General features: G+C 63.4%; 56 protein-coding genes, 2 tRNA genes and 1 pseudogene (2 of these 59 cut by a window edge). 36 read left to right on the top strand and 23 right to left on the bottom strand.

The genetic code is table 11. The features are described from left to right. A protein-coding gene (locus QNI87_RS13815; RefSeq protein WP_300597494.1) for a hypothetical protein crosses the window boundary here: on the top strand, positions 1 to 260 show its final stretch. 610 nt of this gene lie to the left of the window's left edge; 260 of the gene's 870 nt are visible here — the last part of the coding sequence; its start codon lies beyond the left edge, outside the window; it ends in the stop codon at positions 258 to 260. A 17-nt stretch (positions 261 to 277) separates the two neighbouring features. On the opposite strand, the gene QNI87_RS13810 is transcribed toward QNI87_RS13815, so the two are convergent. Further along, a complete protein-coding gene (locus tag QNI87_RS13810) occupies positions 278 to 823 on the bottom strand; it encodes a DUF2141 domain-containing protein (protein ID WP_300597492.1) in 546 nt (181 codons plus the stop codon). 241 nt (positions 824 to 1,064) lie between these two features. Between QNI87_RS13810 and rpe the strand changes: the two genes are divergently transcribed. From rpe to dxs, 7 genes are all read left to right on the top strand, one after another. Continuing rightward, entirely contained in the window at positions 1,065 to 1,733 is a 669-nt protein-coding gene (rpe, locus tag QNI87_RS13805) for a ribulose-phosphate 3-epimerase (protein ID WP_300597490.1), read from the top strand. Continuing rightward, on the top strand, positions 1,733 to 3,598 hold the full coding sequence (locus QNI87_RS13800; protein ID WP_300597488.1) for a heparinase II/III family protein: 1,866 nt from the start codon (positions 1,733 to 1,735) through the stop codon (positions 3,596 to 3,598). The genes rpe and QNI87_RS13800 overlap by 1 nt, the downstream gene beginning before the upstream one ends. A gap of 38 nt (positions 3,599 to 3,636) precedes the next feature. Next, positions 3,637 to 5,259 carry a bifunctional phosphoribosylaminoimidazolecarboxamide formyltransferase/IMP cyclohydrolase gene (gene purH, locus QNI87_RS13795; RefSeq protein WP_300597486.1) on the top strand — a complete coding sequence of 541 codons (1,623 nt, stop codon included), beginning with the start codon at positions 3,637 to 3,639 and terminating at the stop codon, positions 5,257 to 5,259. Positions 5,260 to 5,464: 205 nt separating this feature from the next. After that, positions 5,465 to 5,647 (top strand): hypothetical protein, encoded by a 183-nt coding sequence (locus QNI87_RS13790; RefSeq protein ID WP_300597484.1) that lies wholly within the window; start codon positions 5,465 to 5,467, stop codon positions 5,645 to 5,647. 12 nt (positions 5,648 to 5,659) lie between these two features. Then, complete coding sequence (gene msrA / locus QNI87_RS13785) at positions 5,660 to 6,358, top strand: peptide-methionine (S)-S-oxide reductase MsrA (RefSeq protein WP_300597482.1); 699 nt, start codon at positions 5,660 to 5,662, stop codon at positions 6,356 to 6,358. A gap of 56 nt (positions 6,359 to 6,414) precedes the next feature. Next, entirely contained in the window at positions 6,415 to 6,882 is a 468-nt protein-coding gene (locus tag QNI87_RS13780) for a transcriptional repressor (protein WP_300597480.1), read from the top strand. 206 nt (positions 6,883 to 7,088) lie between these two features. After that, positions 7,089 to 9,029, top strand: coding sequence for a 1-deoxy-D-xylulose-5-phosphate synthase (gene dxs, locus QNI87_RS13775; protein WP_300597478.1), 1,941 nt, complete (start codon positions 7,089 to 7,091; stop codon positions 9,027 to 9,029). Positions 9,030 to 9,124: 95 nt separating this feature from the next. On the opposite strand, the gene QNI87_RS13770 is transcribed toward dxs, so the two are convergent. Next, positions 9,125 to 10,210, bottom strand: a complete 1,086-nt coding sequence (locus tag QNI87_RS13770; protein WP_300597476.1) for a VacJ family lipoprotein — start codon at positions 10,208 to 10,210, stop codon at positions 9,125 to 9,127. A gap of 168 nt (positions 10,211 to 10,378) precedes the next feature. Between QNI87_RS13770 and QNI87_RS13765 the strand changes: the two genes are divergently transcribed. Next, a complete protein-coding gene (locus QNI87_RS13765; protein ID WP_300597548.1) occupies positions 10,379 to 11,176 on the top strand; it encodes a crotonase/enoyl-CoA hydratase family protein in 798 nt (265 codons plus the stop codon). A gap of 31 nt (positions 11,177 to 11,207) precedes the next feature. Here QNI87_RS13765 and QNI87_RS13760 read toward each other — a convergent pair whose 3' ends face one another. Further along, positions 11,208 to 11,876 (bottom strand): NnrU family protein, encoded by a 669-nt coding sequence (locus QNI87_RS13760; RefSeq protein WP_300597474.1) that lies wholly within the window; start codon positions 11,874 to 11,876, stop codon positions 11,208 to 11,210. Between the two features lie 50 nt (positions 11,877 to 11,926). Beyond that, a pseudogene (locus QNI87_RS13755) lies at positions 11,927 to 12,241 on the bottom strand (PaaI family thioesterase); the annotation flags it as partial. Positions 12,242 to 12,476: 235 nt separating this feature from the next. Between QNI87_RS13755 and QNI87_RS13750 the strand changes: the two are divergent. Next, complete coding sequence (locus tag QNI87_RS13750; protein ID WP_300597472.1) at positions 12,477 to 12,827, top strand: helix-turn-helix domain-containing protein; 351 nt, start codon at positions 12,477 to 12,479, stop codon at positions 12,825 to 12,827. A 75-nt stretch (positions 12,828 to 12,902) separates the two neighbouring features. Here the strand turns inward: QNI87_RS13750 and QNI87_RS13745 are convergent, their stop codons facing one another. Then, positions 12,903 to 14,564 carry a peptide MFS transporter gene (locus tag QNI87_RS13745; protein WP_300597470.1) on the bottom strand — a complete coding sequence of 554 codons (1,662 nt, stop codon included), beginning with the start codon at positions 14,562 to 14,564 and terminating at the stop codon, positions 12,903 to 12,905. Positions 14,565 to 14,807: 243 nt separating this feature from the next. On the opposite strand from QNI87_RS13745, the gene QNI87_RS13740 reads away from it, so the two are divergent. Both QNI87_RS13740 and QNI87_RS13735 read left to right on the top strand, forming a co-directional pair. Further along, positions 14,808 to 15,161, top strand: coding sequence for a GntR family transcriptional regulator (locus tag QNI87_RS13740; RefSeq protein ID WP_300597468.1), 354 nt, complete (start codon positions 14,808 to 14,810; stop codon positions 15,159 to 15,161). Between the two features lie 254 nt (positions 15,162 to 15,415). Next, positions 15,416 to 15,694, top strand: coding sequence for an integration host factor subunit beta (locus QNI87_RS13735; protein WP_300597465.1), 279 nt, complete (start codon positions 15,416 to 15,418; stop codon positions 15,692 to 15,694). A 34-nt stretch (positions 15,695 to 15,728) separates the two neighbouring features. Here the strand turns inward: QNI87_RS13735 and QNI87_RS13730 are convergent, their stop codons facing one another. Next, positions 15,729 to 17,408: a cation:proton antiporter gene (locus QNI87_RS13730; RefSeq protein ID WP_300597463.1), complete on the bottom strand. Its 1,680-nt coding sequence runs from the start codon at positions 17,406 to 17,408 to the stop codon at positions 15,729 to 15,731. Positions 17,409 to 17,532: 124 nt separating this feature from the next. Here QNI87_RS13730 and QNI87_RS13725 point away from each other — a divergent pair. Both QNI87_RS13725 and QNI87_RS13720 read left to right on the top strand, forming a co-directional pair. Beyond that, positions 17,533 to 17,614 (top strand) — tRNA-Leu (locus tag QNI87_RS13725). 51 nt (positions 17,615 to 17,665) lie between these two features. Then, entirely contained in the window at positions 17,666 to 18,127 is a 462-nt protein-coding gene (locus QNI87_RS13720) for a VOC family protein (RefSeq protein WP_300597546.1), read from the top strand. Here QNI87_RS13720 and QNI87_RS13715 read toward each other — a convergent pair. Both QNI87_RS13715 and QNI87_RS13710 read right to left on the bottom strand, forming a co-directional pair. Further along, positions 18,124 to 18,879, bottom strand: a complete 756-nt coding sequence (locus tag QNI87_RS13715) for an SDR family NAD(P)-dependent oxidoreductase (RefSeq protein WP_300597442.1) — start codon at positions 18,877 to 18,879, stop codon at positions 18,124 to 18,126. The two genes, QNI87_RS13720 and QNI87_RS13715, sit on opposite strands and share 4 nt — an antisense overlap. After that, positions 18,876 to 19,775 (bottom strand): SDR family oxidoreductase, encoded by a 900-nt coding sequence (locus QNI87_RS13710; protein WP_300597440.1) that lies wholly within the window; start codon positions 19,773 to 19,775, stop codon positions 18,876 to 18,878. The genes QNI87_RS13715 and QNI87_RS13710 overlap by 4 nt, the downstream gene beginning before the upstream one ends. Before the next feature lie 70 nt (positions 19,776 to 19,845). Here QNI87_RS13710 and QNI87_RS13705 point away from each other — a divergent pair, with 70 nt between their 5' ends. The 3 genes from QNI87_RS13705 to QNI87_RS13695 all read left to right on the top strand — a co-directional run bounded on the left by QNI87_RS13705 (position 19,846) and on the right by QNI87_RS13695 (position 23,300). After that, on the top strand, positions 19,846 to 21,015 hold the full coding sequence (locus QNI87_RS13705) for an acyl-CoA dehydrogenase family protein (RefSeq protein WP_300597438.1): 1,170 nt from the start codon (positions 19,846 to 19,848) through the stop codon (positions 21,013 to 21,015). Positions 21,016 to 21,084: 69 nt separating this feature from the next. Continuing rightward, positions 21,085 to 21,654 carry a PH domain-containing protein gene (locus QNI87_RS13700; protein ID WP_300597436.1) on the top strand — a complete coding sequence of 190 codons (570 nt, stop codon included), beginning with the start codon at positions 21,085 to 21,087 and terminating at the stop codon, positions 21,652 to 21,654. Then, complete coding sequence (locus QNI87_RS13695) at positions 21,651 to 23,300, top strand: PH domain-containing protein (protein WP_300597434.1); 1,650 nt, start codon at positions 21,651 to 21,653, stop codon at positions 23,298 to 23,300. The genes QNI87_RS13700 and QNI87_RS13695 overlap by 4 nt, the downstream gene beginning before the upstream one ends. Here QNI87_RS13695 and QNI87_RS13690 read toward each other — a convergent pair. Continuing rightward, complete coding sequence (locus tag QNI87_RS13690) at positions 23,297 to 23,602, bottom strand: GNAT family N-acetyltransferase (protein WP_300597432.1); 306 nt, start codon at positions 23,600 to 23,602, stop codon at positions 23,297 to 23,299. The two genes, QNI87_RS13695 and QNI87_RS13690, sit on opposite strands and share 4 nt — an antisense overlap. A gap of 68 nt (positions 23,603 to 23,670) precedes the next feature. Between QNI87_RS13690 and QNI87_RS13685 the strand changes: the two genes are divergently transcribed. Both QNI87_RS13685 and QNI87_RS13680 read left to right on the top strand, forming a co-directional pair. Continuing rightward, on the top strand, positions 23,671 to 24,681 hold the full coding sequence (locus tag QNI87_RS13685; protein ID WP_300597430.1) for a beta-eliminating lyase-related protein: 1,011 nt from the start codon (positions 23,671 to 23,673) through the stop codon (positions 24,679 to 24,681). Beyond that, positions 24,678 to 25,595 carry a DMT family transporter gene (locus tag QNI87_RS13680; RefSeq protein ID WP_300597428.1) on the top strand — a complete coding sequence of 306 codons (918 nt, stop codon included), beginning with the start codon at positions 24,678 to 24,680 and terminating at the stop codon, positions 25,593 to 25,595. Before QNI87_RS13685 ends, QNI87_RS13680 begins: the two co-directional genes overlap by 4 nt. Here QNI87_RS13680 and QNI87_RS13675 read toward each other — a convergent pair. Further along, positions 25,581 to 26,375, bottom strand: a complete 795-nt coding sequence (locus tag QNI87_RS13675; RefSeq protein WP_300597426.1) for an SDR family NAD(P)-dependent oxidoreductase — start codon at positions 26,373 to 26,375, stop codon at positions 25,581 to 25,583. The two genes, QNI87_RS13680 and QNI87_RS13675, sit on opposite strands and share 15 nt — an antisense overlap. Positions 26,376 to 26,427: 52 nt before the next feature. Between QNI87_RS13675 and pepN the strand changes: the two genes are divergently transcribed. From pepN to QNI87_RS13635, 8 genes are all read left to right on the top strand, one after another. Continuing rightward, positions 26,428 to 29,094, top strand: a complete 2,667-nt coding sequence (gene pepN, locus QNI87_RS13670) for an aminopeptidase N (protein WP_300597424.1) — start codon at positions 26,428 to 26,430, stop codon at positions 29,092 to 29,094. A gap of 3 nt (positions 29,095 to 29,097) precedes the next feature. After that, positions 29,098 to 29,850 carry a peptidoglycan editing factor PgeF gene (gene pgeF / locus QNI87_RS13665; RefSeq protein WP_300597422.1) on the top strand — a complete coding sequence of 251 codons (753 nt, stop codon included), beginning with the start codon at positions 29,098 to 29,100 and terminating at the stop codon, positions 29,848 to 29,850. A 293-nt stretch (positions 29,851 to 30,143) separates the two neighbouring features. After that, positions 30,144 to 30,710 carry a ubiquinol-cytochrome c reductase iron-sulfur subunit gene (petA, locus tag QNI87_RS13660; protein ID WP_300597420.1) on the top strand — a complete coding sequence of 189 codons (567 nt, stop codon included), beginning with the start codon at positions 30,144 to 30,146 and terminating at the stop codon, positions 30,708 to 30,710. A gap of 59 nt (positions 30,711 to 30,769) precedes the next feature. Continuing rightward, positions 30,770 to 32,125 (top strand): cytochrome b/b6, encoded by a 1,356-nt coding sequence (locus tag QNI87_RS13655; protein ID WP_300597418.1) that lies wholly within the window; start codon positions 30,770 to 30,772, stop codon positions 32,123 to 32,125. Between the two features lie 75 nt (positions 32,126 to 32,200). Next, complete coding sequence (locus tag QNI87_RS13650) at positions 32,201 to 33,067, top strand: cytochrome c1 (RefSeq protein WP_300597416.1); 867 nt, start codon at positions 32,201 to 32,203, stop codon at positions 33,065 to 33,067. Between the two features lie 141 nt (positions 33,068 to 33,208). Further along, positions 33,209 to 33,745 carry an adenine phosphoribosyltransferase gene (locus tag QNI87_RS13645; protein WP_300597544.1) on the top strand — a complete coding sequence of 179 codons (537 nt, stop codon included), beginning with the start codon at positions 33,209 to 33,211 and terminating at the stop codon, positions 33,743 to 33,745. Between the two features lie 79 nt (positions 33,746 to 33,824). Further along, entirely contained in the window at positions 33,825 to 35,705 is a 1,881-nt protein-coding gene (locus QNI87_RS13640) for a sodium:proton antiporter (RefSeq protein ID WP_300597414.1), read from the top strand. Between the two features lie 37 nt (positions 35,706 to 35,742). Continuing rightward, the gene (locus QNI87_RS13635; protein WP_300597412.1) at positions 35,743 to 36,360 is read left to right on the top strand and encodes an OmpA family protein; all 618 of its coding nucleotides are present in this window, start codon (positions 35,743 to 35,745) and stop codon (positions 36,358 to 36,360) included. Here QNI87_RS13635 and QNI87_RS13630 read toward each other — a convergent pair. The 5 genes from QNI87_RS13630 to panC all read right to left on the bottom strand — a co-directional run bounded on the left by QNI87_RS13630 (position 36,340) and on the right by panC (position 41,040). Continuing rightward, positions 36,340 to 37,092, bottom strand: coding sequence for a 3'(2'),5'-bisphosphate nucleotidase CysQ (locus QNI87_RS13630; RefSeq protein WP_300597410.1), 753 nt, complete (start codon positions 37,090 to 37,092; stop codon positions 36,340 to 36,342). The two genes, QNI87_RS13635 and QNI87_RS13630, sit on opposite strands and share 21 nt — an antisense overlap. Next, positions 37,089 to 39,014 carry a sulfate adenylyltransferase subunit CysN gene (cysN, locus tag QNI87_RS13625; protein ID WP_300597408.1) on the bottom strand — a complete coding sequence of 642 codons (1,926 nt, stop codon included), beginning with the start codon at positions 39,012 to 39,014 and terminating at the stop codon, positions 37,089 to 37,091. Before cysN ends, QNI87_RS13630 begins: the two co-directional genes overlap by 4 nt. Next, on the bottom strand, positions 39,014 to 39,946 hold the full coding sequence (gene cysD / locus QNI87_RS13620) for a sulfate adenylyltransferase subunit CysD (protein WP_300597406.1): 933 nt from the start codon (positions 39,944 to 39,946) through the stop codon (positions 39,014 to 39,016). The genes cysN and cysD overlap by 1 nt, the downstream gene beginning before the upstream one ends. Before the next feature lie 100 nt (positions 39,947 to 40,046). Beyond that, positions 40,047 to 40,120 (bottom strand) — tRNA-Gly (locus QNI87_RS13615). A 65-nt stretch (positions 40,121 to 40,185) separates the two neighbouring features. Continuing rightward, positions 40,186 to 41,040 (bottom strand): pantoate--beta-alanine ligase, encoded by an 855-nt coding sequence (panC, locus tag QNI87_RS13610; protein ID WP_300597404.1) that lies wholly within the window; start codon positions 41,038 to 41,040, stop codon positions 40,186 to 40,188. Between the two features lie 135 nt (positions 41,041 to 41,175). On the opposite strand from panC, the gene QNI87_RS13605 reads away from it, so the two are divergent. From QNI87_RS13605 to QNI87_RS13575, 7 genes are all read left to right on the top strand, one after another. Then, positions 41,176 to 42,000 carry a division plane positioning ATPase MipZ gene (locus QNI87_RS13605; RefSeq protein WP_300597402.1) on the top strand — a complete coding sequence of 275 codons (825 nt, stop codon included), beginning with the start codon at positions 41,176 to 41,178 and terminating at the stop codon, positions 41,998 to 42,000. 1 nt (position 42,001) lies between these two features. Beyond that, the gene (locus tag QNI87_RS13600) at positions 42,002 to 42,358 is read left to right on the top strand and encodes a molecular chaperone DnaJ (protein ID WP_300597400.1); all 357 of its coding nucleotides are present in this window, start codon (positions 42,002 to 42,004) and stop codon (positions 42,356 to 42,358) included. Positions 42,359 to 42,582: 224 nt separating this feature from the next. Then, complete coding sequence (gene pgmG, locus QNI87_RS13595) at positions 42,583 to 44,019, top strand: phosphoglucomutase/phosphomannomutase PgmG (protein WP_300597398.1); 1,437 nt, start codon at positions 42,583 to 42,585, stop codon at positions 44,017 to 44,019. Further along, a complete protein-coding gene (locus QNI87_RS13590; protein ID WP_300597396.1) occupies positions 44,009 to 44,257 on the top strand; it encodes a hypothetical protein in 249 nt (82 codons plus the stop codon). The genes pgmG and QNI87_RS13590 overlap by 11 nt, the downstream gene beginning before the upstream one ends. Then, positions 44,254 to 44,664, top strand: a complete 411-nt coding sequence (locus QNI87_RS13585; protein ID WP_300597394.1) for a hypothetical protein — start codon at positions 44,254 to 44,256, stop codon at positions 44,662 to 44,664. The genes QNI87_RS13590 and QNI87_RS13585 overlap by 4 nt, the downstream gene beginning before the upstream one ends. Before the next feature lie 54 nt (positions 44,665 to 44,718). Then, positions 44,719 to 45,603: a hypothetical protein gene (locus QNI87_RS13580; RefSeq protein WP_300597392.1), complete on the top strand. Its 885-nt coding sequence runs from the start codon at positions 44,719 to 44,721 to the stop codon at positions 45,601 to 45,603. Positions 45,604 to 45,663: 60 nt separating this feature from the next. Next, complete coding sequence (locus QNI87_RS13575) at positions 45,664 to 48,162, top strand: ligase-associated DNA damage response DEXH box helicase (protein WP_300597390.1); 2,499 nt, start codon at positions 45,664 to 45,666, stop codon at positions 48,160 to 48,162. Here QNI87_RS13575 and QNI87_RS13570 read toward each other — a convergent pair. The 5 genes from QNI87_RS13570 to QNI87_RS13550 all read right to left on the bottom strand — a co-directional run bounded on the left by QNI87_RS13570 (position 48,159) and on the right by QNI87_RS13550 (position 51,464). Then, positions 48,159 to 48,593: a biopolymer transporter ExbD gene (locus QNI87_RS13570; protein WP_300597388.1), complete on the bottom strand. Its 435-nt coding sequence runs from the start codon at positions 48,591 to 48,593 to the stop codon at positions 48,159 to 48,161. The two genes, QNI87_RS13575 and QNI87_RS13570, sit on opposite strands and share 4 nt — an antisense overlap. Positions 48,594 to 48,786: 193 nt before the next feature. Then, positions 48,787 to 49,224 (bottom strand): biopolymer transporter ExbD, encoded by a 438-nt coding sequence (locus QNI87_RS13565; protein ID WP_300597386.1) that lies wholly within the window; start codon positions 49,222 to 49,224, stop codon positions 48,787 to 48,789. 67 nt (positions 49,225 to 49,291) lie between these two features. After that, positions 49,292 to 49,831, bottom strand: coding sequence for a biopolymer transporter ExbD (locus tag QNI87_RS13560; RefSeq protein ID WP_300597384.1), 540 nt, complete (start codon positions 49,829 to 49,831; stop codon positions 49,292 to 49,294). Positions 49,832 to 49,925: 94 nt separating this feature from the next. Further along, complete coding sequence (locus QNI87_RS13555; RefSeq protein WP_300597382.1) at positions 49,926 to 50,720, bottom strand: MotA/TolQ/ExbB proton channel family protein; 795 nt, start codon at positions 50,718 to 50,720, stop codon at positions 49,926 to 49,928. Between the two features lie 75 nt (positions 50,721 to 50,795). Continuing rightward, a complete protein-coding gene (locus QNI87_RS13550) occupies positions 50,796 to 51,464 on the bottom strand; it encodes an energy transducer TonB (protein ID WP_300597380.1) in 669 nt (222 codons plus the stop codon). A 367-nt stretch (positions 51,465 to 51,831) separates the two neighbouring features. Between QNI87_RS13550 and QNI87_RS13545 the strand changes: the two genes are divergently transcribed. Both QNI87_RS13545 and QNI87_RS13540 read left to right on the top strand, forming a co-directional pair. Beyond that, a complete protein-coding gene (locus QNI87_RS13545) occupies positions 51,832 to 52,743 on the top strand; it encodes a hypothetical protein (RefSeq protein ID WP_300597378.1) in 912 nt (303 codons plus the stop codon). Between the two features lie 101 nt (positions 52,744 to 52,844). Then, positions 52,845 to 54,182 (top strand): homoserine dehydrogenase, encoded by a 1,338-nt coding sequence (locus tag QNI87_RS13540; protein ID WP_300597376.1) that lies wholly within the window; start codon positions 52,845 to 52,847, stop codon positions 54,180 to 54,182. Positions 54,183 to 54,194: 12 nt separating this feature from the next. Here the strand turns inward: QNI87_RS13540 and QNI87_RS13535 are convergent, their stop codons facing one another. The 3 genes in view from QNI87_RS13535 to QNI87_RS13525 are tightly spaced (at most 5 nt apart) and all read right to left on the bottom strand, a layout consistent with a single transcriptional unit that may run on beyond the window. Beyond that, a complete protein-coding gene (locus QNI87_RS13535) occupies positions 54,195 to 54,737 on the bottom strand; it encodes a hypothetical protein (protein ID WP_300597374.1) in 543 nt (180 codons plus the stop codon). A gap of 1 nt (position 54,738) precedes the next feature. Beyond that, positions 54,739 to 55,395: a hypothetical protein gene (locus QNI87_RS13530; protein ID WP_300597372.1), complete on the bottom strand. Its 657-nt coding sequence runs from the start codon at positions 55,393 to 55,395 to the stop codon at positions 54,739 to 54,741. A gap of 5 nt (positions 55,396 to 55,400) precedes the next feature. Beyond that, positions 55,401 to 55,756, bottom strand: the 3' portion of a protein-coding gene (locus tag QNI87_RS13525) for a hypothetical protein (RefSeq protein ID WP_300597370.1). 244 nt of this gene lie beyond the right edge of the window; only the last 356 of its 600 coding nucleotides appear in the window; its start codon lies off the right edge, out of view — the gene reads right to left on this strand; its stop codon occupies positions 55,401 to 55,403.

The following is a 55,756-nucleotide window of genomic DNA, read 5'->3' as shown; positions in this document are numbered from 1 at the left end:
CCCAGCTTGCCCCGAGCGCGCGCGAGCAAATCCTGACCTGGTGGGCCAAAAGGCAAAGGCTTGGAAAGCCGCTCAACGTCGCGCGGCTCTTGAAGGCCAGCGCCACTTTCGAGGGCGCGGCTCGGTACGCCGCCTGGAAGATCGAGCGCCACACGGGCATGGCGGTTGAGGTGACACCGTTTCGCGAACGCTTCCCGATCCTTGCGGCGCCAGGTGTCCTGCTGTCACTCTGGCGCCACCAGCAAAAGCAGCGGCGCTAGGCGCCCGGCGGCCAGGCTCAGCCCAGATAGAGCATGGTGATCGAAAGCCGCTTGACCTCGCTGCCCATCGTGAAGCGGGTCTTCTCGATCCCTGGCTTGCCCAGATTGAAGATGTTGATGGAAGGGTTGTTCGACATCGCTCCGCCGTCCTGGGTGATATCGGTCTTGCCGTTTCCGTTGACATCGTGGCGCGCCGCGATCGCATAGGCGCCTGCGGCTGGGACGGGCAGGCAAAAGGTCATGGTGCCTTTTCGCGCCGGCGCTTCGATACGGTTGATCCATTTGCCCTTTTCCAGCCAGTCCGCTTTGGTGCCGCGGTAGCTTTGCAGTCGGATCATGCCGTCGGAACTCTTGATCCCGCGCACTGTCACGCGCACCGCCGGGCCACCGCCGGGCGCGCACTGGCGCATGTCGTTGGCGATGGTCTCGCGGTAGGTCGTCTCCGACGCAATGGCCGTGCGCGCCTGTCCCGAGCCTGCGAGACCCAGAAAGGCGGCCAAACTGAGCAGCGCTGTCGCCATTGTCTTTCGGCCAAGCGTTCTGACCGCTGAAAATCCGCTCATCGTAAAGTGATCTTTCTGTCTGAGGCTTTACCGCTCGCAGGCGCGAACAGGTTGTCAAGCAGCCGCTTGCTCCAATCGATGATTTACCATGCCGCCGCGCCCGTGAATTCAGCCTGAATTTCGCACGAAGCGCGTGGTTGCGCGCCAAAGCCTGGTGGAAAAGCCCTCCGATACGCTTGTGACCCGATTCGCGGCCTCGTACCTGCAAGGCTCGAACTCTTGGGATTAACCAAGCTGCACCATGCCCGCACCGCTTATTTCGCCATCCATTCTTTCCGCCGATTTCGCTCGGCTGGGAGAGGAAGTGCGCGCGGTCGACGCGGCGGGGGCGGACTGGATCCACATTGACGTTATGGACGGGCATTTTGTGCCCAACATCACAATCGGTCCGGACGTCGTGAAGGCTTTGCGCCCGCATTCGGACAAGCCCTTCGACGTGCATCTGATGATCGCGCCGGTCGATCCCTATCTCGAAGCCTTTGCACAGGCAGGGGCCGACATTATCACCGTGCATCCCGAGGCCGGGCCGCACGTTCACCGAACGCTTCAGGCGATCCGGGCGCTGGGCAAGAAGGCGGGCGTGGTGCTCAATCCCGGCACGCCGGTCGAGGCGCTCGATAACCTGATGGACCTGGTCGACCTCATCCTGGTGATGAGCGTCAATCCCGGCTTCGGGGGGCAGAGCTTCATTCCTTCGCAGCTTGAGAAGATCCGCCGCGTTCGGGCGATGATCGAGGCAACCGGGCGCTCCATCCACCTTGAGGTTGACGGCGGGGTCAACGCCCAGACCGCGCGCGAATGTGTGATGGCGGGTGCGGATGTGCTGGTCGCCGGGTCGGCGACCTTCAAGGGGGGATCGGGCCGCTACGCCGACAACATTGCTGCGCTCAAAGGCGAGGGGACCGCCTGATGGACACACTTTTTCGGGACGAAGCCAGCGAGGTTGCCGAGCGTCGTGAGGATGAGGGTCCGGCGGATTCTTCGACCGGCGAGGCGCGGGCCCACACCGCGCGCGATCCGCTCGCCTCCGAGGCGAGCGAGTCCTCGCGCGCTTTGGCGCTGAGCGATGTGATTGCGCCGCGCAGCGGGCCGGGCGAAGCGCTCATTCGCCTCGCCTATCGCCTGGGCGTTCCGGGTCACGCGCTCGCCGCTCCGTTCCGCCGCGCCTCGGCTCCGCGCCTGCGCGCGCAGGTTCGTACGCCGATCGCGGGCGATCGCAGCGCCGGCACGGCCTTGCGCGCCGGTCATTTTCTGGTCGACAGCGTCAAGCTTCCCATCGCGCAGGTCGACTTCACAGGCCAGACGCGCGTCGCCCCCGGTGTTGAGCGCAGTCTCCACTCCTTCGGCTGGCTTTACGATCTCGCGGCCAGCGCCCCTCGCGAAATGTGCACCGATGTCGCCGAGAGGATTGCTCGCGAATGGCTCCACGCGAACGGGCAGTGCCCCTTGCGCGCGGCCAAAGCGGGAGCGTGGAGCATCGAGAACACCGGCCTTCGCCTGATGGCCTGGCTCGTTCACGCGCCGCTGATCATGGGGGCATCGGATTCGAGCCTGCGCAGCGAATTGCTGGACAGCGTTGTCGAAACGGCGGGATGGCTTGATCGCAAGGTTTTGAAGACCGGCGCGGGGCTGGGTCAGATGATCGGCTGGGCGGCGGTGACGGCGGCGGGCCTGCTCTTGCCCGAAGGCAAGCCGCGGCGGCTTTACGGCCAGGCGGCGCTTGTGAAGTGTCTCGGCGATCTGGTGGCGGAAGACGGCGGCCTTCTGGCGCGGTGTCCGGCGGCGCAAATGCAGGCGATTGCCACGCTGACCGACCTCATAGCGTGCTACGAAGCGGTCGAGGAACAGCCGCCCGAGGCCCTGTTCGTCATGCGCGAGCTGCTGGTTCCGCCGCTTCTGGCGCTGCGCCATGGCGACGGCGCACTTGGCAGCTGGCAGGGGCAGGGCGCGATTTCGGCGGACCGCGTCGCCAGCCTCATCGCTGCGACCGGCGTGCGCACCCGGCCGCTTAACGAGCCCGAACATTGGGGCTTTCAGCGCCTTCGTGGAGGCAACACGCAGGTGCAGTTCGACGCCGCTCCGCCTCCGCGCGCCCGGCACGCGCGGATGGGCTGCGCCTCGACGCTGGCCTTCGAGATGTCCGATGGCCCTGCGCGCCTCGTTGTCAATTGCGGCGGCGCCTCGCTGGCGGGTGGCCAGGTGCCCGCGCATATCGGCCAGGGCCTGCGCGCCACGGCGGCGCATTCGACCCTGGTGCTCGACAACGCCAATTCGACCGCGGTGCTGCTCCACGGCAAGCTTGGCAAGGGCGCCGAAAATGTCGAGGTGGAGCGCCGCGCGATCAGCAAGCAAGTCACCCGCGTTGACGCCAGCCACGATGGGTATGTTGCGCGCTTTGGCCTGACGCACCAGCGCATCCTCTCGCTGCGCAGCGACGGAAGCCAGCTGGCGGGCGAAGACATCCTGATCCCGGCCGGGCGAAAGGGCGTGCGCGGGAAGGTCGGCTTCGCGATCCGGTTTCACCTCGGGCGCGGTGTCGAGGCGCAGCTTTCGCAGGACAAGCGCGGCGCGAGCCTGCTGACACGCGACGGGCGGCTTTGGCAATTCCGGCTGCGCGGCGATGCGGCGAGTGCGGGCGAGGTGGCGCTCGCCGTCGAAGACAGTCTGTGGGTCGACGGCGAAGGCCGCCCACACCCAACCCAGCAGCTTGTGATCGAGGGGCTGACGTCGCGCGGCGGAGGGCAATTCTCCTGGCTGTTCAAGAAAACGAGCTGACGTCTTCTCGACAAGAAGGGGCTCGAGAGGAAATTGATTTGACCGATGTAGTCATCAAGCGGGCGCTGCTTTCGGTGTCCGACAAGAGTGGATTGGCCGAGCTCGGACAGGCTCTGGCCGCGCGCGGTGTCGAGCTGGTGAGCACTGGCGGCACCGCGCGCACCCTTCGCGAAGCCGGGCTGGACGTGCGCGACGTGTCCGACCTCACCGGTTTTCCCGAGATGATGGATGGGCGGGTCAAGACGCTTCATCCCAAGGTCCATGGCGGTCTGCTCGCCCTGCGCGACAACGATGAGCACGTTGCGGCCATGGAGGCGCACGATATCGGCGCAATCGATCTCGTGGTGGTCAACCTCTATCCGTTCGAGGCGACCGTTGCGAAAGGCGCGGGGCGGGCTGAAACAATCGAGAATATCGACATCGGTGGGCCAAGCATGGTGCGCTCGGCCGCCAAAAACCATGGCTTTGTGACGGTCCTGACCGATCCGGCGGATTACGCAGGGCTGCTCGATGAAATGGAGGCGCGCGGCGGCGCAACCGGCGCGGCGTTCCGCATCCGCATGGCGGGCAAGGCCTACGCGCGCACCGCGGCCTATGATGCGGCGATCGCCAATTGGTTTGCGTATGGCGACGCTTTCACAAATCCACTCGGCCCCGAGGCGCTTCAGGCGACGCCGTTTACGCCGACCATGCCGCTCGCGTTCACGCTTGAAGACACGCTGCGCTATGGCGAGAACCCGCACCAATCGGCGGCGGTCTATATCCCGCAGGCAACCGCAGGTGCGGGCGTGCCGCAGGCCGAGCAGCTTCAGGGCAAAGCGCTCAGCTACAACAATCTGAACGACGCGGATGCGGCGCTGGAGCTGGCGGCGGAATTCTCGGGGCAGGATCCCGCTGTCGTGATCGTGAAGCACGCCAATCCTTGCGGTGTCGCGCAATCGGGGACGTTGCTTGAAGCGTGGGAGGCAGCGCTCGCATGCGACAGCGTTTCGGCCTTTGGCGGGATCGTGGCGGTCAACGCCGAACTGGACGGTGCCACGGCTGAGGCGATCGCAAATATCTTCACCGAAGTTGTGATCGCGCCCACGGTCAGCGACGAGGCCCGTGCGATCTTCGCGAAGAAGAAGAACCTTCGTCTGCTCGAATGCGGTGTGCTGCCCGATCCGCGTCGCGGTGGTTTTGCGATGAAGACGATCGCCGGCGGCTTGCTGATCCAGAGCCGCGATAGCGGCGCGGCGACTGAGGCGGACCTGAAAGTGGTCACCGAGCGCGCGCCCACCGAGCAGGAGCTCAAGGACTGCCTTTTCGCATGGACGGTGGCCCGGCATGTGAAGTCCAACGCCATCGTCTACGCCAAGGACGGCGCGACGGCGGGAATTGGTGCGGGTCAGATGAACCGGCGCGATTCCGCGCGGATCGCGGCGATCAAGGCAAAGGAGGCGGCCGAGACCCACGGCTGGTCCGAGCCCCGGACCGCTGGCAGTGCGGTAGCCTCAGACGCGTTTTTCCCCTTCGCCGACGGCCTTGTTTCGGCAGCTGAAGCGGGCGCGAGCGCAGTGATACAGCCCGGCGGCTCCATTCGCGACGAAGAGGTGATCGCTGCTGCCGACGAGGCCGGGCTGGCCATGGTCTTTACCGGGATGCGACACTTCCGGCACTGATCGTTTGCCGGGGGCTCTGTGGGGCGCTTCCCAACGCCTTTGGCAAACGTGAATTGTGTCGGTGTCAACTTTTTCCAAACAGCTTCGTAACTATAAGCGACAATGTAACGAATTGTCGCCTGAAAGACCTGTTCACCTTCACGAAAGTGGGCGGCGGCAAAAGGACCAACCACCCCCCAACCGCACACCCCCCGCGAGATTATCCATGACGTTCTTCAATTCTGATCTCTATCGCCACGTTGGTCTCGGCTTTCTGATTGGCGCCGCCCTGATGGCCGCCTTCAACCTTGACGCCCTGACCGATGAATTCTCGCCGCCCGCTCTGGCTGCCGAAGCGCCGCAAGCTCCCCTGCCCGCGCCTGAGTTTCGCATCCAACCGTTCCGCTAAGGAAGCCCGCCTGTGCGCCTGTCCATCTTGAGAGCTGCCCATGTCCTTGCCGCCGCCGTTCTGGCCGCGGCCAGTTTAGGGGCGCCTGCACAGGCGGAGAAGGTGGTGAATGCGCCCGCGCCAAAGCGGATTGCGAAAGAAGGCACCGGGCTCAAGACCGCGATCTTTGCCGGTGGCTGTTTCTGGGGCGTCGAAGGCGTCTTTAGCCATGTCAAAGGCGTGAAGTCCGCCGTCTCCGGCTTTCACGGCGGCGCGGCGGGAACCGCGCAATACCGCACGATCGTCACGGGCATCACCAATCACGCCGAAGCCGTCAGGATCACGTACGACCCCTATGTCGTGCGCTACGACGAGCTTTTGCGCATCTTCTTTTCCGTCGTCACGGACCCGACGCAGCTCAACCGCCAGGGCCCTGACGTGGGCGCGCATTACCGCTCGGCCCTCGTGCCGCTGAGCGAGGAGCAGCGCGCGGTGGCGCAGGCCTATCTTGAACAGCTTGATGGATCGGGCCTGTGGGATAAGCCGGTCGTCACGCGCATTGAAAAGCACCGCAAGTTCTATCCGGCTGAGGACTATCACCAGGATTACATGGTGAAGAACCCTTACAGCGGCTACATCATGCGCTTCGACCAGCCCAAGGTCGCCGCCCTGAAGACGATGTTTCCGCGCGATTACCGTGACGAATTTCTCCGCGATGGGCCAAAAACCTAGGCGGTTTTTTGTTCAAGCCGCTGGCGCTTCTGCCGTTGTCGCTGTACGCTTTCGTCATGAGTGAATGTGAACCCCACGCGTTAAAAGAGCTTTCGGGCGACGAACTCGTCGCCGCCGCACGCAGTGTCCTGATCCGGTCCGGCGAGCAGTGGACGACCATGCGCGAAGCCGTGTTTGTCGAACTGGCGCGCTTTGAGCGCCCGATTTCGGCCTACGATGTCGCCGACCGCCTCTCGGAGATACGGGGAAAGCGGGTCGCGCCAAACTCCATCTACCGGATCCTCGATGTGTTCGTGGCGAATGGTCTTGCCGTGCGCATCGAGAGCTCGAACGCCTATATTGTCAATTCGCATCCGGGTCACAGCCACGACTGCATCTTTCTGGTTTGCGAAGAATGCGGCGACGCAGCGCATGTTGACGATCCCGATGTGAGTCGGTCGGTGCGGGCCCTTGTGGGACGGCGCCAATTTCACACAGACCACCTGGTGCTCGAGATGCGCGGCCTGTGCCGCCAGTGCGCCTGAGCGCGCTTCATCAAAGCTGAAAGGGACCGGTTTGCGCGGGCTTTGCGCCGCCGACCGCGTGCCGGATCGCCAGTCTGTTGGCGGCGTTAATTCAACTTGACACTCCAAAGTGTCAGGTAAATTTGCCTCTTGGTCGATGAAGCGGTATATCGATGCGGCAAAGGGTTCATCGACAGGTCGGTTCGCAAGGTGTAAGGCGAGAATCTATGACTAAGCCACCCCAAACTCCGCTTCTTGATCAGGTACCTACACCTGATGAGCTTCGCCAGCTCAAGCCCGAACAGCTCCGACAACTCTCCGATGAATTGCGCGCCGAGATGATCGACGCGGTCAGCGTTTCGGGCGGGCATTTGGGCTCGGGATTGGGCGTGGTCGAACTCACGGTGGCGATTCATTACGTCTTCAACACCCCGGATGACCGGCTCGTGTGGGATGTCGGCCACCAATGCTATCCGCACAAGATCATCACCGGGCGGCGGGACCGTATCCGGACGCTTCGTCAGGGCGGAGGATTGAGCGGTTTCACCAAGCGCGCGGAGAGCGAATACGATCCGTTCGGCGCGGCGCACTCCTCGACTTCGATCTCGGCGGCTCTGGGGTTTGCCATCGCGAACAAGCTGAACGACCGCCCCGGACGGGGCATCGCGGTCATCGGCGATGGGGCGATGAGCGCTGGCATGGCCTATGAGGCCATGAACAACGCCTCGCAGGCGGGCAATCGCCTGGTGGTCATCCTCAACGACAACGACATGTCGATCGCGCCGCCTGTGGGGGGGCTTTCGGCCTATCTGGCGCGCATGGTGTCGTCGAGCGAGTATCTCGGCATTCGCAGCCTGGCCAGCCGCGCTGTGAAGAAGATGAGCCGGCGCATGCATGAAGCGATTGGCAAGGCCGAGGAATACACGCGCGGCATGGTGACCGGTGGAACCCTGTTTGAAGAGCTCGGCTTTTACTATGTCGGCCCGATCGACGGCCACAATCTCGATCACCTGATCCCCGTGCTCGAAAACGTACGCGACACCTCGGAAGGCCCGGTGCTGATCCATGTCGTTACCGAGAAGGGCAAGGGCTACGCGCCGGCGGAGAACAGCGCGGACAAGTATCACGGCGTCCCCAAGTTCAACGTCATCACCGGCGAAAAGGCGAAGGGCGCGCCCGGCGGTCCGCCCAATTACCAGAACGTGTTCGGCGACACGCTGGCCAAGCTGGCCGACACCGACAAACGCATCTGCGCCATCACCGCCGCGATGCCATCGGGCACGGGAGTGGACCGGTTTGCAAAGGCGCATCCGGATCGCAGCTTCGATGTCGGGATCGCCGAACAGCACGGCGTGACTTTCGCCGCGGGTCTGGCGGCGCAGGGGATGCGTCCCTTCGCGGCGATCTATTCGACCTTCCTCCAGCGCGCCTATGATCAGGTGGTGCACGATGTGGCGATCCAGAACCTTCCGGTGCGCTTTGCGATAGACCGCGCCGGGCTGGTGGGCGCCGATGGCTCTACCCACGCAGGCTCGTTCGACATCACCTATCTTGCAACATTGCCCAACATGGTGGTGATGGCCGCCTCGGACGAAGCCGAACTGGCGCACATGACCTATACGGCAGCGGAATATGACGAAGGCCCGATCGCATTTCGCTATCCGCGAGGCAGCGGTACGGGCGTGTCGATCCCCGACCAGCTCGAAAAGCTTCAAATCGGCAAGGGCCGCGTCGTCCGCGAAGGCAGCAAGGTGGCGATCCTTTCGCTCGGCGCGCGTCTAGAAGAGGCGAAGAAGGCCGCCGACCAGTTGGAGGCCAGGGGGCTTTCAACCACGGTCGCCGATATGCGCTTTGCCAAGCCGCTCGACACCGATTTGATCGAGCGACTGATGAAAACCCACGAAGTGATCATCACGATCGAAGAAGGCGCCATCGGCGGTCTCGGCGCGCATGTCTTGACCTACGCGAGCGACGAGGGCTTGCTCGACGCCGGCCTCAAAGTGCGCACGATGCGCCTGCCCGATATCTTCATCGATCAGGATTCGCCCGACAAGCAATACGCGCTCGCGGGTCTTGATGCCGATGCGATTGTCGAGAAGGTTCTGAACGCGCTCAAGCATAACTCGGCGGGCGTTGCGAACGATGGCGTGGAGGAAGCGCGGGCGTAAACGGGGGAGCCAGCCGCCACCTTTATCGTGGTTTGCAGGACCAGCTTCAAGCAAGAGCGCGCCTGCATCCCAGCCCCGTATGACGGCTAAGGCGCCTAACGCGGCCTTGTAATCACCACCGCCGCCAGAGGTTCAGGCGTTTCCTCGCCTTCGACGGTGGGTTCCTCTACCTCCTCGGGCAAGTCGGCAAAATCGCCTGTCCCCTCAACCTCCTCCATGATTGCCGGCGCTTCGGGCGGCTCTTCTCCTTTGAGCGCCGCGATCTCAGCCTCACGCCGGTAGAGATAGCTGTCGCGCCGCGCGGCGTAGGGGTTGAGGGTATCGTCGATCCGCGCGAGCTCCGCGTCGAATTCCAAGCGGTCTTCAAGGTTGCTGACCAGATAGAAAGGCACGGAGAATTCGAGGCGATTGAACGGCTCGCCCACCGCAACCGGCAACAGTAACTGATCCAAGAAGCTCCCCGTCACATCGCGCGCGGTCGTTGCGCCGGTGACGGGCAGATACAGGTATGGCCCTGATCCAATCCCGTAAAAGCCCATCGTGTTGGCAAAGCCGTTGCGCCGCCGCGGCAGATTGATCCCCGGCTTTTCGGCGATGTCGATCAGCCCGCCCAGCCCCAATGTCGAATTGATCATCAACCGGCCCAGCGTTTCGAACGTCTTGCCGATCTTGCCCTGGAGCAGGAAGTTCAGCGCGTTGTTGGGCTCGCGCAGGTTGTTGACTACATTGCCAAGGCCCTGGCGCAGCGGCCCGGGAAGTCCATCGCGGTAGGCATAGGCGACCGGCTCGACGATGGCGTCGTCGAGGTTCTGCGTGATGCGGTAGCTTTCTTCGTTGATTCGCTCGATCGGGTCATTTTCCGGTGGCCCATAGGAGCCTTCAACCACAATGACGTTTTCGTCTTGCGACTGCGCCTCGTCGTTTTGATCGCGTTCCTCTTCCTCTTCTTCGGGCGGCGCATCGGGTACGGCCTGCGCTGCGGTGAGCGACCAGGAGAGGTTCAGCAATCCCGCAGGGCCCCCAACCGCGCCGCGCGGCGGCTCAAAATGCGCGCGCGCTTCCTCGGTGACGACCACAGGCGTCTCGCCCTGAAGCGCCACATCCGGCGCCTGGCCCAGCAGCAAGGGAGATGTCAGGGCAATCAACGCTGCGTTCGCCACATTCGCGACCTTTCTTTCCATGGCGACCGACGCGAGGCCAGAGGCCTTGACGCCGACGTGTTGTGTCCCCGCCAGCCGACCATGTGCCTATCGATGCGCTGTCTGCCAACCGATCTTTTTGCGCCCTGCCTGTTGACCTGGCGCTATTTGGCTCTTTCGAAATCGGGCAAAACCCTTACCGTCCGGCTTATGAACCTCTTGAAAACGCAACGCGAAGGGGCTGTTGTCCGGCTTACGATCGATCGTCCGGAGACGATGAACCCGCTGGGGCAAGCGGGCGATGGCGATGAGGTCGCACGTGTCTGCCGCGAGATAAACCGTGATAAAACAGTGCGCTGTGTCATCCTGACGGGTGCGGGAAGGGCCTTTTCGGCGGGTGGCGATGTAAAGGCGATGCGCGATCGCTCCGGCGCCTTTGCCGGGCCGCCGCCGGAGATATCGGACGGATATCGCGAAAACATCCATGTCATTCTGCGTGCGATCTACGGCCTGCGCGTGCCGATGATCGCTGCGGTGAACGGGCCAGCGATCGGTCTGGGCTGCGACGTGGCCTGCCTTGCCGATATGCGCATTGCGAGTGAAACCGCGCGCTTTGGCGTTACCTTTCTCAAGCTCGGCATCATTCCGGGCGATGGCGGCACGTGGATTCTGCCTCGAGTTATCGGGCAGTCGCGCGCGGCTGAGCTCTTCTACACCGGCGATGTGATCGACGCGAAGACCGCGCTCGAATGGGGCTTGGTCAGTCGCATTACAACGCCCGAGACTCTGCTGGAAGAGGCGGAAAGGCTCGCGCTCAAAGTCGCCGCGCAGCCTCCCCACGCTTTGCGCCAGGCCAAGATGCTGCTGCGGCAGGGCCAGCAAATGAGCTATGACAGCGCGCTGGAACTCGCCGCGAACACGCAGGCGATGATGCATCTGACAAAGGATCACGAGGAAGGCGTCGCCGCGCTGCTCGAAGAACGCGCGGCGGATTTCAAGGGAGAGTAGGTGGCCTCGCGGCTCTTTTCGGCACGGCCTCCTAAAGGCTGATCCAGCGCCAGATGCCGGCGGGAATGCCGCCCATTGGCAGGTGCACCCAGCTAAGCCCCGCAAACAGCGTGAGGCCCAGAAGCCAGGGTACCGCGCCCGCTTTGGCAAAGCCTGAAAGGCGCGGCCAGTAGCTGGTGCGGCTTTCCCATTGCTCCCACGCCTCGCCCATCAGCTCGCGCTTCTTGCGATCCTGCATATGCGCCCCGACCAGAGCCAGAAAGCCGATCGCGAAAGCGGTGATCATCGTGCGCACGCTCCAGAACAGGATCATGTGTGAAAGCGCCCACAGGCCAAAGCCCCACATCATCGGGTGGCGCGTGATGGTGAAGACCCCTTTTGGCTCGGCGCGCGCCTGCTGCTCGGCGAGCGGGGTGGGCAGCGCGGGATTGCCGAGCAAGGAGCCTGCAAACAGGATCATCGCGGGCACAGTGAGCGCGGTGGCCAAGATCCAGCCCGCCTCGCCCGAGCCGCCAAGATCGGCGGGCGGCGCGGCCTTGAACGCGAAATAGACCCACGCGAGCGTCGCAAGACTCACCAGCGAGTAGACGAGTTGGAAGCCGACCGGCCCCAGCGCCTTCGCCATGGCGGGGCGCAGGGGATGCGACATCGCAAAATGCGTGCCGACAAAGGCGGCGTTGGCGGCGACAAGCTCTAGCATGATCCCTCCCGGCTGTTTCGGGCAACGCTAACAGCGGCGTTCCCGATTGCCTAGCGGGCCAGCCCTGTCGGGATGATGGTCGCTTGCGCTGCGGCGACGTGCACCGGATCGATTCCGTCGCGTTCGGCGAAGACATCCGCGCGCGTGACCACCTGTCTTTTGCCCGGTTTGATGACCTGACCTTGCGCGCGCAGCCGCTCGCCTTGTGCGGGGTGCAGAAAGTCGATGGTGTAGCCGCCCGTGACAACGTCGCCCGCCACCGAGGCGGCGGCCCAGGCGCAGGCGTTATCGGCCATCAGACCGACAATGGCGCCGTGCGCAAAGCCGTGATGCTGGGTCATTTCCGGGCGCAGGGTCAAAAGTAGTTCGGCCTCGCCTTGTCAGACCTTGAGAGGCTCAACCGCGAGCCAATTCCAAAAGCCCGAGCCTTCGACCGCCACACGCTTCATATATTCGAGCGATGTGTCGGGACTGTCGAACCGCGATTGAGGCATTATCACACACTTGATAAGTCTGGTTTCCAGACGTATGGAGTGTGTTTTTGGCCTTCGCAAGTCTCATTTACAGACCCCGCTCGGATGTGTTTTATGAACAAGCCCGATGAAAACCTACCGCGCCTCCCGCTCTCCATGCCCGATTGGCCGCGCCGCCCGTGTGCTGGGCGATCGCTGGATTATCCTGATTCTGCGAGAGGCGTTTCTGGGCGCGGACCGGTTCGAGATCTTTGTCGAGCGTACCGGGATCAATCGCGCGGCGCTGACCTCGCGGCTGGAGATCCTACAGGAAGCCGGACTGATGCGGCGCGAACCGCCCGAGGGCAAGCGCGCGCGCTATGTCCTGACCGAGAGCGGCAAGGCGCTGGCGCCGCTCTATCGCGAGATGGCGGAGTGGGGCGCGGCGCACCTGTTCGCGCCCGACGAGGCGCGCGGTAACTGGCCTGGGGGCGCATAGTCGGACATCCGACAAACAAAACCCCGGACCGCCGCGCAAGCGATCCGGGGTGTTCGTTGTGCGGCGGCGCCGCGCCTATTCGGCGGGACGTGTCGCGGGATGGATGCCCGCCGCTTGCGGTTCGCCGATCTCGCTCTGGCCTAGCAGGTCGTCGCCGACATTGTCGTCCTTCAGCGTGTCGAGGTGCATCAGCTTCTTCACCAGCGGGCTGACGAGCATGACAACGACGCCGATGCCGACCGCATAAAGGCCGACCGTCCAGTAGACATCGAGCACAACCTGCTTGCCCGCGCCTTCGCCAACGTCTTCCGCGCCCGTCGCCGCCGCGATGAGCCCGGCGGCAAAGTTGCCGGTCGCCGATGCGAAGAACCAGGTTCCCATGATCAGCGAGGCCATGTGGCCGGGCGACAGCCGGTTCATCGCCGAGAGCCCGACGGGCGACAGGCACAGCTCCCCGGTCGTGTGGAGCAGGTAGATCAGGAAGATGAAGATCACGGGAGTGGGCACATCGACGCCTACGCTGTTCGCGCCCCAGACGAGGACAAGGAAGCCAAGGCCGACCTGGACGACGCCGAGGCCGAACTTCATCGGCGCCGAAGGCTCGAACCCGCCGCGCCCCATGAACTGCCACACAGCGGCAAAGACGGGCGCCAGAAGGACAATGTAGATAGCGTTGACCGACTGGAACATCGAGGCGTTCACCCCTTGCGTGTCGACATGGCGATCGGTGAACAGATTGAGCGAGGAACCCGCCTGCTCGAACAGCGCCCAGAAGACGATGGAAACGAGGATGAGGAACATCGCGGCAAAGATGCGGTCGCGCTCCTCACTGGGCAGCTTGGTCACGGCGGTGAACAGCACATAGAGTACGAGCCCGCCACCAAACGCGCCGAGCACATAGCCGACCAGTTCCTGATACTGGATCGCGGTCCAGCACAGCGCCACCATGGCAAGACCCGCGCCGTAAATGCCCCATTCCTTGGCGCCCTTGATCGCAGCTGGATCTTTGGGCTCGCCCTTACCCCTTAGCAGCGGCTTGCCGAGGACGAAGAAAACAAGACCCAGCAGCATGCCGAAACCGGCGAGGCCAAAACCGTATTCCCAGCCATAGGTCTGGCCAAGATAGCCGCAGATGATCGAGGCGGTCGCCGCGCCCACGTTAATGCCCATGTAGAAGATGGTATACGCCGGATCGCGGCGCACATCGGTGCGGCTGTAGAGCTGGCCCACGATCACCGAAATGTTGGCTTTGAGGAAGCCCGAGCCCACGATGATGAGCGCCAGAGCGAGCCAGAAGACGTTGATCATCGGGTCCGACTGTCCGCCGCTCCCCTCGAAAGCCATGAAGAAGTGACCGAAGGTGAGCAGAACCGCGCCAAACAGCACCGCCTTGCGTTGGCCGATATAGCGATCCGCCAGATAACCACCGACGACGGGTGTGATGTAGACGAGCGCGGTGTAGGCGCCATAGATGATCGATGCCTCGCTGTCGGTGAACAGCCAGTGTTGGACGAGGTAAAAGATCAGCAGCGCGCGCATCCCATAATAGGAGAAGCGCTCCCACATTTCGGCCATAAACAGGAGGAAAAGCCCCTTGGGGTGGCCAATCACTTCGGCTTGCGGCCGGGTAATAAGGATCGATCCTCCGACCAGGAAAGCGGCGAGCGCGATCGCGGCAATGCGAAACGTCCACATTTCGAACGCGCTGCCAAACGTGAAGAAAAGGCCTTCAACCATAGTATCGTTGTATCCCAGATTGCTTCGCGCGCCGAACGCGCGTCCCCGAAGTGCTGCGCTGCACCCTAGCGGGCAATTTCGCTGTGTGAAGCCTCTGTGACACCGCGCGGCGCGGTTGGTGCGGATTTGCAACGGCGCCGCGAGGCCCGCTTTTCGGGCTTGAAGCCCATGTCGCTTATCGAGCCGCCCTTGACGCGGCTCGCTGTATTATGGCACTGCATCACCGGTGACGAGGACTGAAAAATGAGCAAAAGCCCCACCAACCAGGCGCGCCCGGTTTATCTCAAGCTGCGCGATCAGATTGCCGCAGCCATTATCGAAGGCGTCTATCCGGAAGGTGAGATGCTTCCCTCGGTTCGCGCCTTGGCGGCCGAGCAGGGGGCTAATCCTTTGACCGTGGCAAAGGCCTATCAGCAGTTCCAGAACGACGGTCTGGTCGAAGTGCAGCGCGGCGTTGGCATGTATGTGGTCAAGGGCGCGTCAGCCGCCTTGCGTGCGCGCGAACGCGAGCAGTTCCTGCGCGAAGAATGGCCCGAGATCCGCGCTCGGATGGAGCGGCTTGGTCTTGACCCGGCCCGATTGCTCGCGACGACCTGATCCCTCGCACCTTTAGCCCGATACTCCTCGGGCCCTCTTGCGCCGACCCGTGGCGGGCAAGCGTTTGACACAAACGCACATTCGTACACCTTTGCTTGCTCATTTTGCATCTATCTGGCAGAAGCACATAGATAAAGCTGCTCTTCGGGTCCGAGCGGTCAGAGGTGGGGACAACGGATACGACCGGCCCCGTGTTGAAGGCCAGACTTGCCAAGCGCGAGGGGAAGCGCGGCGAGTCACAGCGGGAGATCGCAATGATCAGATCCGAGTTGCTGAGCGAGTTGCACAAGGACAATCCGGAACTGCGCGCCGAGGAAATCGAGCAGGTCGTCGACATCTTCTTTGACGAGATCGCCAACAGACTGGCGGAAGGGGGCCGCGTGGAGTTGCGCGGCTTCGGCGCGTTCTCGACGCGCGAGCGAGAGGCGCGCACCGGGCGAAACCCCCGCACCGGCGAGGCGGTGAGCGTGCCCGCCAAGCGCGTTCCCTACTTCAAGGCGGGCAAGGAAATTCGCGAGCGCCTCAACGAATAATCGCTAGGCCAGCGCGCTCACGGCGCACACGCGCCTAGGCGTATTCCAGCGCTGCATCCTCAGCGTTCGCCAGGTTTCGAACCGGCAAGCGCCTTTCTGTATCGAGCGCGGCAAAGACCGCCTCGATGATCCGCTCGGTCCCGCCTGACGCGCTTATGTCGATTGGGATCATGCCCAGCGCGTCAAATTCCTCGATATCGTCCGCGCTCGGCACCGCCAGAATGCGTCGCATGTCGGGCAGCCGCTCTTTCACCAAAGGAGTGAGATCGCGCGAGACGTCGACCCGGCCCGTAGCAACGACCAGCACTTCGCGCTTTTCCATCCCAATCGCGTCCCAACTGCGCGGATCGGCCGGATTGGCTTGCAGCACCTGATACCCGTCGGCCAGCGCGGTCTGGAATGCGGCAGGGTCGTTTTCCAGTCCGATATACTCGATCTCGTTATAGGCCAGCGCGTCGGCGACTGCGCGGCCCGTTTCGCTAAAGCCGATGATAACCACGGGCGCGTTGTCTCCGGCGAGCTTCTGGTCGGGCGGACCCCGACGCAGCCGCCCGGCGAGCGTTCGCCCGACATTCGAGACCAGCGGCGTAACAGCAAGGCTGATGGCGATGGCGGTCACAAGGATCGAGATCAGACGCGGCTCCACCAGCCCGGCCAATGCGGGCAGAGCGAAGAGCACCAGCGCAAATTCGCTTCCCTGACCCAGCAGAAAGCCCAGCTGGATCGAGCCGGGGACCGACCAGCGATTGGCGAGGCCAGCCAGCATGTTAAACCCGCATTTCAGGACGATCAGCGCCAGCGCAGCGGCGATCACAAAGACCCAGTTCTCCGCCAGCAGCGCTGGATCAATGCTAAGACCGACCGAGATGAAGAAGAAGCTCAGGAACAGACCCCGGAACGCGTCAATCTCGGTCTGCACCATGATGCGATAACGCGAATCGGCGACCGCCATTCCCCCTAGAAACGCGCCAAGCGTCAGCGAAAGACCGGCCACCCCCGTCGCCCAACCCGCCGCCAGAGCGATGAACAGAGCGGTTGCGGTGTACACTTCGCTGCTCCCGGCCTGGGCGATAAGGCGAAAGACCGGGCCTGTGAGGTAGCGGGCAAACAGGACAGCGATGCCAAAAGCCAGAAGCGCTTTCAGCCCCGCCATGCCCAGCGCCGGCGCGATCGCGCCGCCTTCGGCAAGAGCGCCCGCCGCAACCAGCAGCAAGATGGCGGCGATATCCTGAAAGATCAGGATCGATTGCGCCGCGCGGCCAACGGGGCAGTCTTCCTGGTGCCGTTCGCGTACCAGTCCGATGACCACCGCGGTCGAGGACAATCCCATCGCGAATCCGCCGATGATCGCGAAGGCTGGAGGAAGACCGATCGCGAAGAACAGCGCTGCAAAGGCCCCGCCCGCCACCAGCATCTGGAGGCTACCAAACCCGAAGATGTTGCCTTTCTCGGCCCATATTCGTCCGAGCGAGAAATGCAGGCCCAGATTGAACAGCAGGAACATCACGCCCGCTTCGGCCATGGTCGCCACCACTGGCCCGCTGAAATCGCCCTTGAAGCCAAGGGTCGAGAGCGCCAATCCCAAGCCAAGATACCCGACGATCGGATTGAGCCTGACGGCGCGACTCACCAACGCTGCGCCTATCCCGAGCCCCAGCAAGGTGATTGCGGGCTGGATCGTCTCAAGGATTTCGCTCGCGCTTTCGCCGGCCATTGGCGCGCTCCTTCCATCTCGCCCGTCCTGTCGCCCCATGACGGGCGAGCGCGTTGCTGGCAAGAGGTGAGGATGGGCAATGTGAGTTGTCGCGCGGCCTCGCTGTGGCTATCGCGACGTCCAAGCGGGTGTGGCGGAATGGTAGACGCCGGGGACTTAAAATCCCCTGAGCTTTGCTCGTGCGGGTTCGAGTCCCGCCACCCGCACGTTTTGTGCCTGGCCGCTTTGCTGCTTGAGGACGGTTTGGGGAGGTGACGATGCGATGCGTTCTGGGACTGCTGGTCTTTTTGGCGCCGCCTTTGGCCGCGCAGGCGTCGGCTCAACCCGCTGCGCCTGAGGCGCAGGTCGCGCGTCAGGCGGCGCTCGGCATCGGCGGCTTGTTCGTTCGCGCACGCGATCCCGCTGCGCTTTCGGCCTGGTACGAGAAGCACCTGGGCATCAATCCTGTGCCCCAGAGTTACGACGACAAACCCTGGGTTCAGGAGGCGGGGCCGACGATCTTCTCGCCCATGCCCGAGGACGCGCAAGGCATGATCCCGGATGGCAAGAGCTGGATGCTCAACCTAAGGGTCGCCGATATCGACGCCTTCGTTGCTCAGCTGGAGGCGGACGGGATAGCGGTCGCGCTCGATCCCAAAACCTACCCCAACGGGCGTTTTGCGACGCTTTCGGACCCGGAGGGCAACCCGATCCAGCTTTGGGAGCCTGCGTTCCCCTAAAGCGTCTGTCCGTCGTCGAGCACGAAGTTGGCGCCGGTGATGAATTCGGCGGCGTCCGAGCACAGCAGAAGGACTGGGCCATCCAGCCCCTCCTCGCCCATCAGGCGCTTCCTTGGGAAACGGCCAATCTGTTTTTTCCCCGGCTCGGTCTCGAACCAGTCGGCGTTGATGTCGGTGCGGATATAGCCCGGTGAAATCGCGTTGACGCAAATCCCAGCGCGCGCCCATTCGCGCGCCATCGAGCGCGTGGCCTGGATCACGCCTGCCTTGCTGGCCGAATAGGCCACGAGACCCGGCGAGGCCTGAAATCCGGTGATCGAGGCGACCATAACGATCCGGCCCTTGCGCACACCGTTCGCCATCATGCGTTTGGCCCCTTCACGCGCGGTCAGGATCGCGCCTATGAGGTTGATCGAAAGCGTGCGCTCGATCTCGGCCTCGGGCATGTCGCCGATCAGCCCCGCGCCATCGATACCGGCGTTGGCGATGACGGTGTCCATCGTTGCGCCAAACGCCGCTTGCGCCGCGTCGTATCCGGCGATGACGTCCGCCTCCTTGGCGACATCCATCGCGACCGCGCGTGCCGCAGCCCCGATCTCTTCGCTCAGCGCTTCGAGCCGGTCCACCCGCCGCGCGCCCAAAGCCACGCGCGCGCCGCTCTGCGCCAGCAGCCTGGCAAAGCGCGCGCCGAGTCCGGATGAAGCGCCCGTGATCAGCGCTGTGCGCCCCGAAAGATCGACCGAAACACTCATACGCTGCGATCCGCCTTGTCCGTTTCGTTTGTACCCTTGATCATGGCGCGCATGCGCTCCCATTCCTCATCGCCCAGGCCTTGGAGCGCGCCGTAAAAGGTCCCGCCCGTCGCCTGATAGCCCGCGCCATCGATCGCGATGGTCTGACCGTTCACATACTCCGCTCCGCTCGCCATCAGGAAGACCGCAAGGTTGGCAATCTCGTGCATTTCGCCCGCCCGGCCCATCGGGTTCAAGGCCGTGTTCGAATTGTCCCGCGCGCCGCCGGGATTGAGCCGCGCACTCATGCCCTTGGTCGGGAAAAGCCCCGGCGCGATGGCGTTGAAACGCAGGCCATAGCGGCCCCATTCGGTGGCGAGGCTTTGGGTCATCGCGTTGATCGCGGTTTTCGACATTGCCGAGGGGACGACAAAGGCGCTGCCCGACCACACCCAGGTGGTGAGGATCGAAAGGAAGCTGGCGCGCTTGCCTTCCGCGATGAGCCGCTTGCCGATATCGAGCGTTACGTAGAACGTGCCGCGCATTACGGTGTCGGCGATAGCGTTGAAGCCGTTGATCGAGAGGTCCTCGGTCCGGCTGACGAAATTCCCCGCCGCGTTGTTGACGACACCGGTAAGCGCGCCGCCATCGGCCCAGATCGAATCGACCATGGCGCGGATCGCGTCGGGATCGCGAATGTTGCACGTGTGCGGAACGACCTTGCCGCCATGCGCGGCCATCAGTTCGCTCGCGGTCTCGTCCAGCTTGTTCTGGCGTCGCCCGCAAATGTAAACGGTCGCGCCCAGCTTCAGGAACGCTTCGACCATCTCGCGCCCCAGGCCTGTACCGCCGCCTGTGACGAGGATGCGTTCGCCCTCCATCAGGCCTTCGCGAAACATGAGCTTCGATACGTCCACGCGCTTTTCTCCATCGCAAAGGGCACAGGTGCCGGGTGACAGCGGGCTGCGAGGCTGTATCTAGACGGGCATGCACTTTCAACTGACCGACGAGCAGCGCGAGCTTCAGGAAACCGCGCGCAAATTCGCCCGCAATGAACTTCAAACGCTTGCCCGCGACATGGAGGAGAAAGACTATCCGGTCCCGCACGAAATGCTGCGGACCTATGGCGAGATGGGCTTCTTGGGGGTCAACCTGCCCGAGGAGTACGGTGGGCTGGGACTGGGCCATCTCGAAGCTCTGCTTGTTCTTGAGGAATTTGCGCAGGTCTCCAACGCGGTGGCTTTCCCGGTCTTCGAGGCTCTTACAGGCCCCGTGCGCACGATCGAGAAATTCGGCGGCGAAGAGATGAAGGCGCGCGTTCTTCCCGAGGTGATCAGGGGCGAAAAGATCGTCGCGGTTTCCATGTCGGAACCCGATGCGGGCACCGCGCTGACCGATCTTACAACCAAAGCGGTTCAGGACGGAAACGGCTATGTCGTCAACGGCTACAAGCGCTGGACCAGCGGCGGCGGGCATTCGGACTATTATGTCACCTATTGCCGTTTCTCCGAGGAGCCGGGAGCCAAGGGCATCGGCGCCATTCTGCTCGAACGCGAAATGGAGGGCATGCAGTTCGGCAAACGCGAGGAGCTGATGGGCTTTCGCGGAATTCCCACTGCCGATTTCGCCATCGAAGATGTGAAGGTGCCGGGCGAAAATGTGATCATTGGTGCAGGCGGCTTCGGCAAGCTGATGAGCGCCTTCGGGCTGGAGCGCTGCGGCAACGCCACGCAGGCGCTGGCGGTCGCGGCGGCGGCGCTCGAACACGCGCTCGAATACACGCAGGAGCGCGAGGCGTTCGGCAAACCCATCGTCGATTTCCAGGCGGTGCAGTTGAAGCTTGCCGAGATGGCGATGAAAGTCGACGCCGCCCGGCTCCTTATCCATCGCGCCGCCGTCAACGCCGACGCGCAAGACGATGGCCTGCCGACCGTTTACGAATCGAGCCTTGCCAAATGCTACGCCAATGAGATCGTGCGCGAGGTAACCGCACTCGGCTTGCAGGTGATGGGTGGTTACGGCTATCACAAGGATTACGGCATGGAGCAGCGTCTGCGCGACGCCTATGCGTGGGGCATCGCGGGGGGCGCGATCGACGTGCAGAAGACCAACATCGCCTCGGCCATGGTGGGCCGCCGGTTCAACCAGCGCGGCTGAACGCCTGTATGGGGGGGGGGCTTGCATGAAGCGCTTGCATAGGCGCGCTGTGTTGCTCATCTAAGCCACATGGACAGCGCTTCGATCTCCGTTTCCAGCGACCCTGTTTCGCCCGCTCCTGCGGTTTCGGCCTCCATTTCTACGGTGGCTCAAGGCGATGCGGGGCTGACCAAGCTCGATCCCGCTTACAAGACCGCACTGCGGATCAGCGTTACTCTCACAGCGATCCCTTTCGTTGTCGGCGCTTTTGTTGCGGAAGCGGCTTTGGCGAGCGCGGGCGAGGGCGGCTGGCCGCTTCCCTTTGGCGTTCTCATCGGGATCGTTGTGTTTCTCGCGCTGGCGTTCATCATTCGGTTGCCCGGTCGACGCTGGCAAGCGCGCGGATACGCCATGGGCGAGGATCGCCTGCGCGTGGTGCGCGGCATACTGTGGCGCTCCGACACGATCGTGCCGTTTGGGCGTATTCAGCATATCGATGTGGACCAGGGCCCGATCGAGCGCGCTTTGGGTATCGCGACCCTCACATTGCACACTGCGGGCAACCATAACGCGTCGGTTCCCTTGCCGGGCCTCAGGCACGAGATCGCGACCGAGATGCGCGAGGATATCCGCCAGCGGATCAAGCGAGATTCCCTGTGAGCCGAGCGGACGCCGCCTCGCCCAGAGTGTCGGTTCCGTTGACCGCGCGCGGGGCCAATGAGACGCCGAAACCCCAGCCACAATCGTTTGCGAGCAGGGCGGGCGAGCCCCAGCGCACCGCGCCGCTCAGCGTCATTGTCGGCACCTTGTCGAGTTTGCAGAGCGCGCTTGTTCCCGCCGCCGCCGCCGCATTCGGAACGGGTATCGCCGGCCCGGGCATTCTGATCGGGCTGCTTGTGGGCGTGGTGATCGCAGGTTTGGGCACCGTGTTCAGCTATATCCGCTGGAAACGGCTCACCTACACAATCGGCGTGCAGGACATTCGCGTTGAAAGCGGCGTGCTGAGCCGTTCGGCGCGTTCGGTTCCCTATGAACGCATTCAGGATGTGAGCCTGGAGCAGAAGCTGCTTCCGCGCCTGCTGGGTCTTGTTGCGGTCAAGTTCGAGACGGGAGCGGGCGGAGCGGACGATCTTTCGCTGACATACCTTTCCGAGACCGAGGGAGAACGCCTGCGCGAACTCGTGCGTGAACGGCGCGACGATGCGGAAAGCAACGCGCGGGCGGATGCCGAGGCAAGCGAACCGGAGCGATCCGCTGAGGTCGAAGCGAGTGAGAACTTGTTCAGCATGGGCCCCAGCCGCCTCTTCACTTACGGTGTTTTCGAATTCAGCCTTGCAGTCTTTGCAGTGGCCGCAGGTCTCTTGCAGTATCTCGACAGTTTCTTCGATATCGAGGTCTGGGATGTCGATTTCTGGCGAGATCTGGCTGAAGAGCAGGGCGGCTGGATTTTCGATCTGAGCGCTTACGGTCAAGCTCTGGGAGCGTTTGCAGGCCTGTTTCTGGTTGTCCTTATCGGCTCGGCCACCGGGATGTTTCGCACCTTTAGCCGCGAATGGGGATTTCGGCTTGAGCGCACGCCGCGCGGGTTTCGTCGTCGCCGCGGGCTGTTCACGCGCACCGATGTGGTGATGCCGGTGCACCGCGTTCAGGGTCTGACGATCGCCACAAGGTTCATCCGCTATCGTTTTGGCTGGCATTCCCTGCGCTTCGTCAGCCTGGCGCAGGACGCTGGCTCATCAAGCCACGTCGTCGCGCCGTTCGCCAAGCTTACCGAACTCGATCCGATTGTCGCTGCGGCGGGGTTCCAGCGTCCGAACGACAACGCCGAATGGCATCGTGCCACTATCGCGTACCGCAATGTGTCCATCTTGTGGGATGTGTCCTTCTTTTTGCTGGGGGCGCTCATTGCCGGGATCGCGACCGCCGTTTATGCACCGGAATGGATGGGGCTGGCGGTGGCAATTCCACTGGCGCTCGGCGCGGCGAACGCGGTGGTCGGCTTCTTGTCCTGGCGCTTCAAGCGGCACGCGCTCGACGCCAATCAGATCGTTGCGGTCGCCGGTTTTCTGGCGCCCGCCATGCAGGTCGCCACCCGCGTCAAACTGCACTCTGTCGAAATTGCGCAAGGCCCGTTCGCGCGCGTTTTCGGCTACGCGACTTTGCATCTGGGCATGGCTGGCGGCGAATTCGCGATTCCCGGCATACCCGCTGAGCGCGCGCAAGAGGTCCGCGCGAGAATACTCGATACGATCGCCGAGACCGATTTCTCGCAGCTCGAAAGCCAGCGTCTCGTGCAAGCTGCCTAGGCCTTCAGCGGCGCCCAGTCCGGATTTTCGTCAAATTTTCGCGCGACATACCTGCACTGCGGGACAATGCGAAAACCCTCGTCGCGCGCGTCCGCGATCAACCGGTTGACCAGCTGGGCGGCAACCCCGCGCCCGCCGATCGCCCGCGGGACGATGGTGTGGGTCGCGACGCGCACATCGCGTTCATCGGTCGGCTCCCAATCGAGATAGCCTGTTTGCGCTTCGCCCTCGACATGGGCGGTATAGCGCCCACCCCGACCGCGCGCCTCATGCGTTATCGTTACCCGACTATCATGCGCCATACCCTGGCTTGCTCCCTGACCTGTGCTCTCTTGCCATCGCTCGCGGCGCGGTTAGAGGCGTTCGCACGATGACCAAGTTTCTCTCCGACAACGCCGCCGCCGTTCATCCGGCCGTTTGGCACGCCATGCGCGCGGCGGACCAGGCCGACAACCCCTATGATGGCGACGCGCTTTCGGCCGAGCTCGACGCACGCTTCACCGACCTGTTCGGGCGCGAATGCGCCGCGCTTTGGGTCGCCACCGGAACGGCGGCCAACTGCCTCGCGCTCGCCACGATGTGCGCGCCGCACGGCGCCGTGGTTTGCCATGAGGAAGCGCATATCGAGGTCGATGAGGGCGGCGCGCCCGGCTTCTACCTTCACGGCGCCAAGCTGATCCACGCGCAGGGCGAAGGCGCAAAGCTGACGCCGAGGGATGTCGCGGCGGTCATCGATCCAATCCGCGACGACGTGCATCAGGTTCAGCCGCACGCGCTAGCGATCACGCAAGCAAGCGAATACGGGCGCACCTACTCGCCCGCTGAACTGGAAACGCTTGCGCAGTTCGCCAGGGAGCGCAGTCTGGGGCTCCACATGGATGGCGCGCGCTTCGCCAACTCGGCGGCGTTGCTGGGCGGAAGCGCTAGGGAAGCGGCGCGGGCCGCTTGCGGGACAGTGGACAGTCTCGCGTTCGGCTTCATCAAGAACGGCGGCATGAACGCCGAGGCCGTAATCCTGTTCGATCCCGAAGTCGCCGATCAGGTGCGTTACCGCCGCAAGCGCGCCGGGCACCTTCAATGCAAGGGACGATACCTCGCGGCGCAAATCCTTGGCATGCTGGACGGCGATGTGTGGCTGGCCAACGCGGCCCACGCCAACGCAGCGGCGCAGGAGATTGCGCACGGATGCGGCGAGCGGCTGATGCATCCGGTGGAGGCAAACGAGCTGTTTGTGAGGCTGACCGCGACCGAGCGCGAGGCTCTGCGAGCGCAGGGCTTTGAATTCTACGACTGGGGCGAAGACGCGGCTCGCTTTGTGGCGGCCTGGGACACCCGGCAAGACGACGCCACGGCGCTCGGCAAGGCCATCGCCGCGCTATGAGCGAGGCGACCGGCGGGATGCTGCGCGCCCGCGTCATCCTCCCCTTTCTGCTGACGGGCACGATCTGGGGCTCTACCTGGCTGGTGATCACCGGCCAGATCGGCGATGTGCCTGCCGCGTGGTCGGTGTTCTACCGTTTTGCGCTGGCGACCCCGGCGCTGTTCCTGGTGGCCGCGATCATGAAGCGCCGGCTGAAGCTGACCGCACGAGAGCACCGATTGGCAATCCTCGTAGGGCTGCTGCAATTCAGCGGCAACTTTCTGTTCGTCTACCATGCCGAGCTTTACGTGACCTCGGGCATCGTTGCGATGATGTTCGGTCTGCTTATGGTCCCCAACGCGCTTCTGGCGAGGATCTTCCTCGGCGAGCGAGCGCATGGTGGCTTTGTACTCGGTAGCGCCATTGCGATCGTCGGTGTCTCGTTTCTTCTGTTTCACGAATGGCGCGCGAACCCTGAGGCGGGTGTGATAGGCGGCAATGTGGGTCTCGGGATCGTCCTGGCCATGCTCGGCATTCTTGCCGCGTCGATCGCCAATGTTGTGCAGGCCAACCCGACGGGCCGCGCGGTACCGATGGTCAGCCTGCTGGCCTGGGCGATGGTGTATGGCACAGTTTTCGATCTGGGCTTTGCAGCGCTGACAGCGGGACCGCCGCCCTTCCCCACGGCCTGGGAATACTGGGCGGGCATTGTCTATCTGGCCCTGATCGGATCGGTGGTGACGTTCCCGTTGCACTATAATCTGGTGCGCGAAATCGGCGCCGGGCGCACCGCGTACAATTCGATCCTGACAATCTCTGTGGCGATGTCCTTGTCGACCCTGTTCGAAGACTATCGCTGGACGTGGCTGACCGCGAGCGGGATGGGACTGGCCGTGCTCGGAATGGTTCTGGCCTTGCGTTCAAAGCAGAGCTGAAAGCCCCTCGAAATAGGTCGGATAGGCTGGCCGCCACCCCAGTACCCGCTTTGCCTTGCCATTGGCGACACGTCGATTCTCCGCGTAGAATCCGCGCGCCATCTGAGAAAGCTGCGCCTCTTCGAGGGATTCGAGCGGGGGCGGCTCCACGCCAAGCAGCTGGCAGGCGTGTTCGGTAACCGCGTTGCCGCTCGCGGGGAGGTCATCGCCCAGATTATAGGCTCCTGCCGCCGCGTCCTGCACCAGCGCTGCGACCACGCCGCTGACTATGTCGTCCACATGAACGCGTGAGAAGACCTGTCCCGGCAGATCGATCCGCCGCGCGCGTCCGTCCCTCACCCGGTCGAGCGCGCTGCGGCCTGGCCCGTAAATGCCCGGAAGGCGAAACACGCGCGCGCCCATCGCCAGCCACGCCGCGTCGGCCTCCGCCCGCGCGTTGCGGCGGCCCGTCCCGGTTTCGGCCACCGTCGGGGTAGTCTCATCGACCCATGCGCCGCCCGCGTCGCCGTAAACGCCGGTCGAGGAAAGATAGAACAGCGCTCGTTCCGCCAGCGACTCGCCATAGGCGTCCATCACCGGGTCATTGCCCGAAGCGCGGTCGGGCGGGACGCTGGAGAGTATGTGACTGGTCTTGCCGAGCGCCTCGTGCACAGCCTCCTCATCGGCGAAATCGACATCGCCAGCGCTTCCCGTCGCAGCCGTCTGCCACCCGCGCTCTTCCATCGCGGAGGCGATGCGCTTGGCGGTGTATCCAAGGCCAAAGACGAACAAATGCGCCATGGCCCTGACCTAATCCTTGGACGCCGCGACAAATCAACCTAAATCGTAGGGTATGGATATCGCGACGACCCCCCAGGACCCCGAAGGCAACCCCGAACTGGCGGATGCCGCCAAGACACCGGCGGATCCCCCCGTCATTCGCAGGGAGGATTATCGGCCATTTCCCTGGCTTGTGCCCGAAATCCGGCTGCGCTTCGATCTTGGGCTGGAGGCGACCCGCGTCGTCTCCAAGCTCACGGTCGTCCGCAACGCGAAGGCCGATATGTCCGACACCATCCGTCTGGAAGGCGACGAGCTTGAGCTGCTTTCGGTGAAAGTCGATGGCGAACCGGTGACCAACTGGTCGATGGACGCAAACGATCTGATCGTGCCGCTTTCCGCCGAGGCGCACGAGCTCGAAATCGCGACCGAAATTGCGCCCAGAGAGAATACCAAGCTGATGGGCCTTTACGCCTCGAACGGCATGCTGTGCACGCAATGCGAGGCCGAAGGCTTTCGCCGCATCACGTTCTTCCCCGACCGACCCGATGTGCTTTCGACCTATTCGGTGCGCATGGAGGGCCCGAAGGACCAGTTCCCGATCCTGCTGTGCAACGGCAACATGACCGCGAGCGGAGATCTGGAAGCCGGGCGCCATTTCGCCGAGTGGCACGACCCATGGCCAAAGCCTTCCTATCTGTTTGCGCTGGTTGCCGGCGATCTGGTTGCCAACAGCGCGCCGTTCACCACGCGCTCGGGCCGTGAGGTGGAGTGCAACATCTGGGTTCGCCCCGAAGACCTTGAGCGCACCGATCACGCGCTCAAATCGCTCCGTCGTTCGATGAAATGGGACGAAGAAACCTTCGGACGCGAATACGACCTCGATCTCTACAACATCGTCGCCGTCTCCGACTTCAACATGGGCGCGATGGAGAACAAGGGCCTCAATGTCTTCAACACCAAATATGTGCTCGCCGATCCGGACACTGCGACCGACGCCGACTTCGATGCGGTCGAAGGCGTGATCGCGCATGAATACTTTCACAACTGGTCGGGCAACCGCGTCACTTGCCGTGACTGGTTCCAGCTGAGCTTGAAAGAAGGCTTTACGGTGCTGCGCGACCAGCTGTTCAGTCAGGATATGCGAGGCCAGGCGGTCAAGCGGATCGAGGATGTGCGCATCCTGCGCGCGGCGCAGTTCCCGGAGGACGCCGGGCCGCTGGCGCACCCGATCCGCCCGGACAGCTTCCGCGAAATCAGCAACTTCTACACCGCCACAGTTTACAACAAGGGCGCCGAGGTCATTCGCATGATGCGCTCGATGGCTGGGGTTGATCGCTTTCGTCAGGGGACCGACCTTTATTTTGAGCGCCACGATGGCGAAGCGGCGACCTGCGAGGACTTCATCAAAGCTATCGAGGAGGGCGCAGGGCTCGACCTTGAACAGTTTCGCCTGTGGTACAGTCAGGCGGGCACGCCGCGCGTCTCGGTGGAGCAGGTGGTAGACGGCGACACGCTGGTGCTGAACTTGCGCCAGAGTGTGCCCGCAACCCCCGGACAGCCCGAAAAAGCGCCCATGGCTATCCCGCTGCGCGTGGCGGTGCACTCTCGCGCCACAGGAGCGCTGGGTGAGGAGCAGCTGATCGTGCTCGACGAGGCTGAAGGCGCGTTCAAGCTGCCTGTTGCGGGCGAAGACCCGGTGGTTTCGATCAATCGCGGCTTTACCGCTCCTGTGGTCATTGAACGCAACCTTACCGGGGAAGACCTCGGCTTTCTGGCGGCAAGCGATGATGATCCCTTTGCCCGTTATGAAGCGATGCAGGAATTGAGCGTCAAACACCTGGTCGCGGCGGCGAGCGGGGAGCTTGATCAAGCGGAGCGGGCCGCGGGCAAGTCTGCGATCGGCGACGCCATGCGCGCGATCCTCATCGACGAGGCGCTCGACGACAACATGCGCGGCGAGCTGATGAGCTTGCCCAGCGAAACCTATCTGTTCGAAGCCATGGCGACGCGGGACCGCAAGGCGGACCCCGGCGCGATCCATCGCGAGCGCGAGCAGCTTAAGGCGGCGATGGCGTCGACCCTGAAACGTGAACTGGAAAGCGTCTATGCGCGGTGCGACGCCGTGCCCTTCGATGACCCGGCAGGCGTCGGCGCGCGCAAGGTGGCGACGCAGATCCTCGCGCTTCTTGCCGCAGGGGAGCCTGAACTTGCTGCGTCGATAGCCGCGCGCCAGTTCGACGCGGCGAACAACATGACCGATCGACAAGGCGCGCTGATGGTGCTGTGCAGCCTCAAGACGCCGGAGCGCGACGAGCGGCTCAAGGTGTTTTACGAGCGCTACAGGGACAACGCTCTAGTGGTCGACAAGTGGTTCACGCTTCAGGCGCTGTCGTTCCATCCCGATGTGCTGGAGCAGGTGAAGACGCTCGCAGAGCATCCCGATTTCACCCTGCATAACCCGAACCGCGTGCGTTCGCTCTACATGGCTTTTGCGGGCAACCCGCAGGCCTTTCACGCCGCAGACGGATCGGGCTATCGCCTGATCGCCGATGTCATCATTGCGCTTGACCCGATCAACCCGCAGACGGCCGCACGCTTTGTCTCGCCACTGGGTCGCTGGCGCCGGATCGAGCCCGGTCGTGCGGCGCAGATGAAAGCGCAGCTGGAACGCCTGGCGGCGATCGACGGTCTTTCGCGCGACACCTTCGAGCAAGTGACGCGCAGCCTTGAGGGCTAAGCCTTGACGGCGGACCTTGCCATTGAGCGTTCGCCGGCGCTGGAAGGGATCGCGCACGGTTTCTTTGGGTCTGCTGGCGGTGCCCATCAATTCGGGTTCGGAGGACCGGGCGCGGCGCGCGATGTCGCCGCCCTCAGAGCGACCGCCGCGCACGCGCTGTCGGCTAAAGCGCGGGTCATCGCTCCGCACCAGGTCCATTCGCCCGATGTCATTTCGGTGAGCGGATCGTGGGAGGACGCGCCCGAAGGACGCCCGGTGGCCGACGCCGTGGTGACCGCGACGCCGGGCCTCGCGCTCGGAATTGTCACCGCCGATTGCGCGCCAGTGCTCTTCGCGGACCGCGAGGCGGGCGTGATCGGCGCCGCGCACGCCGGTTGGCGCGGCGCGCAGGGCGGTGTCCTTGAAAACACGGTGCGCGCCATGGAAGAGCTGGGCGCTGAGCGCCGCCGAATCGCCGCGGCCATCGGTCCGACAATCGCCCAGCCGAGTTATGAGGTGGATGCGCCTTTTCGCGATCATTTCGGCGCCGATGATGACCAGCACTTCGCTCAGGCTCCCGAGCGCGACGGCAAGCCGCGCTGGCGCTTTGATCTGCCCGGCTATGTCGCCGCTCGGATCGCGTTGTGCGAGGTTCAGAAAATTCATGATCTTGGCCGGGATACTTTTCCACACCCCGAGCGTTACCATTCGTATCGCAGAGCATCGTCCGCTGGCGAGCCAAGTTACGGGCGGCAGATTTCGCTTATTGTCCTTTGATCTGACCGCTTTTTTCGAGCTTGCATCAAAGCGAATTTGCGATGCTCAAAACACGGTTGGATTCGAGGTTTTTTCTGGTAATTGACGCGCCGATGTTGGGATCTGAGGCGAATAACGCCCAAAGCTACAAGGCGGACGAAGCGCTTGTTGAGAAAAGAGTACCGGCGAGCGCTTTGAAGAGACCAGCTAGGGATTTTTCATAGGACGGCCACACCCTCAAAGCAGGGAATAGCGGCCATGACAGGTTCTTCGCCTGACATGGCCGGGCCGCAAGAAGAGCAGGGTAAACGCATATGGCTTCCACCGGAGCTGACATGACCACCACCGATGCGGCACCTGAAGAGGGTGTTCGCCGCCGCGACTGGATTCACATCGCCGCGATCAGCACCGCCGCTGTGGGTGGCGGCGCCGCAATTATTCCGCTCGCCAGCCAGATGGGCCCGTCGGCTGACGTGCTCGCGGCCAGCACCACCCGCGTCGATATTGCGGATCTCGGTGAGGGGCAAACGCTCAAGGCCGTCTTCCGCGGCCAGCCTTTGTTCGTGAAGCGCATGACGGCCGAAGAGATCGCCGCTGCGAAGGCGGATGATGGCGCGAGCATGCCGGATCCGCAGACGCTCGCCGAGCGCACGAACCCGGCAAACGAGTCCATCCTGATCACCCTGGGCGTGTGCACCCACCTCGGATGCGTCCCTCTTGGCGCTGGCCAGGGCGAAAGCAAGGGCGACTTCGATGGGTATTTCTGTCCGTGCCACGGGTCGCACTACGACGTGGCGGGCCGCATTCGCAAAGGCCCGGCGCCCAAGAACCTTGTCGTCCCTGAGTTCACGATCGACGGTGACATCATCCAAGTCGGCTGATGGCGCGTATCTTCGCCGTCAACCGCATGAATTGTAACGAGCAAAGCTGAGAGACAACCATGAGTTTCGCCTGGGCAAAGCAATACGAGCCAAAGTCGGATTTCACCAAGTGGATCGACGAGAAACTGCCGCTTCCGCGGATGGTGTATAACGCGGTTGGCGCTGGCTATCCGGTGCCGCGCAACTTGAACTACATGTGGAATTTCGGAGTGCTCGCCGGGTTTTTCCTCATGGTCCAGATCGTAACCGGCGTTGTCCTGGCGATGCATTACGCGGCGGACACATCTGTGGCCTTCGGCTCGGTCGAGCATATCATGCGCAACGTCAATTACGGTTGGATGCTGCGCTACGCGCACGCCAACGGCGCAAGCTTCTTCTTCATCGTGATCTACGCGCATATCTTCCGCGGCCTGTTCTATTCGTCCTACAAGGCCCCGCGCGAGATGATCTGGCTTCTCGGGGTCGTTATCTTTCTGTTGATGATGGCTACGGCGTTCATGGGCTACGTGCTTCCCTGGGGTCAGATGAGCTTTTGGGGCGCGAAGGTTATCACCGGCCTCTTCGGCGCGATCCCGGTCATTGGTGAGCCGCTGCAAGTATGGCTCGTGGGTGGTTACGCGCCCAACGCGGCCACGCTGAACCGGTTTTTCTCGCTCCACTTCCTGCTCCCCTTCGTGATTGCGGGCGTGGTTATCCTGCACATCTGGGCGCTTCACATTCCCGGTTCGTCGAACCCGACGGGCGTCGAAGTGAAGAAGGAAAGCGACACGGTTCCTTTCCACCCCTATTACACTGCGAAGGACGGCTGGTTCTTGGGCCTCGTGCTGATCATTTTCTCGGCCTTCGTATTCTTTGCGCCCAATGTTCTGGGGCATCCGGACAACTACATCGAAGCCAACCCGCTTTCGACTCCGGCCAACATCGTTCCGGAATGGTACTTCCTGCCGTTCTACGCGATCCTGCGCGCCTTCACCGGCGACCTGACGATCCCGTTCACCGGCATTGTCCTGATCGAGGCGAAGTTCCTCGGGGTAATCGCGATGTTCGGTTCGATCCTTGTCTGGTTCTTCCTGCCCTGGCTCGACAAGAGCCCGGTTCGTTCGGGGAGCTATCGTCCGCTGTTCCAGAAGTTCTTCTGGGTGCTGGTGCTGACGATGATCGTGCTGACCATTTGCGGCGGCGCTCCCGCCGAGCAGCCCTACGTTCTTATCAGCCAGATCGCGACGGCGTACTACTTCCTGCACTTCCTGGTGATCCTGCCGATCATCAGTCAGATCGAAGTGCCCAAGCCGCTGCCGTTCTCGATCACCGAGGCGGTGCTTGGAAAGACGGAAGAAGCGCCCAAGGCGACCACTCCGGCGACAGACAAGCCCGGCGACGACTTGCCCGGCGGGTCGCTTCAGCCGGCGGAATAAACCTACGCGCGCCGGGGTGGCTTAGGTCGCCCCGGCTGCGCCTCTCACATCTCGAAAGCGAGAAAGAGCAAACCCATGACTATTCGCCTCGGTGGCATCATTTTCGGCCTCGTCCTCGTCGGCGTTCTGCTGGCCTGGTCCTTCATCCCAGACACGGTGAAGTACTCCGCACCGACAAAGTCGCCCTATTACGCCTTCCACGAAGAGAAGCTTAAACCGGCTGGTGGCTTCTCGTTCGATGGCCTTGGCGGCAAGTGGGATTACCAGCAGCTTCAGCGCGGCTATCAGGTCTACAAGGAAGTGTGCTCGGCCTGTCACGGCATGAAATACGTCGCCTTCCGCAACCTCGAACAGCTTGGCTATACCGAGGCCGAAGTTCGCGCCGAAGCGGCCAGCTGGTCCGTTCCCGGCCTCGATCCGGTCACCGGCGAATCGACAATGCGCCCGGCAGAGCCGACCGACTACTTCCCCTCCCCCTACCCCAACGAAATCGCGGCGCGCGCGGCCAATAACAATGCGCTTCCCCCCGATCTTTCGCTCATCACCAAGGCGCGTCCGGACGGCGCCAATTACGTCTACTCGCTGATGCAAGGCTATGTTGAGCCGACCGAGGAGGACCTCGCCAAGGCCAAGGAACTGGCCGGCGGCGTGGAGTGGGAAACTCCGGTTGGTCTCTACTTTAACGAGCACTTCTACAACGCCAACATCGCGATGCCGCCGCAGCTTTACCCCGATCTCATCACCTACGCCGATGGGACCGAAGCAACGGTCGAGCAGATGGCGCAGGACGTCTCGGCGTTCCTCACCTGGACCGCGGAGCCGTCCCTGGTGGCGCGCAAGCAGACCGGATGGTTCGTGATCGGCTTTCTGCTGTTCGCAACGGGCCTTGCCTTCCTGTCGTACAAGCAGATCTGGGCGGAGAAGAAAAAGAAGAAGGCTTGAAGCCCTCTTCCTTCCCGTGAAGATACATAAGAGCGCCCCATCGTCCTTGGGTGGATGGTGGGGCGCTTTTGTCCGTCTGGCCGAGTGTGAACGCCCTTTCGCGCAGCCAAACTTATTGCAGGAGCGATTATGAGCGCCGATCTGAGCGTTGACGATCTCAAGGCGCTGGTACGCACTGTTCCCGACTTCCCGCATCGCGGGATCCAGTTTCGCGACATCACCACACTTCTAAGCCACCCTCAGGGCTTTGCGGCGAGTGTCCGGCATCTCGCGCGGTTCGCCAGCGAGGCGGGGGCTCAGAAGATCGCCGGCATGGAGGCGCGCGGCTTCATCTTCGGCGCGGCGGTGGCGGTGGAATTGGGCATTGGGTTCTTGCCGGTGCGCAAACCCGGCAAGCTGCCGGTCGAGATCATCGGTATCGACTACGATCTGGAATACGGCCAGGATCGCCTTGAGATCGATCCCGGCGCGGTAAACCCGGGGGAGACCATCGTCATCGTCGATGATCTGATCGCCACGGGCGGCACCGCGCGCGCCACGGCCCAATTGCTTCGTAAGGCCGGCGCAGAGGTCGGCCACGCTGTGTTCGTGATCGACCTCCCTGATCTTGGCGGCGCGGACACGTTGCGCGCCGCCGACGTCGCGGTTCACGCGCTGATGCATTTCGACGGTGAGTAGGCTGGTGGTCGGCGCGCTTGTTTCTTCTCCGAGTTCCGGCTGGCCAATAAGTGGAGCCACGCGCTAGAACGCGCGCGTCATGGAAGCGCAATCGCTCATGCTCGCCGCGATCGGCGTCCTTGGTGTCGGGGCGCAGTGGGTCGCCTGGCGCACCGGCTGGCCCGCCATCGTCCTGATGCTCGCTGCGGGCTTCCTTGCTGGACCGGTTGCGGGTGAACTGGGCTACCGATTGATTGATCCGGAAGCGGCGTTTGGCGATCTGCTGGAACCCGCGATCAACATAGGCGTCGCCCTGATCCTGTTCGAAGGCGGGCTGAGCCTCGATCTTCGCGAGCTGCGCCACTCGGGAAACGCGGTTTACCGTCTAGCGACTGTGGGAGTGCTGGTCGGTTGGGCGCTGGGCGCTGTGGCTGCGAGCCAGATTGCCGGGCTCGCATGGCCGGTGGCCATCCTGTTTGGCGGCATTCTGATCGTCACAGGGCCAACGGTCGTCGTCCCACTGCTGCGCCAGGCGACGGTTCAGACCCGGCCCAACGCGATCCTGAAATGGGAGGGTATCGTCAACGATCCCATCGGCGCATTGTGCGCGGTGATCGCGTATGAGTACTTCCGCTTTCTGCGCGAAGCCCCCGAGGCGAGCTTAGTCGATGTTGTTCCGCCGCTCATTATCGCGGCGATCATTGCTGGCCTGATCGGTTTCGCCGCGGCGCGGTTGATCGCCTATCTCTTTCCGCGCGGCGCGATCCCGGAATACCTCAAGGTGCCCGTGCTGTTCACCGTCGTAATCGGCGTGTTCGTACTCGCAAACCTGATCGAGCACGAACTTGGCCTTGTCGCGGTGACGGTGATGGGTGTTACGCTTGCGAATAGCGGTTTCACCAGCCTGAGATCGATCCACCCGTTCAAGGAGAACGTGGCGATTCTCGCGGTATCGGGCATCTTCATATTGCTGGCGTCGAGTTTGACGGTGAACGATCTCGCTTATCTGAACCCGATGGAAGTGGTTGGCCGTCGCTTCTGGCTGTTCGTTCTCGCTCTGCTGTTTCTGGTGCGCCCGCTCACCGTCCTCATCAGTCTGCTGGGATCGCCGGTCCCTTGGAACGAGCGGCTCTTCATCGCCTGGATCGCGCCGCGCGGCATTGTGTTGGTGGCCGTGTCCGGTCTGTTCGCGCTGCGCCTGTCGGAGCTCGGCTATAACGATGGGCAGGTGCTCACCGCGCTGAGCTTCGCGGTCGTGGTCGCGACCGTTATCGCGCACGGCTTCACGATTGATCTGGTGGCCAAGTGGCTCAAGGTCAAAGGGACGACGCGGCCCGGCATTCTGATCGTCGGATCAACGCCTTGGTCGATCGCGCTGGCCAAGGAGATGCAGGCGCTTAAGGCTCCGATCATGATCGTCGATCCAAGCTGGCAGAGCCTTGGCGCCGCCCGGCGCGAGGGGCTGCCGTTCTATCACGGCGAAATCCTGAACGAGGCGACCGAGCACAATCTCGATCTCTCACCCTATCAGCACCTCATCGCGGCGACCCAGAACGAGGCTTACAACACGCTGGTGTGCAACGAGTTCGCGCATGAGATAGGGCGCGATTCGGTGTATCAATTGGGCGAGAACGAGCAGGGTGATGACAAGAACGCCCTGCCCGAGGCTCTGCGCGGGCGCGCTTTGTTCGAAAGCGGTTTCGGTGTGGATGAGGTGGCCGAGCGTCAGGCGCAAGGCTGGGTGTTCCGCAAGACCAAGCTGTCGGACGAATTCGACTTCGAGCAGGCGCAGGAAAAACTTCCCGACAGCGCGAATATGCTCCTTCTGGTGCGCAAATCGGGTGTGTTGCGCTTTTTTACCCACGCTGCCCGGCCCGAGCCCAAGGCAGGCGACACGATCCTGTCCTTTTCGCCGCCGCAGATTAAACGGCAGAACGCCGAGGGCACGCCGTTACCGTCACCAAAACCGCAAACCGCGTGAAGATGCGCATTCAACGAGACTTCGCTAACGAGGCCCCATGCTGATCCACACAATGCCCCAACGCCTTAAGCTAACTCCAGTGTCGCTCGCTGCGCTGCTCTGTCTCAGCCTGACCGCATGCGCCCCCGAAAGCCCGCGCACTCCTGCACCCGACGCTTCCGAGAGCGTGTCGATCCTGCGCCCGGAGATTGAGCCGCCGGAGCCAGAGGCGACCGAGCCGGCGCTTGAGGCGTACACAGCTATAATCGGATTTCCCGATGGCGGGAGCGCGCTCGACGCCGATGCGGTCGCCATTCTCGAAGAGGCTCTGCAATCGCCGCAGATCGCCCTGGATGGGCCGATAACGCTCGGCGCGCACAGCGATTCGGCCGGCACCGACGCCGCCAATCTCGACGCGACCGAAGAACGTGGCCTTGCAGTCGCGGGATGGCTTATCGACAACGGGATCGAGGTGGACCGCATCACCGTTATCGCCTTCGGTGAGCAAAATCCTATTGCGCCCAACGCGCTGCCCGATGGCTCGCCCAACGAAGCTGGAAGGGCCGCCAATCGGCGCGTCGAGATCGAAATTCCGGTGCCGATCCTGACGGTCAGCGCTGCCGAAGACGCCGAAAACGCCGCAGACCCGGAGGCCTCAGTCGAGGCTCGCGACTAGCTCGAGCGTCTCCTCGGCCAGTTCGGGCCGGCAGATCAGCAGGTCGGGAAGGTAGGTGTCCTTATTGTTGTAGCGGATCGGCGAGCCGTCGATGCGCGAACAGTGCAGACCATGGGCCTGCGCAACCGCAACTGGCGCGCAGCTGTCCCACTCGTACTGCCCGCCCGAGTGGAGGTAGATCTCCGCTTCGCCGCGCACGACTGCCATCGCCTTCGCGCCCGCGCTGCCCATGCCGACAAGCTCCCCGCCCAAGGCTTCGCACACCGCGACCGCTTCCCTGGCCGGGCGGGTGCGACTGACGAGGAAGCGCGGCTTCGGGTTCGCATCGGGTAGCGGTGCGGTTTGATCGGTGCGCAGGACGGTGCCGCCATCGAGGCCTGGAAGAGCCACCGCGCCCGTCGTCGCAACGCCGTCCACCGCGAGACCGACATGCACCGCCCAGTCGCTGCGCTGCTCGCCGTATTCACGCGTTCCATCGACCGGATCGACGATCCACACCCGGCTGAGCGCGCAGCGCGCGGTGTTGTCCTTTTCCTCCTCCGACAGCAGTCCGTCTTCGGGTCGTGCGGCGCGGATGGCGTGACAGAGGAATTCGTTCGCTGTTGCATCGCCCGCTTTGCCCAGCGCCTTGCCTTCGAACACGCCGCTTTCGCGCACGCTCACCAGGAGACGTCCGGCGATCTGGGCCAGATGCGCGGCAAGCTCGGCGTCGGTCATCCGATTCACGCTCATTTCAGCGGCATTATCTGGCTGATGATGTAATCCGCCGCCTCTGCTGGGGTCATCGACACCGTGTTGACGGTGATCTCGGCGTTTTCGGGCGGCTCATACGGGCTATCGATCCCGGTGAAGTTCTTGATCTCGCCCGCGCGCGCCTTCTTGTAGAGGCCCTTCACATCGCGCGCTTCGGCGACGTCGAGCGGGGTGTCGACGAAGACTTCGATGAACTCGCCCTCGCTCATCACCTCGCGCACCATCCGCCGCTCGGCGCGGAATGGGCTGATGAAAGCGGTAAGTACGATAAGCCCGGCGTCGGTCATGAGCTTGGCGACCTCCCCGATACGGCGGATGTTCTCGATCCGGTCGGTCTCGGTGAAACCCAGATCCTTGTTGAGGCCCTGGCGCACATTGTCGCCGTCGAGCAGGAACGTGTGGCGATTCATCAGCGCCAGTTTCTTCTCGACCTCATTGGCGATGGTCGACTTGCCCGAGCCAGAAAGCCCCGTAAACCAAAGAACGCGCGGCGTCTGGTTCTTGAGGCTTGCGTGGTCTTCGCGGGTGATTGTGGTCGCCTGCCAATGCACGTTCTTTGCGCGGCGCAGGCTGAAATCGATCATCCCGGCGCCCACGGTCGCGTTGGTGAACTTGTCGATCAGGATGAACCCGCCGAGCTGTCGACTGGTCGAATAGGGTTCGAACGTGATCGGCTTGTCGGTCGAAAACTCGGCGACGCCGATTGCGTTCAACTCGAGCGTCTTGGCCGCGAGATGATCGAGACTGTTCACGTCGATCTCGTATTTCGGCGTTTGCACGCAGGCCGTGACCATCTGGCTGCCGAGCTTGAGCCAGTAGCCGCGGCCCGGTTTCAGCGCGGTCTCGTCCATCCATACGAAGGTGGCCTGAAACTGGTCCGAGGCCTCGGGTGGATCATCGGCCGCAGCGATCACGTCGCCCCGGCTGCAATCAACCTCGTCCTCAAGGGTAAGGGTGACCGACTGGCCCGCGACGGCTTCATCAAGATCGCCGTCGAATGTTGAAATGCTCTTCACCGCGCTGGTCTTTCCTGCGGGTACGATGCGCACCTTGTCGCCCGGTTTGATCGAGCCATCAGTAATCAGCCCTGCAAAGCCGCGAAAATCGAGGTTGGGTCGGTTCACCCACTGCACGGGCATGCGAAAGCTGCGTTCCTGCGCGGCGGTGTTGGCCAGCTCCACTGTTTCAAGGTGCTCGATCAGAGCAGGCCCCGCATACCACGGCGTGTTCTCGCTCGGTGCCGCCGTGATGTTGTCGCCTTTGAAGCCGGAAATCGGGATCGCGGTGAAGTCCTCGATGCCCACATCCCTTGCGAAGGCGCGGTAATCGGCGACGATATGCTCGAAAGTGGACTGGTCGTAATCGACAAGGTCCATCTTGTTCACCGCCAGCACGGTGTGCTGGATGCCGAGCAGATGCGTGATGTAGGAGTGGCGGCGGGTCTGCGGCAACACACCCTTGCGCGCGTCGACCAGAATGATCGCAAGATCGGCGGTGGAGGCGCCGGTCACCATGTTGCGAGTGTATTGCTCGTGGCCCGGCGTGTCGGCGACGATGAATTTGCGCTTCTCGGTGGTGAAGAACCGATAGGCGACGTCGATCGTGATGCCCTGTTCGCGCTCGGCGGCCAAACCGTCGACCAGCAGCGCGAAGTCGATCTCTTCGCCTTGGGTTCCGTGCTTGGCGCTGTCGCTTTCGAGCGCGGCCAGCTGGTCCTCGAAGATCATCTTCGAATCGTAAAGCAGCCGCCCGATCAGGGTCGACTTGCCATCATCGACGCTGCCGCAGGTGATGAAGCGCAGCAGGCCCTTGTGCTGGTGCTGTTCGAGATAGGCGTCGATGTCTTCGGCGATCAGCGCGTCGGTCTGGAAAGAGGAGGGCTTGGGATCCTGAAGGTTCATCAGAAGTAGCCCTCCTGCTTCTTGTCTTCCATCGACGCGGACTGCCCCTTGTCGATGGCGCGACCCTGTCGCTCGGAACCGGTGGCGAGCAGCATCTCCTGGATGATGTCGTTCATGTCGGTGGCCTCGCTCTCGGTCGCGCCGGTAAGCGGGTAGCAGCCGAGCGTGCGAAATCGTACCGAGCGTTCCACGATCTCGTCGCCGTCCTCGAGACGGAACCGGTCATCGTCCACCACCAGGATCAGCCCGTCGCGCGTGACCGTGGGGCGCCTTGATGACAGATACAGCGGCACGATATCGATGTTCTCAAGCGCGATATATTGCCAGATATCGAGCTCGGTCCAGTTCGAGATCGGGAAGACGCGGATGCTCTCGCCCTTGTTCTTCTTGGCGTTGTAGAGGTTCCAGAGCTCGGGTCGCTGGTTCTTCGGTTCCCAGCGATGCGCGGCGGTGCGGAAGCTGAAAACACGTTCCTTGGCACGCGCCTTTTCCTCATCGCGTCGGCCGCCGCCAAAGGCCGCGTCAAAGCCGTGCTCGGTCAGCGCGCGCTTCAAGGGATCGGTCAGCTGGGCCTGCGAATAGAGCGCGCTGCCGGTGTCGAACGGGTTGATGCCCTGCTCCTCGGCGTCGTCGTTCTGCGCGATGATCAGCTCCAGCCCGTACTCCTTCACCGTCTTGTCGCGGTGGTCGAGCAGGGCCTGAAAATCCCACCCGCTCGCCACGTGCAGCATCGGGAAGGGCGGCGGCGCGGGGTAGAAGGCCTTGCGCGCGAGATGCAGCATCACCGAGCTGTCCTTGCCCACCGAATAGAGCATGACCGGGCTCTCGGTCTCGGCGACGACCTCGCGGAAAATATGGATGCTTTCGGCTTCGAGCCGTTCTAGATGGGTCAAACTGCGCATGGCCGGGCTGCTAGAGGTTACGGGGCGCAAAGCAAATGTAGTTTTGCTATTGCCCCATCAACCGCAATATCGCCGCTGGCCCGGAATGGGCCACGGACAGCTTCAAGAGGCTTCGCGATAAAGCGGGGATTGGAGCGGGTAAGGGGAATCGAACCCCTCTACACAGCTTGGAAGGCTGGTGCATTACCACTATGCTATACCCGCCCGCTCTTTGAGGCCGCGCCTTTGCCATCATAGGGGGCGCAGCGTCAATCCGAAATGAACGCCGATCATCCCACGGGCATGTTGTCGATAAGACGCGTGCCTTCGATACGCGCGGCGACGAGCAGACGGGATGGCGAGCCGGTGAGGTGAGAAATTGGGACCAGGTTAACCGCATCGGCGAGCTGTGCGTAATCCACCCGTTCGAACCCGGCGCTGGCGAGCGTTTCTCGAAGCTCGGTCAGGGCCATGGCGGGATCCGTGCCCGCTTCGATCGCAGTGATCGCCGCTTTCATCGCGCGCGGAAGACAGGCTGCGGCGGCGCGCGCTTCGCTTGAGAGGTAACGGTTGCGGCTCGACATGGCGAGGCCGTCCGCCTCGCGCACGGTCGGCACGCCGATGATCTGATGCGCCCGCGGCGCGGTGAGATCCAGATCGCGCGCCATCGTGCGGATGACAGCGAGCTGTTGAAAATCCTTCTCGCCAAAGAACGCCATATCGGGCTGGACCTGGTTGAACAGCTTGCACACGACCGTCGCCACGCCGTCAAAGTGCCCCGGGCGGTCTGCGCCGCAAAACCCCTCGCTCACCCCGCTGACCGAGATGTTCGTCGCAAAGCCGGGCGGGTACATGGTCGCAACTTCTGGCGCCCAGAGCAGCGCGCACCCTTCGCCTTCCAGCAGCGCAGCGTCCTCTTCCAGCTGACGCGGATATGCGTCGAGATCCTCGTTCGGACCGAACTGCGCAGGGTTTACAAAGATCGAGGCGACGACATAATCGCAGGCCTCGCGCGCGCGTCGCACCAGCGTCAGGTGCCCTTCGTGCAGCGCGCCCATGGTCGGAACAAGGCCGATCGACATACCGCCCTCGCGCAGTTTCGCCACGCTGCGGCGCAGCGCCTCAAGCTCGCTTGTGGTTTGCAACGCTCTGCCCTCTTTACCTGTGTCCGCCTCCCGCCCTAGACAATTCAACCGCCACCCCACAAGCTGACCTCTGCTTGATGGTCGATACGCAGATGGTGGACACACAGGCGCGCTCGAACGAAGGATTCATGAGCCATGACCCAGACCATTGCCACGCGCGCCGCACACCGGATCGTCTTCGCGAACGAGAAAGGCGGAACGGGTAAATCCACCACAGCGGTGCACGTTGGCGTGGCGCTCGCTTACCTGGGCGCGCGGGTGACGATGCTCGATCTCGATCCACGTCAGCGCACGACCTTCCGCTATCTCGAAAACCGGGTCGAGACGATGAAGAAGCGCAGCGTGACCCTGCCGACGCCCGCCGCCGAGGTGTTTTCCGGGGACAGCCCGGATGCGCTGCTGAAGTCCATCGAGCGGCTGGAGGCGGACAGCGATTTCCTCATCATCGACAATCCCGGGCGCGACGATCCGTTCGCGCGCGCGGCGGTCGAAAACGCCGACACGCTGGTGACCCCTCTCAACGACAGCTTTGTTGATTTCGATCTTATCGGGCAGGTCGATGGCGATACGTTCGAGGTGACGAAGCTGTCTTTCTTTGCCGAGCTTATCTGGGAGTCGCGGATGAGGCGGAGCCGCAAGACGCTTGAGGAGCGGCGCCCCGAGATGGACTGGATTGTGGTCCGTAACCGTACAGGTTATGTCGAGGCGCGTAACCAGGCGCGTTTGGAGAAGGCTCTCAAGGAGATGTCGCAGCGCGTCGGCTTTCGCGCGGTCAAGGGTCTTTCCGAGCGGGTTATCTACCGCGAGCTGTTTCCCTCGGGGCTCACCCTGCTGGACAAGGGTCACTTGGGCGAGTTGGGCACCAGTCATCTGGTCGCGCGGCAGGAATTGCGCGCCTTGATACAGGCCCTGAAGCTGCCCGAATTCGAAAAGGCGCAGGCCTCATTGGAGCTCGCCTGACATGGTCAAATTCGCGATCCTTCTGGCGGTCATCTGTATCCTGTTTCGCATGGCTCTGGGCCAGTGGCCCTGGCAGATGCTCAAGCCCGCGCCGACACGCTCTCAGGCGGTGTTCAACGCGCGCAAGCTGCTGAGTGTCGAGGAGGGCGCATCGCGGGAGCAGATTCTGGCCGCGCATAAGCGACTCTTGGCGATGGTTCACCCCGATCGGGGCGGAAGCAACGCAGCGGTCCATGAAGCCAATGACGCGCGCGACCTGCTGCTAGACGAGTTGCCCGATCGCGGCGCGCGCCAGCGCGATATGGGGGCCGGAAGCGGGGTCAAGGACGAGGACGACACACCGCATGGCAATGCGTGATGGGTGCCGCGCGCAATCGGGCGCCTGATTGAGCCCTCCCACAGCCGGTCATCATAACGCGATTGAAACATGTTCGCAGGATTCCGATTCCGACTTACCCGCGCCTTGGTCTGCCTCTACAAGAGCTTTGAGCGGGGCGGCTCCGAGGGGGCGGTGCTCAGGGCGCGGCTTTGAGGAGGCCGCTTCGGACGGGGTAGCCATACGATTTTCCGGGACGAGAAACCATGAACCACACTTTCAACCCGACCATCCTGCGTGAATACGACATTCGCGGGGTTATCGGTAAGACGCTGGGCGCAGACGATGCGCGCGCCATCGGCCGCAGCTTCGGCTCAATGCTGCGCCGCTCGGGCGGGAAGCTCGCGCCCGCTGGCGAAAAAACCGTCGCGGTCGGGTACGATGGCCGCGTCAGCTCTCCGACGTTGGAGCACGCCCTGGTGGAAGGCTTGAGCGCGTCCGGCTGCAACGTCGTGCGCATCGGTCTGGGTGCCACACCCATGCTGTATTACGCCGAGGCCTCATCCGAAGAAATAGACGGCGGCATTCAGATAACTGGCAGCCACAATCCCCCCGATTACAACGGCTTCAAAATGGTGCTTGAAGGCCGGCCTTTCTTCGGCAGCGATATTCAGGAGCTCGGTGTCGTCGCGGCAACGGGAGACTGGACGGACGGAATCGGCGCGGTGTCGCAGCGCGACATCCTCAACGACTACGTCGAGCGCCTCCTCGATGGATTGAACGGAATAGAAAGCGCCGCGCTGTCTGAGCTTAAGGTTGGGTGGGACGCCGGAAACGGAGCCGCGGGACCCGCGCTTGAGGCTTTGGCCGCCCAGCTTCCTGGAGAGCATCATTTGCTGTTCACTGACATTGACGGGCATTTTCCTAACCACCATCCTGATCCAACGGTCGAAGCCAACCTGACCGATCTTCGCGCGCTGGTCGCCGAGAAGAAGCTCGATTTCGGAGTAGCTTTCGACGGAGACGGCGACCGGATCGGTGCCATTGACGGGGAAGGTCGGGTAATCTGGGGTGATCAGCTGCTGATGATCTTCGCCGAGGACCTGCTCAAAACACGGCCAAACGCCACGATTATCGCCGATGTGAAGGCCAGCCGGGCGTTGTTTGACCACGTTGCCGCGCATGGCGGCGACCCGCTGATGTGGAAGACCGGCCATTCGCTTATTAAGTCCAAAATGAAGGAGACTGGCTCGCCGCTCGCTGGAGAAATGAGTGGTCACATCTTCTTCGCGGACACTTATTACGGGTTTGATGACGCGCTCTACGCGGGAGTCCGTATCCTTGCCGCCGCCGCGCGACTCGGCAAATCGGTGACCGAACTGAAATCGGCCATGCCCGACATGATCAACACGCCCGAAATGCGCTTTCAGGTCGATGAGAGCCGCAAATTCTCCGCGATCACCGAAGTGACCGAGCGCCTGACCACCAATCCCGGCCCCGAAGTCGAGGAGGTCAACGCGACCGATGGCGTGCGGGTCAACACCAAGGATGGCTGGTGGCTCTTGCGCGCTTCAAACACACAGGACGTGCTTGTCGCGCGCGCGGAAAGCGATACCGAGGCGGGCCTTGAGCGGCTGATGGCGCAGATCGATGAGCAGCTTGCGCTGTCCGGCCTTGAACGCGGGGAGAGCGTTGGGCACTGATCCCGCCTCCCCTTGGCCCTGGTCCGCGCTCGGCCTGAAAGAGACCAGCGACCGAAACGCGATCCAGGCGGCGTACGCGGCGCGCAAGGCGCTGCTCAACGCGCAAGCGATGCGGATTTCGGCTTTCGCCGAATTGACGGAAGCGCGCGAGAAAGCCTTGTTTCTGGCCGCCGAGATGCGCCGCGAGGCCAAACGTGAGGGGGCGCTGCGCCTTTACCGGCGCAGATGGGATCTGTGATTGAGTCCGAACCCGAACCCGAACCCGAACCCGAACTTGTGCCTTCCACAAGCCCCGAGCCGCCCGAGTTTGAGCCGCCTTCTCCAAGAGCGGAAGCGCCTCGTGTTCCACCCTTCGCTGGAGCCCAGAAACCTGGATCAGACCCGGAACCCCAATCGAAGCCGCGCCCGGAACCCGAGGCCGAAAGCGCCTGGGAGCATGGCGGCGGATACAAGCCCGATGTCGACTTTCAGGATGGCAGCCTGCTGGAGGGACTTGTGACTGACCGCCGCGTGGATGGCGAAGCGCCGGTTGACTTGCCCACTGCGCAAGAGGAGCTTGCGGCGTTTCTCAAGCGGATAAAATTCGAGAAGCACGGCGCGTGGTATATCATCGGGATCGTCTTCCTGCTTTACACCTGTAGTTGAAACGTCGCGCGTCGGCGCCTGGGCTGCGCCCAACCTGAAAAGAGGATCTGTCTGATGAAACGCCTGTTCACTCCTGCTCTCGCCGCCGCTGCGCTCGCGCTTTCGGTCCCACTCGCCCCGCTTGCCGCGCAGGAAGACAGCGAGCCCTCCGCCGAAGAAATCGAGCAGGAACTGGATGCGATGGGCGCGATGTTCGGCGATATGTTCGGCAACGCCGAGCCGCTGACGCCCGAACAGGAAGCGCGCGTCCCGTTGGCGCAATCGGTGGTGCTCAAGGTCTTTCCCGAAGGCACTTACGCCAAGATGATGGACGAGACGATGAAGCCGATGATGGATGCCGTCATGGCCAATATCGCCGGGTCGCCGGGTGTGCTGTTGATGGAACTCACCGGCTTGCCGCCGAGCGCTCTGGCCGAGATCGACGAGGCCAAGTTGAACGAAGCGGTGGCGTTGCTCGATCCCAGCGCTGAAGCGCGCAACGCCGAAATGGCGGACACCATGCTGCGTGTCATCGGCGATATCGTGGTCCAGATCGAGCCGAGCTATCGCGCGGGTCTCGCGCGCGCCTACGCCGTGCGGTTCACCGAGGATGAACTGGCCGGTCTCGACGCTTATTTCGCAACACCTGTGGGCGCAAAATACGCCGCCGAGAGCTTTCTCATTTACGCCGACCCGCAGGTGATGGCCTCAATGAACGAGATGATGCCAGCGGTCATGGAAGCCATGCCCGCCATGATGGGCGATGTGGGCGCGATCGCAGAGAAATACCCCAAGGGGCGCACTTTCTCGGACCTCAGCGAGGAAGAGCAGACCCGGCTCGCCGGGTTGCTCGACACCACGCTTGAAAATCTTGCGGCCAACGAACCTGAGCCGGTTGAGGACGAAGCCTCTCAGGTCGACGAGGAGCAGGAGTGGGTCGAGCAAGAGGGCGCAAGTTGAGCGGCGGTTGGTGAGCGCGCGCTCTTGTCCAAGATGGCGCCGTTTGCCATCTGACCGAGCGTGAACGCGCCCCTCGCCAACCTTCCCAAGGCCGAAGTCCCGCCCGAAATCCGGGCCTGGTTCGACGCGCGCGGCTGGCGCATTCGGCGCCACCAGACCGACATGCTCGTCAAGGCGCGCGAGGGACGCGACGCGCTGCTGGTGGCGGATACCGGCGCGGGCAAGACGCTCGCCGGGTTTCTGCCGACCTTGTGCGACTTTGCCCCGTCTTCCGGCGCGCCGCCTGAAGATGGTCTGCACACGCTCTATGTCTCGCCCTTGAAGGCGCTCGCGCACGATGTGAAGCGCAACCTGCTGACACCTATCGAAGAGATCGGTTTACCGATCCAGGTGGAGACGCGATCGGGCGACACGTCCTCCGACAAGAAGAGGCGCCAGCGCGAAAGGCCGCCGCACGTGCTGTTGACGACACCGGAGAGCCTCTCGCTGCTGCTGTCCTATCCGGAGAGCCTTGAACTCTTTCGCACCTGCAAACGGGTGGTGATCGACGAAGTCCACGCCTTTGCGACCGGCAAGCGCGGGGATTTACTCGCGCTTGCTTTGGCGCGATTGCAAAAGCTCGCGCCCGATATGCAGCGCGTCGCACTCTCGGCCACTCTGGCGAACCCGCTTAATTTCCAGGAGTGGCTCGCGGCTCAACCGGCGGATGGGACCGGTGAACTCCACGCCGCCGATCTGGTGCTGGGCGAGAGGGGGGCCGAGGCCGAGCTCAGCATCCTGCTGCCCATCGAAGAGCGTGTGCCATGGGGCGGGCACGCCGGGCGCTGGGCGGTTGACCAGCTCTATCGGGAGATCAAGGCCAACCGCACCACGCTGGTTTTCACCAACACGCGCTTTCTGGCAGAGTTCATCTTTCAGTGCCTTTGGGACGTGAACGAAGAAAACCTGGCCATCGGCGTTCACCACGGCAGCCTGTCCAAGGAGGCGCGCCGCAAGGTTGAAGACGCGATGGCGGCGGGGGAGCTGCGCGCGCTGGTGTGCACGGCGAGCCTCGATCTGGGCGTTGACTGGGGCGATATCGATCTGGTGGTCCAGATGGGCGCGCCCAAAGGCTCCTCGCGGCTGCTCCAGCGGATCGGGCGCGCGGGGCACCGGCTCGACACCGCAAGTCGCGCGGTTCTGGTGCCGGGCAACCGGTTCGAATTTCTCGAAGCCATGGCGGCCAAGGATGCGGTCGATGAAGGCCAGCGCGATGGCGAGGAGTTTCGCCCCGGTGGCCTCGACGTGCTCGCCCAGCACATCATGGCCTGCGCCTGCGCCGCGCCGTTTCACGAAGACGATCTGCTCGCGGAGATTCGCTCCAGCGTCGCCTACGCCTGGCTCGATGCCGAACAATTCCAGCGCGTGCTCGGCTTTGTGAAGAATGGCGGTTACGCGCTCAAGGCCTACGACAAGTTCAGGCGCATCATTCGCGGGAAGGACGGCGTGTGGCGGCTCGCCCACCCCAATCAGGCGCAGCGCCACCGGATGAACGCGGGGATCATCGTTGATAGCGAGATGCTGATGGTGCGCTTCAGGAACGGGCGCCAGCTGGGCAAGGTCGAGGAGCGGTTCGCCGCACAGCTATCGGCCGGGGACACCTTCTTCTTTGCCGGGCTCAGCCTTGAAGTCGAGAGCGTCAAGGACATGGACGTGATCGTGCGCGCGGCCAGAAAATCCGCGACGATCCCGAGCTATGGCGGCCTGCGCCTGCCGCTCACCACGCACCTCGCCACGCGCGTGCAGGAAATGTTGACCGACCGCGCGGGGTGGGGCCGCTTTCCCGACGATGTGCGTGAATGGCTGGAGGTGCAGGATTATCGCAGCCGCCTTCCGGCTCCCGGAGAATTGCTGGTCGAGAGCTTCCCGCATGGGGGCAAGCATTATGCGGCCTATTACACGTTCGAAGGATGGAACGCGAACCAGTCGCTAGGCATGCTGATCACAAGGCGGATGGAGGATCGCGGGCTGATGCCTGGCGGCTTTGTGGCCAACGATTACACGCTGGCGGTGTGGGGGCTGAAGCCCGTGACCGATCCCGCGCCGCTCCTCTCGCCCGATATCCTGACCCACGAATTTGTCGACTGGGTGACCGAGAGCCACCTCTTACGCCGTGCCTTTCGCGAAGTCGCGGTGATCAGCGGCCTCGTCGAACGCCAGCATCCCGGCAAGCGCAAGACGGGCAAGCAGGTCACTTTCTCGACCGACCTCATCTACGACGTGCTCAAGAAATACGAGCCCGATCACGTCCTGCTCGAAGCGGCCTGGGCCGACGCGCGCGCGCGGATGACCGACGTGGGCCGGCTTGCCGATCTGCTCGAACGCTCCGAGCGCGAACTGGTGCATGTCGAACTCGACCGCGTGTCGCCGCTCGCGGTGCCCGTGATGACGATGATCGGCCGCGAAGCCGTGCCGCAAGGCGCGGTGGACGACGAATTGCTGATCGAGGCCGAGGGGCTTGTGGGCGAAGCGATGCGGATCGACCCGGAGGAAGGCGCGCGGGTGTTGGAGGGGGATTAATCGTCCTCGCGCTCAAGCACGCGGTACTTCTCATTGCCCACGAAGCCGAACTTTGTGACGCCCGCCACCTTGATCACCTTGAGCGTGCGGGCGGACAGGTCGTAGCTGGCCATGCCGTCGGGTTCGAATTGCAGCTCGGGCCCGGGCTCCATCCGCGTGGTCGCCTCCAACACGGCCTGCAATTTGGCAAGCGTGATGGCCTCGCCGTTCCACAAGAGCGTGTCCTCGCCGGAGATGACGAGCTTGTTCCTAACGGGGTCAATCGGCCTGTCGACTTCCGGGCCGTGCCCGGTGTCCACTTCGACCGCGTGCGTTGCGACCGGCACGGCCATGACAAACATGATCAGCAGGACGAGCAGCACATCGATCAGCGGCGTCATGTTCATGGCGCTCATCGGGCGTTCGACCGGAGCGGGGCGGTGTTGGGTCATCGCGGAGCTCCTTTGACGACACCCGGCATCGTACAGCAATATCAAGAAGTTGCCTAACGCGTACCGGTGTGTCTATTGCAACCGGCCCATCGTATCGCGCCCAAACACGAAAAAGGGCGCCGCGGTTGAACCGGGGCGCCCCTCTTGGCCTCAGGCACGGATCAGACGATTATTCGCCCTGCTACTCGCCCTGCTATTCGCCCTTGCCGAACGTGCGGTACTTTTCGTTGCCGACAAAGCCGAACTTGGTGACGCCGCTTGTCTTGATGATCTGCAGCACCTTGGCCGAACGGTCGTAGCTCGCAAGCTGGTCGGGCTCGAACTGAAGCTCGGGCTCAACCGCCATGGCCGCCGATTCCTGCAGATTGGTCACCAGCTGACCCGCCGTGATCGGCTCGGCGTTCCACAAAAGCTCGTCTTCTGCGGTGATCACCAGCTTGTTCTTGATCGGATCGATGTCGGGCGGAGGCTGGTTCGAATTGTCCGCCGGCAGATCGATATCCACCGAGTGCGTCGCGATCGGGATGGTGATGATGAACATGATCAGCAGCACCAGCAGCACGTCGATCAGCGGTGTCATGTTCATGTCGAGCATCGGCTCGCCGTCGAGCTTGCCTCCGGACATACCCATGTCAGTTACTCCTTAAATCCAAACAGCGACGCGATGGCCCGGTTTTGGGTTCGCGATCGCCAAGCCTTTACGCGCCGGGGTCGACCGGGTTCGAGATGAAGCCGACGATCGGGTAGCCCGCGGCCTGCACGTTATAGATGGTGCCAGCGACACACTTCCACGGCGCGTTTTGGTCGGCGCGGATGTGAACCTGCGGGATCGCTTCGGGGTCATCGACAATCGCCTCGGCGCCGCCCGGATAGTTCGACACGATCGCGTCGAGCCGCTCAAACGCCATATTGTACAGCTCTTCCGAGGTCACCGGCGTGATGTTGTTGAAGTACACGCGGCACTCGCCCGTCCGGGTTGCACCGGTGAAGCCGCTGCGGATGATACCGGCGGTCTTGCCTTCGGCGTCCGTCGTGGTGACGGTGAGCTGAAGGTTCTCGACCTTGTCCTTCGATTCTTCCATCTCGAAGATCGGAATTTCCAGCTGTTCGATCGTCTGGATCGCCACCGGAACCGCGATGAGGAAGATGATGAGAAGGACGAGCATCACGTCCACCAGCGGGGTCGTGTTGATGTCCGACATCGGGGTTTCGCCCGAACCGCTCATCGAAATTGCCATGGGTGCTTCCTATTCTGGCACTAAATCAGGTGTGTAAGCGTGGTGGGGTGGGGAGCGGCTCCGTCGCGCGAGCCGCTCCTTTCCATGTCCAGGCTTACTTGGTCGCGGGCTTCGCGCCGCCAGCGGTACCGGCCGGCTTCGCAGCGGTCGGCTTCGCGGCCGGCTTGGCCGCCGGACCCGCGGTCAGCGACGGCTTCACCGTGCCGTCCGAACCGATGTAAGCGAGGATATCGTTGCAAAAGTCGGTCATCAGCGCGGCGATGCGGCGGTTGCGCGATTGCAGCCAGTTAAACGCGAGCACCGCCGGAACCGCAACGAGCAGGCCGATCGCGGTCATGATCAGAGCTTCACCAACCGGGCCGGCCACTTTATCGATCGAAGCCGAGCCTTCGATGCCGATGTTGATCAACGCACGGTAGATCCCGATCACCGTGCCGAGCAGGCCGATGAAGGGCGCGGTCGCGCCGACCGAAGCGAGGAACGGAAGACCGCCCGAAAGCGCGGCGTTGATCGTTTCCTGGCTGTGCGCGAGGCTGTCTTCCACATAGCTCGCTTCGCTGCCCGCGCCGTGCATCTTGGCGTGATCGTCGCGCGCCTTGACGGCGTCGTCGGCCAGCTGGCGCCACGCTGAGTTCTTCTCGAACTTGAGCGCGCCGTCCTTGAGACCGGCCGAACGCCAGAATGCGGCCTTGCCCTTGCGATACTGGCCGATGACCTTGTTCTGCTCGAACAGTTTGGAGAACAGGATGTAGAACGAGCCCACGCTCATGATGACCATGACGGCGAGGATCGACCAGGCGACCGGGCCGCCTTCTTCCATGGCCTGCATGAAGCCAAACTTGTTTTCCGGTGCGACGTCGCCGGCGGCGGCAAGAAGGTAAGTGAACATGGCGAATAAGTCCTTTTAAAAGAAAGTGTCCCCGAAAACCGGCCCCTTGGCGGCGGAGCCGGTTTCGAAATTCGATTAATCCAGTCGATAGGTGATCGTGGTGGCGTAGGAACCGGTCGTCGGGTTGCCTGCGTCATCAAGCGCTTCGTTGAACCGCGCGTAGCGGCTCATACCCTTGCACGCCGCCTCATCGAGAACGTTCGATCCGCTGGAGCGGATCACGCTGCAGCCCGAAACTCGGCCATTCGGCCCGATCGAAACCCGCACGCCGACATTGCCTTCCACTTCCTCACGCAGAGCGCGCGTGGGATAGTTTTCGGAAATCCGACGCGACCAGCGGCTCAGACCCTTGGGCGAGGCCGGTCGCGCCTTGGAAGGCGGCGGCGGGGCCGGGGGAGCAACCGGAGCGGGTGGCGGGATCGTGAGCGCGGGCGGCGCCGGCGGTGGAATCGTCGGAGTCGTTACGATCGGTGGCGGAGCCGGAGCGATGCTGATCGGTGGCGGCGGCGCAACCGGGGGCGGCGGAGCCACTTCCTGCGGCTGTTCGGGCGGCGGCTCAGGCGGCTCTTCGGGTGGCGGTGGCTCGTCCTCGATGTTCACCGTGGTGACGCGCTCGATTTCCTTTTTGACCGCGTCCACGGCGAGGCCGATGATCATCGCCAGGCCAATGCCTGCCACGATGCCGATCGAGATGATAAGGGAAGTAAGCTTACTCCCCGTCATTCCTTGATCAACGTACGACATTCGGCTGATTTCTCTCCATTCTTCGCCAACCTTGGTCGGCACACTCTCTATGGCTCGGCGAACTGGATACCGAGGCCAAAGATCCCTAAATTTGTCCTCCCGACCGGACGCCGCGCGCTCCCACAGACCATCGCACCCATCCGGAGTGCCACCTACGCCCTGTACTCGCGCGCTGCGGCACGGGTTCGCTATGGTCATGTCCCCAAAACCAATGCGAGCGCTTCGCGGTGTAACGGTCAACACCTAGTCAATCAAACGCTTTATCGGTTCAGACGCGATTCAAATGTCTCGTTCTCAAACAAAAGGCGCTGTATGAAACCGTCATCGCAAAGCCGAGGATGCCCCTGCAATGACCCGCGTTAACGAAATGTTTACTCATAAAATCATGCGCTTGGCGGCGCTGCTGGCCGCTCTGGCGGTGGGCGTCGCGAGCCCTCCAGCCGTTCGCGCGCAGAATGTTGGCGAGACCACCCGGAGCGCGGCGCTGGCAACCCCGGACGCGCTCGCTGGGCGCGCCACATTCGCCGATCTGGTCACTCTGGCCGAGCGCAGCGGGCTTGTTGTGCGCGTGCAGATTCGCCGTCAGGTCACCCTCGAGCCCGAGCGCGCGCCTGGTTTGGATGCTGGCTTTGCCCGGCTGTATGTCGAGGCGGATACGCTCGCGCTGATCGCCGGCGGCTCGACCATCGGCGAATCGCTGGTCTATCTGGTCGATGTGCCGCTGACGCCCAAGGGCAAGGCGCCCAAGCTCAAGAATCGCGAAATGCTGCTCTTTGCCAATCTGAGCGGTCGGGGTCCGGGCGGCGCTGCGCAATTGCAATTGGCCGGACCGTCGGCCCAACTTGCCTACTCCCCGGCGCTCGAGCAGCGCATCCGTCCGATCCTGACCAGCCTGTTCGCCCCCGACAAACCGCCGGTCATCACCGGGATTCGCGACGCGCTTGCGGTGCCGGGATCGCTGGTGGGCGAATCCGAAACACAAATCTTCCTCGCAACGCAGGACCGCTCGCCGGCCTCGCTGACAGTGCTGCGGCGTCCCGGGCAGCCGCCGGCCTGGGGGGTCTCCTGGGGGGAGATCATCGATTCGTCCGCGCGCGCGCCCGAATTCGAGACCCTGCGCTGGTATCGCCTCGCCTGCGCGTTGCCCGAGAGCTTGCCGAGCAGCGCCAATCTCGCGCGCGATCCCGCCGCGCGCCAACTCGCGGCAAGCGACTACGCCTATGTGATCAACGCGCTCGGCCCCTGCGCGCGGGCCATCACCAGGGCCCCGGCGCGTTGAAACCGTCCCACCGACGCGTCCTGAGCGCTTGACCACGCATCCTGCCGGGTTAAGCGCGCAAGCGACACTTTACTCTGCACGCGCCTGAAGGACTTCGCCTCATGTCTGACCCCTCCCCCGCTTCCGGCGCCCTGCCGCCCTTGCGGATCGCCATTGCCGGACTGGGCACCGTCGGCGCGGGCGTGATCCGGCTGCTTGACACAAACCGGGAGTTGATCGCGGCGCGCGCCGGGCGCGCGATCGAGGTGAGCGCGGTCAGCGCGCGCGACCGGGCCAAGGATCGCGGCGTCAACCACGAGCGGTTTTCCTGGGAGGACGACATGACCGCGCTGGCAACGCGCGCGGATGTCGATGTGGTGCTGGAGTTGGTCGGCGGCTCGGATGGTCCCGCGCTGGCACTGTCGCGCGCCGCGCTGGACGCGGGCAAGGGCCTGGTGACCGCCAACAAGGCGATGATCGCGCATCACGGGCTCTCCCTCGCTGAGCAGGCCGAAGCAAAGGGCGCGCCGCTTAAGTTCGAAGCGGCGGTGGCGGGCGGCATCCCGGTGGTAAAGGGTCTGCGCGAAGGGACCAGCGCCAACGCGCTGACCAAGGTCTACGGCATCCTCAACGGCACCTGCAATTACATCCTTTCGGAGATGGAAGCGACGGGCGCGGACTTTGCCGAAGTGCTCGCCGACGCGCAGCGGCTGGGTTACGCCGAGGCCGATCCGACATTCGATATCGAGGGGATCGACGCCGCGCACAAGCTCGCCATCCTGGCCGCGATCGGCTTTGGCGCGCGGGTCGATTTCGCCAGCGTTCGTACCACCGGCATCGTCGCGGTGCGCGCGGCCGATATCGCGCAGGCCGACGCGTTGGGCTTTGTCATTCGCCTGATCGCCGAAGCCGATGTTCAGGAGGGCTCTCTCCTCCAGCGCGTGCGGCCCTGCCTTGTGGCCAAGGACCACCCCTTGAGCGGGGTCGATGGCCCGACCAACGCGGTGGTGGCCGAAGGCAATTTCTCGGGTCGCCTGCTGTTTCAGGGCGCGGGCGCGGGCGATGGGCCGACGGCGAGCGCGGTCGTCGCCGACCTGATCGATATCGCGCGCGTTTTCGAGAATGGCGGCGAAGTCGGCGCGCCGTTCTCCATGCCGGTCGCGCAGCTTGCCGCGCTTGGCCCAGCCGATCCCGCCAACCGCCTTGAGCGCGCCTATCTGCGCTTCACCGTCAACGATCGCCCCGGCGTTCTGGCGGAGATCACCGCGGCGATGCGCGATGCGGATGTCTCGATCGAGAGCCTGATTCAACAAGGACGCGGGAACGCGGATGGCGAGGTGCTGGTCGCCATGGTCACGCATGAAGGGCCCGAGCGCAGCGTCGCCAGGGCTCTGGAACTGCTCGAAGGATCCGAAAGCCTCACCGCCGCACCGCTCGTGCTGCCGATCCTGCCCGCGTAGATCGGTCGCAGCCTATTCGGTGTTGCGCGGTGGCAGGCCGTTGGCAACGCGATCCGCGTCGGAGCCCGGCGGCGGTTCGGGCAGGGCTTCCACATCGATGATGAGCGGCGCTTCGATTTCCTCGAAAAGGCCCACCGTGACGTTTGCCATGACCGCCGAGCCCCAGATGCGATATATCGGCGTTCCACCCGCGCCCGCGACGTTGGGATTCTTCGCCCCTTGCGTGCGCGCCGCGTGACGGCGTTCCCAATCCTGTTTGTCGAACCCCGATGACTCTGCATCGTCGCCGAGTTTGCGGCAAACGATGATCTCGCCTCGGATGCGCGCGGCGTCCTGTTCGGCGATGCACGCTTCGTAATCGACCCGGTCGCCTGCGGTGGGTTCGGGTGGCGGCGCAAGAATATCGATCACAAGGCGCCCTTCCTCGGGCTGCGCGATTGCGTCCTCGGTATCCGCTTCGTCTGCCTGTGGCGCGCTCGGCGCCTCCTGCGCGCTGAGCGAACAAGGGCCGGCCAGGCAAAAGCCAAGCGCAAGGGCGTTGGCGATCGCCCTCACCTCAATCCTCGTCCTCGCTGAAATCGGGCACGGGAGGCAGGCCCAGTTCGGCTTCCTGCAAAATGCGCTGCGCTTGCGGCGTCAGTTTCCCGTCCGATCCGCGCGGGTTGATGCCTTTGGCCTGCCAGTAGGCATCGCTCCCCACGGGCGGCGGCGGAAGCGCCTCGACGTCGATCAGGACCGCTGGCGGCGCGGGGCATGGCGGGATGAAGCAGCCCTTGATTTCGATGACCGGCGTAAGGCCGTAGGGCAGACCCGAACCGTCCACATTGGGGGGAGGCGGCGCGTTATGGAACTTGGTGCGCTCGGCGTAGTCTTTCAGCCATTGCGCGTAGCTTTCGGAGAAACGGTTCGAATCGCTCGTGGAAAGCTGTCGGCATACGACGATTTCGCCTGATATCTCGCCCGCCTCGATCGCTTCTTCGCATTCGCGCGCTGCAGCGGGGCTTGGGCCCACACGCGCCGCCCGAGCCGCCAGGACGTCGACAGCATCGGGCGCCTGCGCTTCCTCATCGCTGTCCTCGGGCGCGCCCTCGACCGGTTCGATATCGATCGGCACCCGCTCCTGCGCCTGAACGGGCGGGGCGAGCAGCGCGGCGGCCAGGACCGCCACACCGAGCAGTGCACCGGCAAGAGCGGGGGGAGCCTCGTGCCTCATCGGGTTCAGTTGCCCTTTCTTTCGAAACTGGGAGGGGGAAGGCCCAGGGCCTCGCGGCGTTTGCGGATTTCCTCTTCGGAGAGATCCTCGTCCTGGCCGAGCGGGGGAAGGCCGCGCGCGATTCGGTCCGCGTCCGAACCCGGCGGCGCGGAGGGCAGGGCCTCCACGTCGATGATCAGCGCGGGTGGCGGAACACCGCCAATCCCGATGCCGCGCCCGTTATCGGCAATGCCGAACAGGCCCGGCGCGCTGGGCGAGCCCTTGAACGCGGTCTCGCTGGCGTAGCGCTTTTGCGCCTCGCTGCGGCTGCCGCTGTATGAATTCTCGCCCTTTTCGCCCAGGCGGCGGCACACAACGATAT

It is taken from the genome of Erythrobacter sp. (assembly GCF_030066995.1).
GTDB lineage: Bacteria > Pseudomonadota > Alphaproteobacteria > Sphingomonadales > Sphingomonadaceae > Erythrobacter.
This window is presented reverse-complemented; position numbering and strand designations above follow the sequence as displayed.

Coding starts and splice junctions, on each gene's coding strand:
- QNI87_RS13810 (WP_300597492.1), bottom strand. CDS start 823: ATGAGCGGATTTTCAGCGGTCAGAACGCTTGGCCGAAAGACAATGGCG.
- rpe (WP_300597490.1), top strand. CDS start 1,065: ATGCCCGCACCGCTTATTTCGCCATCCATTCTTTCCGCCGATTTCGCT.
- QNI87_RS13800 (WP_300597488.1), top strand. CDS start 1,733: ATGGACACACTTTTTCGGGACGAAGCCAGCGAGGTTGCCGAGCGTCGT.
- QNI87_RS13790 (WP_300597484.1), top strand. CDS start 5,465: ATGACGTTCTTCAATTCTGATCTCTATCGCCACGTTGGTCTCGGCTTT.
- QNI87_RS13780 (WP_300597480.1), top strand. CDS start 6,415: ATGAGTGAATGTGAACCCCACGCGTTAAAAGAGCTTTCGGGCGACGAA.
- dxs (WP_300597478.1), top strand. CDS start 7,089: ATGACTAAGCCACCCCAAACTCCGCTTCTTGATCAGGTACCTACACCT.
- QNI87_RS13770 (WP_300597476.1), bottom strand. CDS start 10,210: ATGGAAAGAAAGGTCGCGAATGTGGCGAACGCAGCGTTGATTGCCCTG.
- QNI87_RS13765 (WP_300597548.1), top strand. CDS start 10,379: ATGAACCTCTTGAAAACGCAACGCGAAGGGGCTGTTGTCCGGCTTACG.
- QNI87_RS13760 (WP_300597474.1), bottom strand. CDS start 11,876: ATGCTAGAGCTTGTCGCCGCCAACGCCGCCTTTGTCGGCACGCATTTT.
- QNI87_RS13750 (WP_300597472.1), top strand. CDS start 12,477: ATGAAAACCTACCGCGCCTCCCGCTCTCCATGCCCGATTGGCCGCGCC.
- QNI87_RS13745 (WP_300597470.1), bottom strand. CDS start 14,564: ATGGTTGAAGGCCTTTTCTTCACGTTTGGCAGCGCGTTCGAAATGTGG.
- QNI87_RS13740 (WP_300597468.1), top strand. CDS start 14,808: ATGAGCAAAAGCCCCACCAACCAGGCGCGCCCGGTTTATCTCAAGCTG.
- QNI87_RS13735 (WP_300597465.1), top strand. CDS start 15,416: ATGATCAGATCCGAGTTGCTGAGCGAGTTGCACAAGGACAATCCGGAA.
- QNI87_RS13730 (WP_300597463.1), bottom strand. CDS start 17,408: ATGGCCGGCGAAAGCGCGAGCGAAATCCTTGAGACGATCCAGCCCGCA.
- QNI87_RS13720 (WP_300597546.1), top strand. CDS start 17,666: ATGCGATGCGTTCTGGGACTGCTGGTCTTTTTGGCGCCGCCTTTGGCC.
- QNI87_RS13715 (WP_300597442.1), bottom strand. CDS start 18,879: ATGAGTGTTTCGGTCGATCTTTCGGGGCGCACAGCGCTGATCACGGGC.
- QNI87_RS13705 (WP_300597438.1), top strand. CDS start 19,846: ATGCACTTTCAACTGACCGACGAGCAGCGCGAGCTTCAGGAAACCGCG.
- QNI87_RS13700 (WP_300597436.1), top strand. CDS start 21,085: ATGGACAGCGCTTCGATCTCCGTTTCCAGCGACCCTGTTTCGCCCGCT.
- QNI87_RS13690 (WP_300597432.1), bottom strand. CDS start 23,602: ATGGCGCATGATAGTCGGGTAACGATAACGCATGAGGCGCGCGGTCGG.
- QNI87_RS13685 (WP_300597430.1), top strand. CDS start 23,671: ATGACCAAGTTTCTCTCCGACAACGCCGCCGCCGTTCATCCGGCCGTT.
- QNI87_RS13680 (WP_300597428.1), top strand. CDS start 24,678: ATGAGCGAGGCGACCGGCGGGATGCTGCGCGCCCGCGTCATCCTCCCC.
- QNI87_RS13675 (WP_300597426.1), bottom strand. CDS start 26,375: ATGGCGCATTTGTTCGTCTTTGGCCTTGGATACACCGCCAAGCGCATC.
- pepN (WP_300597424.1), top strand. CDS start 26,428: ATGGATATCGCGACGACCCCCCAGGACCCCGAAGGCAACCCCGAACTG.
- petA (WP_300597420.1), top strand. CDS start 30,144: ATGGCTTCCACCGGAGCTGACATGACCACCACCGATGCGGCACCTGAA.
- QNI87_RS13655 (WP_300597418.1), top strand. CDS start 30,770: ATGAGTTTCGCCTGGGCAAAGCAATACGAGCCAAAGTCGGATTTCACC.
- QNI87_RS13650 (WP_300597416.1), top strand. CDS start 32,201: ATGACTATTCGCCTCGGTGGCATCATTTTCGGCCTCGTCCTCGTCGGC.
- QNI87_RS13640 (WP_300597414.1), top strand. CDS start 33,825: ATGGAAGCGCAATCGCTCATGCTCGCCGCGATCGGCGTCCTTGGTGTC.
- QNI87_RS13635 (WP_300597412.1), top strand. CDS start 35,743: ATGCTGATCCACACAATGCCCCAACGCCTTAAGCTAACTCCAGTGTCG.
- QNI87_RS13630 (WP_300597410.1), bottom strand. CDS start 37,092: ATGAGCGTGAATCGGATGACCGACGCCGAGCTTGCCGCGCATCTGGCC.
- cysN (WP_300597408.1), bottom strand. CDS start 39,014: ATGAACCTTCAGGATCCCAAGCCCTCCTCTTTCCAGACCGACGCGCTG.
- QNI87_RS13605 (WP_300597402.1), top strand. CDS start 41,176: ATGACCCAGACCATTGCCACGCGCGCCGCACACCGGATCGTCTTCGCG.
- QNI87_RS13600 (WP_300597400.1), top strand. CDS start 42,002: ATGGTCAAATTCGCGATCCTTCTGGCGGTCATCTGTATCCTGTTTCGC.
- pgmG (WP_300597398.1), top strand. CDS start 42,583: ATGAACCACACTTTCAACCCGACCATCCTGCGTGAATACGACATTCGC.
- QNI87_RS13580 (WP_300597392.1), top strand. CDS start 44,719: ATGAAACGCCTGTTCACTCCTGCTCTCGCCGCCGCTGCGCTCGCGCTT.
- QNI87_RS13570 (WP_300597388.1), bottom strand. CDS start 48,593: ATGACCCAACACCGCCCCGCTCCGGTCGAACGCCCGATGAGCGCCATG.
- QNI87_RS13565 (WP_300597386.1), bottom strand. CDS start 49,224: ATGGGTATGTCCGGAGGCAAGCTCGACGGCGAGCCGATGCTCGACATG.
- QNI87_RS13560 (WP_300597384.1), bottom strand. CDS start 49,831: ATGGCAATTTCGATGAGCGGTTCGGGCGAAACCCCGATGTCGGACATC.
- QNI87_RS13555 (WP_300597382.1), bottom strand. CDS start 50,720: ATGTTCACTTACCTTCTTGCCGCCGCCGGCGACGTCGCACCGGAAAAC.
- QNI87_RS13550 (WP_300597380.1), bottom strand. CDS start 51,464: ATGTCGTACGTTGATCAAGGAATGACGGGGAGTAAGCTTACTTCCCTT.
- QNI87_RS13545 (WP_300597378.1), top strand. CDS start 51,832: ATGTTTACTCATAAAATCATGCGCTTGGCGGCGCTGCTGGCCGCTCTG.
- QNI87_RS13540 (WP_300597376.1), top strand. CDS start 52,845: ATGTCTGACCCCTCCCCCGCTTCCGGCGCCCTGCCGCCCTTGCGGATC.
- QNI87_RS13530 (WP_300597372.1), bottom strand. CDS start 55,395: ATGAGGCACGAGGCTCCCCCCGCTCTTGCCGGTGCACTGCTCGGTGTG.